Annotated in this window: 59 protein-coding genes (1 of these 59 cut by a window edge); 16 read left to right on the plus strand and 43 right to left on the minus strand. The window is 60.7% G+C overall.

Annotated features, from left to right (window positions below):
- Positions 1-866 precede the first annotated feature (866 nt).
- The 3 genes from AEQ67_RS30680 to AEQ67_RS30690 form a co-directional block, all read right to left on the minus strand.
- A complete protein-coding gene (locus tag AEQ67_RS30680; RefSeq protein ID WP_059407498.1) occupies positions 867-2,525 on the minus strand; it encodes a cation acetate symporter in 1,659 nt (552 codons plus the stop codon).
- Positions 2,522-2,833, minus strand: coding sequence for a DUF485 domain-containing protein (locus AEQ67_RS30685; RefSeq protein ID WP_059407499.1), 312 nt, complete (start codon positions 2,831-2,833; stop codon positions 2,522-2,524). Before AEQ67_RS30685 ends, AEQ67_RS30680 begins: the two co-directional genes overlap by 4 nt.
- 282 nt (positions 2,834-3,115) lie before the next feature.
- Complete coding sequence (locus AEQ67_RS30690) at positions 3,116-3,967, minus strand: glycine betaine ABC transporter substrate-binding protein (protein ID WP_059407500.1); 852 nt, start codon at positions 3,965-3,967, stop codon at positions 3,116-3,118.
- A 288-nt stretch (positions 3,968-4,255) separates the two neighbouring features.
- Here AEQ67_RS30690 and AEQ67_RS30695 point away from each other — a divergent pair, with 288 nt between their 5' ends.
- Positions 4,256-5,851 (plus strand): glycoside hydrolase family 17 protein, encoded by a 1,596-nt coding sequence (locus AEQ67_RS30695; RefSeq protein WP_059407501.1) that lies wholly within the window; start codon positions 4,256-4,258, stop codon positions 5,849-5,851.
- 123 nt (positions 5,852-5,974) lie between these two features.
- Here the strand turns inward: AEQ67_RS30695 and AEQ67_RS30700 are convergent, their stop codons facing one another.
- Complete coding sequence (locus AEQ67_RS30700; protein ID WP_059407502.1) at positions 5,975-6,343, minus strand: hypothetical protein; 369 nt, start codon at positions 6,341-6,343, stop codon at positions 5,975-5,977.
- A gap of 224 nt (positions 6,344-6,567) precedes the next feature.
- Between AEQ67_RS30700 and AEQ67_RS30705 the strand changes: the two genes are divergently transcribed.
- Both AEQ67_RS30705 and AEQ67_RS30710 read left to right on the plus strand, forming a co-directional pair.
- Positions 6,568-7,866 carry a serine/threonine protein kinase gene (locus tag AEQ67_RS30705; RefSeq protein WP_059407503.1) on the plus strand — a complete coding sequence of 433 codons (1,299 nt, stop codon included), beginning with the start codon at positions 6,568-6,570 and terminating at the stop codon, positions 7,864-7,866.
- Positions 7,859-8,647 (plus strand): MlaA family lipoprotein, encoded by a 789-nt coding sequence (locus AEQ67_RS30710; protein WP_059407504.1) that lies wholly within the window; start codon positions 7,859-7,861, stop codon positions 8,645-8,647. Before AEQ67_RS30705 ends, AEQ67_RS30710 begins: the two co-directional genes overlap by 8 nt.
- A gap of 168 nt (positions 8,648-8,815) precedes the next feature.
- Here the strand turns inward: AEQ67_RS30710 and AEQ67_RS30715 are convergent, their stop codons facing one another.
- Positions 8,816-9,730, minus strand: a complete 915-nt coding sequence (locus tag AEQ67_RS30715; RefSeq protein WP_059407505.1) for a DUF808 domain-containing protein — start codon at positions 9,728-9,730, stop codon at positions 8,816-8,818.
- 134 nt (positions 9,731-9,864) lie between these two features.
- Between AEQ67_RS30715 and AEQ67_RS30720 the strand changes: the two genes are divergently transcribed.
- Complete coding sequence (locus AEQ67_RS30720) at positions 9,865-10,470, plus strand: TetR/AcrR family transcriptional regulator (protein ID WP_059407506.1); 606 nt, start codon at positions 9,865-9,867, stop codon at positions 10,468-10,470.
- Positions 10,471-10,600: 130 nt separating this feature from the next.
- Here the strand turns inward: AEQ67_RS30720 and AEQ67_RS30725 are convergent, their stop codons facing one another.
- Both AEQ67_RS30725 and AEQ67_RS30730 read right to left on the minus strand, forming a co-directional pair.
- Positions 10,601-11,059, minus strand: coding sequence for an REP-associated tyrosine transposase (locus AEQ67_RS30725; protein WP_059407507.1), 459 nt, complete (start codon positions 11,057-11,059; stop codon positions 10,601-10,603).
- 210 nt (positions 11,060-11,269) lie between these two features.
- A complete protein-coding gene (locus AEQ67_RS30730) occupies positions 11,270-11,710 on the minus strand; it encodes a GlcG/HbpS family heme-binding protein (RefSeq protein WP_059407508.1) in 441 nt (146 codons plus the stop codon).
- Positions 11,711-11,976: 266 nt separating this feature from the next.
- Between AEQ67_RS30730 and gcl the strand changes: the two genes are divergently transcribed.
- The 8 genes from gcl (at position 11,977) to AEQ67_RS30770 (ending at position 21,516) form a co-directional block, all read left to right on the plus strand.
- On the plus strand, positions 11,977-13,752 hold the full coding sequence (gene gcl / locus AEQ67_RS30735) for a glyoxylate carboligase (RefSeq protein ID WP_059407509.1): 1,776 nt from the start codon (positions 11,977-11,979) through the stop codon (positions 13,750-13,752).
- Between the two features lie 138 nt (positions 13,753-13,890).
- A complete protein-coding gene (hyi, locus tag AEQ67_RS30740; protein ID WP_059407510.1) occupies positions 13,891-14,673 on the plus strand; it encodes a hydroxypyruvate isomerase in 783 nt (260 codons plus the stop codon).
- A 148-nt stretch (positions 14,674-14,821) separates the two neighbouring features.
- A complete protein-coding gene (locus AEQ67_RS30745) occupies positions 14,822-15,712 on the plus strand; it encodes a 2-hydroxy-3-oxopropionate reductase (protein WP_059407511.1) in 891 nt (296 codons plus the stop codon).
- 151 nt (positions 15,713-15,863) lie between these two features.
- The gene (locus AEQ67_RS30750; RefSeq protein ID WP_059407512.1) at positions 15,864-17,144 is read left to right on the plus strand and encodes a glycerate kinase type-2 family protein; all 1,281 of its coding nucleotides are present in this window, start codon (positions 15,864-15,866) and stop codon (positions 17,142-17,144) included.
- Entirely contained in the window at positions 17,134-18,549 is a 1,416-nt protein-coding gene (pyk, locus tag AEQ67_RS30755) for a pyruvate kinase (RefSeq protein ID WP_059407513.1), read from the plus strand. Before AEQ67_RS30750 ends, pyk begins: the two co-directional genes overlap by 11 nt.
- Positions 18,550-18,664: 115 nt before the next feature.
- Positions 18,665-19,579, plus strand: a complete 915-nt coding sequence (locus tag AEQ67_RS30760; protein ID WP_059407514.1) for an urea transporter — start codon at positions 18,665-18,667, stop codon at positions 19,577-19,579.
- Positions 19,580-19,600: 21 nt separating this feature from the next.
- Positions 19,601-20,425, plus strand: a complete 825-nt coding sequence (locus AEQ67_RS30765; RefSeq protein WP_059407515.1) for an ion transporter — start codon at positions 19,601-19,603, stop codon at positions 20,423-20,425.
- A gap of 92 nt (positions 20,426-20,517) precedes the next feature.
- A complete protein-coding gene (locus AEQ67_RS30770; RefSeq protein ID WP_059407516.1) occupies positions 20,518-21,516 on the plus strand; it encodes a sulfate ABC transporter substrate-binding protein in 999 nt (332 codons plus the stop codon).
- Positions 21,517-21,699: 183 nt separating this feature from the next.
- Here the strand turns inward: AEQ67_RS30770 and AEQ67_RS30775 are convergent, their stop codons facing one another.
- Positions 21,700-22,329 carry a hypothetical protein gene (locus tag AEQ67_RS30775; protein ID WP_177333693.1) on the minus strand — a complete coding sequence of 210 codons (630 nt, stop codon included), beginning with the start codon at positions 22,327-22,329 and terminating at the stop codon, positions 21,700-21,702.
- A 235-nt stretch (positions 22,330-22,564) separates the two neighbouring features.
- On the opposite strand from AEQ67_RS30775, the gene AEQ67_RS30780 reads away from it, so the two are divergent.
- Positions 22,565-23,770, plus strand: a complete 1,206-nt coding sequence (locus AEQ67_RS30780) for an MFS transporter (RefSeq protein WP_059407517.1) — start codon at positions 22,565-22,567, stop codon at positions 23,768-23,770.
- Between the two features lie 135 nt (positions 23,771-23,905).
- Entirely contained in the window at positions 23,906-24,793 is an 888-nt protein-coding gene (locus AEQ67_RS30785; protein WP_059407518.1) for a LysR family transcriptional regulator, read from the plus strand.
- Positions 24,794-24,885: 92 nt separating this feature from the next.
- Here the strand turns inward: AEQ67_RS30785 and phnP are convergent, their stop codons facing one another.
- The 23 genes from phnP to ccmA all read right to left on the minus strand — a co-directional run bounded on the left by phnP (position 24,886) and on the right by ccmA (position 43,502).
- Positions 24,886-25,635, minus strand: coding sequence for a phosphonate metabolism protein PhnP (gene phnP / locus AEQ67_RS30790; RefSeq protein ID WP_059407519.1), 750 nt, complete (start codon positions 25,633-25,635; stop codon positions 24,886-24,888).
- Entirely contained in the window at positions 25,626-26,195 is a 570-nt protein-coding gene (gene phnN, locus AEQ67_RS30795; protein ID WP_059407520.1) for a phosphonate metabolism protein/1,5-bisphosphokinase (PRPP-forming) PhnN, read from the minus strand. Before phnN ends, phnP begins: the two co-directional genes overlap by 10 nt.
- The gene (locus tag AEQ67_RS30800; RefSeq protein WP_059407521.1) at positions 26,195-27,340 is read right to left on the minus strand and encodes an alpha-D-ribose 1-methylphosphonate 5-triphosphate diphosphatase; all 1,146 of its coding nucleotides are present in this window, start codon (positions 27,338-27,340) and stop codon (positions 26,195-26,197) included. Before AEQ67_RS30800 ends, phnN begins: the two co-directional genes overlap by 1 nt.
- Positions 27,330-28,049, minus strand: coding sequence for a phosphonate C-P lyase system protein PhnL (phnL, locus tag AEQ67_RS30805; RefSeq protein WP_059407522.1), 720 nt, complete (start codon positions 28,047-28,049; stop codon positions 27,330-27,332). Before phnL ends, AEQ67_RS30800 begins: the two co-directional genes overlap by 11 nt.
- Positions 28,050-28,077: 28 nt before the next feature.
- Positions 28,078-28,887, minus strand: coding sequence for a phosphonate C-P lyase system protein PhnK (gene phnK / locus AEQ67_RS30810; RefSeq protein ID WP_059407523.1), 810 nt, complete (start codon positions 28,885-28,887; stop codon positions 28,078-28,080).
- Entirely contained in the window at positions 28,884-29,750 is an 867-nt protein-coding gene (locus AEQ67_RS30815; protein ID WP_161807494.1) for an alpha-D-ribose 1-methylphosphonate 5-phosphate C-P-lyase PhnJ, read from the minus strand. The genes phnK and AEQ67_RS30815 overlap by 4 nt, the downstream gene beginning before the upstream one ends.
- 13 nt (positions 29,751-29,763) lie before the next feature.
- Complete coding sequence (locus AEQ67_RS30820) at positions 29,764-30,840, minus strand: carbon-phosphorus lyase complex subunit PhnI (RefSeq protein ID WP_059407525.1); 1,077 nt, start codon at positions 30,838-30,840, stop codon at positions 29,764-29,766.
- Entirely contained in the window at positions 30,840-31,430 is a 591-nt protein-coding gene (gene phnH / locus AEQ67_RS30825) for a phosphonate C-P lyase system protein PhnH (protein ID WP_059407526.1), read from the minus strand. Before phnH ends, AEQ67_RS30820 begins: the two co-directional genes overlap by 1 nt.
- A complete protein-coding gene (gene phnG, locus AEQ67_RS30830) occupies positions 31,430-31,879 on the minus strand; it encodes a phosphonate C-P lyase system protein PhnG (protein WP_059407527.1) in 450 nt (149 codons plus the stop codon). The genes phnH and phnG overlap by 1 nt, the downstream gene beginning before the upstream one ends.
- Positions 31,880-31,890: 11 nt before the next feature.
- Positions 31,891-32,595 (minus strand): phosphonate metabolism transcriptional regulator PhnF, encoded by a 705-nt coding sequence (phnF, locus tag AEQ67_RS30835; RefSeq protein WP_082378001.1) that lies wholly within the window; start codon positions 32,593-32,595, stop codon positions 31,891-31,893.
- Between the two features lie 37 nt (positions 32,596-32,632).
- Positions 32,633-33,427: a phosphonate ABC transporter, permease protein PhnE gene (gene phnE / locus AEQ67_RS30840; protein WP_177333694.1), complete on the minus strand. Its 795-nt coding sequence runs from the start codon at positions 33,425-33,427 to the stop codon at positions 32,633-32,635.
- A 130-nt stretch (positions 33,428-33,557) separates the two neighbouring features.
- Positions 33,558-34,568 (minus strand): phosphonate ABC transporter substrate-binding protein, encoded by a 1,011-nt coding sequence (phnD, locus tag AEQ67_RS30845; protein ID WP_059407530.1) that lies wholly within the window; start codon positions 34,566-34,568, stop codon positions 33,558-33,560.
- A 42-nt stretch (positions 34,569-34,610) separates the two neighbouring features.
- Positions 34,611-35,444, minus strand: coding sequence for a phosphonate ABC transporter ATP-binding protein (phnC, locus tag AEQ67_RS30850; protein WP_059407531.1), 834 nt, complete (start codon positions 35,442-35,444; stop codon positions 34,611-34,613).
- A 684-nt stretch (positions 35,445-36,128) separates the two neighbouring features.
- Complete coding sequence (locus AEQ67_RS30855; protein WP_059407532.1) at positions 36,129-36,536, minus strand: hypothetical protein; 408 nt, start codon at positions 36,534-36,536, stop codon at positions 36,129-36,131.
- A gap of 14 nt (positions 36,537-36,550) precedes the next feature.
- Entirely contained in the window at positions 36,551-37,753 is a 1,203-nt protein-coding gene (ccmI, locus tag AEQ67_RS30860; protein WP_059407533.1) for a c-type cytochrome biogenesis protein CcmI, read from the minus strand.
- Positions 37,750-38,220 carry a cytochrome c-type biogenesis protein gene (locus tag AEQ67_RS30865; protein WP_059407534.1) on the minus strand — a complete coding sequence of 157 codons (471 nt, stop codon included), beginning with the start codon at positions 38,218-38,220 and terminating at the stop codon, positions 37,750-37,752. Before AEQ67_RS30865 ends, ccmI begins: the two co-directional genes overlap by 4 nt.
- Positions 38,217-38,753 carry a DsbE family thiol:disulfide interchange protein gene (locus tag AEQ67_RS30870; protein WP_059407535.1) on the minus strand — a complete coding sequence of 179 codons (537 nt, stop codon included), beginning with the start codon at positions 38,751-38,753 and terminating at the stop codon, positions 38,217-38,219. The genes AEQ67_RS30865 and AEQ67_RS30870 overlap by 4 nt, the downstream gene beginning before the upstream one ends.
- The gene (locus tag AEQ67_RS30875) at positions 38,750-40,738 is read right to left on the minus strand and encodes a heme lyase CcmF/NrfE family subunit (RefSeq protein ID WP_059407536.1); all 1,989 of its coding nucleotides are present in this window, start codon (positions 40,736-40,738) and stop codon (positions 38,750-38,752) included. The genes AEQ67_RS30870 and AEQ67_RS30875 overlap by 4 nt, the downstream gene beginning before the upstream one ends.
- A 3-nt stretch (positions 40,739-40,741) precedes the next feature.
- A complete protein-coding gene (gene ccmE / locus AEQ67_RS30880; protein WP_059407537.1) occupies positions 40,742-41,197 on the minus strand; it encodes a cytochrome c maturation protein CcmE in 456 nt (151 codons plus the stop codon).
- Complete coding sequence (gene ccmD, locus AEQ67_RS30885; protein ID WP_008145547.1) at positions 41,194-41,370, minus strand: heme exporter protein CcmD; 177 nt, start codon at positions 41,368-41,370, stop codon at positions 41,194-41,196. The genes ccmE and ccmD overlap by 4 nt, the downstream gene beginning before the upstream one ends.
- Entirely contained in the window at positions 41,367-42,122 is a 756-nt protein-coding gene (locus AEQ67_RS30890; protein WP_059407538.1) for a heme ABC transporter permease, read from the minus strand. The genes ccmD and AEQ67_RS30890 overlap by 4 nt, the downstream gene beginning before the upstream one ends.
- Positions 42,123-42,201: 79 nt before the next feature.
- The gene (gene ccmB, locus AEQ67_RS30895; RefSeq protein ID WP_059407539.1) at positions 42,202-42,870 is read right to left on the minus strand and encodes a heme exporter protein CcmB; all 669 of its coding nucleotides are present in this window, start codon (positions 42,868-42,870) and stop codon (positions 42,202-42,204) included.
- Entirely contained in the window at positions 42,867-43,502 is a 636-nt protein-coding gene (gene ccmA, locus AEQ67_RS30900; RefSeq protein WP_059407540.1) for a cytochrome c biogenesis heme-transporting ATPase CcmA, read from the minus strand. Before ccmA ends, ccmB begins: the two co-directional genes overlap by 4 nt.
- A 197-nt stretch (positions 43,503-43,699) precedes the next feature.
- On the opposite strand from ccmA, the gene fliK reads away from it, so the two are divergent.
- A complete protein-coding gene (gene fliK, locus AEQ67_RS30905) occupies positions 43,700-45,274 on the plus strand; it encodes a flagellar hook-length control protein FliK (protein ID WP_059407541.1) in 1,575 nt (524 codons plus the stop codon).
- Entirely contained in the window at positions 45,271-45,600 is a 330-nt protein-coding gene (locus AEQ67_RS30910; protein WP_059407542.1) for an EscU/YscU/HrcU family type III secretion system export apparatus switch protein, read from the plus strand. The genes fliK and AEQ67_RS30910 overlap by 4 nt, the downstream gene beginning before the upstream one ends.
- A 114-nt stretch (positions 45,601-45,714) precedes the next feature.
- Here AEQ67_RS30910 and AEQ67_RS30915 read toward each other — a convergent pair whose 3' ends face one another.
- From AEQ67_RS30915 to fleN, 12 genes are all read right to left on the minus strand, one after another.
- On the minus strand, positions 45,715-46,107 hold the full coding sequence (locus AEQ67_RS30915) for a DUF2802 domain-containing protein (RefSeq protein ID WP_059407543.1): 393 nt from the start codon (positions 46,105-46,107) through the stop codon (positions 45,715-45,717).
- Positions 46,108-46,593: a chemotaxis protein CheW gene (locus AEQ67_RS30920; protein WP_059407544.1), complete on the minus strand. Its 486-nt coding sequence runs from the start codon at positions 46,591-46,593 to the stop codon at positions 46,108-46,110.
- 73 nt (positions 46,594-46,666) lie between these two features.
- Positions 46,667-47,542 (minus strand): CheW domain-containing protein, encoded by an 876-nt coding sequence (locus AEQ67_RS30925; protein WP_059407545.1) that lies wholly within the window; start codon positions 47,540-47,542, stop codon positions 46,667-46,669.
- Between the two features lie 120 nt (positions 47,543-47,662).
- Positions 47,663-48,451 (minus strand): ParA family protein, encoded by a 789-nt coding sequence (locus AEQ67_RS30930; RefSeq protein ID WP_059407546.1) that lies wholly within the window; start codon positions 48,449-48,451, stop codon positions 47,663-47,665.
- A gap of 39 nt (positions 48,452-48,490) precedes the next feature.
- Positions 48,491-49,381, minus strand: coding sequence for a flagellar motor protein MotD (gene motD, locus AEQ67_RS30935; RefSeq protein ID WP_059407547.1), 891 nt, complete (start codon positions 49,379-49,381; stop codon positions 48,491-48,493).
- A gap of 15 nt (positions 49,382-49,396) precedes the next feature.
- The gene (locus AEQ67_RS30940) at positions 49,397-50,137 is read right to left on the minus strand and encodes a flagellar motor protein (RefSeq protein ID WP_059407548.1); all 741 of its coding nucleotides are present in this window, start codon (positions 50,135-50,137) and stop codon (positions 49,397-49,399) included.
- Positions 50,137-51,267, minus strand: a complete 1,131-nt coding sequence (locus tag AEQ67_RS30945) for a protein-glutamate methylesterase/protein-glutamine glutaminase (RefSeq protein ID WP_059407549.1) — start codon at positions 51,265-51,267, stop codon at positions 50,137-50,139. Before AEQ67_RS30945 ends, AEQ67_RS30940 begins: the two co-directional genes overlap by 1 nt.
- 49 nt (positions 51,268-51,316) lie before the next feature.
- On the minus strand, positions 51,317-53,578 hold the full coding sequence (locus AEQ67_RS30950) for a chemotaxis protein CheA (protein WP_059407550.1): 2,262 nt from the start codon (positions 53,576-53,578) through the stop codon (positions 51,317-51,319).
- A 14-nt stretch (positions 53,579-53,592) separates the two neighbouring features.
- On the minus strand, positions 53,593-54,381 hold the full coding sequence (locus AEQ67_RS30955; protein WP_059407551.1) for a protein phosphatase CheZ: 789 nt from the start codon (positions 54,379-54,381) through the stop codon (positions 53,593-53,595).
- A 22-nt stretch (positions 54,382-54,403) separates the two neighbouring features.
- Positions 54,404-54,775 carry a chemotaxis response regulator CheY gene (locus AEQ67_RS30960; RefSeq protein ID WP_003183998.1) on the minus strand — a complete coding sequence of 124 codons (372 nt, stop codon included), beginning with the start codon at positions 54,773-54,775 and terminating at the stop codon, positions 54,404-54,406.
- A 168-nt stretch (positions 54,776-54,943) separates the two neighbouring features.
- Entirely contained in the window at positions 54,944-55,684 is a 741-nt protein-coding gene (gene fliA / locus AEQ67_RS30965) for an RNA polymerase sigma factor FliA (RefSeq protein ID WP_007975362.1), read from the minus strand.
- A protein-coding gene (gene fleN / locus AEQ67_RS30970) for a flagellar synthesis regulator FleN (RefSeq protein ID WP_008001746.1) crosses the window boundary here: on the minus strand, positions 55,681-55,864 show its 3' end. It continues 647 nt past the right edge of the window; 184 of the gene's 831 nt are visible here — the last part of the coding sequence; its start codon lies off the right edge, out of view — the gene reads right to left on this strand; the stop codon is at positions 55,681-55,683. Before fleN ends, fliA begins: the two co-directional genes overlap by 4 nt.

Below are 55,864 nucleotides of genomic sequence, written 5' to 3' on the forward strand. Positions count from 1 at the left end.
AAGCATTACTAGCGGCCTTGAGAACGGACTGGAGCTACGAAGAACGCTTTAGGAGCAATCAGCCAGCCAAACATCGTCGGCGCTACGCGTCGACGATGTTGGAATCAGTTTTTGCACACTCTGGGCCGGGGGCGGCTAACCCGGCATCCATCCCGGGTTGCCCCCTGCGCAACGCCTGCGTTCGGCCTCTGGGAAAGGGGCGGCAGATCTGAAGCCAAAGCAACGGCAAGATCAACAGCGAACGCAACATCAAAAACACCACCACCCCCTGTAGGAGCGAGCTTGCTCGCGAAGAACGTCAACGATGACGCGCGTCAACAGGATAAACGCGGTGCCCATGTGTCCATCGCGAGCAAGCTCGCTCCTACAGGGGCTGCGTACGCATGCTTTTCACCACTCAAGGTCGAGCGTTAGCTCGCCTGAAAGCTTTTGATCTTGCTTTTGATCTACCCGCCCCTTCGGGAGGCTGAGTGCAGGTGTTCATCTGGGGGCAGGCGCGTAGCGCCGTTCGACGCAGTCGAACACATCGAGAGGAGGTCGTCGCGAAGCAGACCGGAGGCGATGCGCCCAGATGAATACCGGAGCGAAGGAACGCCGAGCCTAAGCGAGGGGCCGGACGCCGGGGCAAGCCTTTTTGGTTCCTTTTGTGGCGTTTGACAAAAGGGACTCGCCGTAAGGGCGAAACCGTAAGTGGCCGTTACCGCAGCAATGGATATGTACACCTGAAAGAACATGGTCGGCTATCAGGCCGCCATCGCTGGCAGGCCAGCTCCCACAGAGTCCGATAACCGCCCAATAAAAAATGCCCCGATCTCTCAATCGGGGCATTTCTGTTCAACGCAGCTTATATAGGCAAGCTCGAAGCCTTAGTGAGCAACCGCCCCACTCGCCCCCAAACCCGTCTGCGAACGCACAAACTGAGGGAAGAACAGCGCCCGCTCGTTTGCACCTGCAGTCGACTTGTCAGTGACCGAGAAGAACCAGATCCCGATAAACGCAATGGCCATGGAGAACAACGCCGGGTACTCATACGGGAAGATAGCCTTCTCGTGATGCAGGATCTGCACCCAAATGGTTGGCCCAAGCACCATCAAACCAACGGCACTGATCAGGCCCAACCAGCCACCGATCATCGCACCACGCGTAGTCAGCTTCTTCCAGTACATGGAAAGCAGCAGCACCGGGAAGTTACAGCTTGCCGCGATGGAGAACGCCAGGCCCACCATGAACGCAATGTTCTGGCTTTCGAACAGAATACCCAGACCGATCGCCAACACACCCAGGCAAATGGTGGTGATTTTCGAGACGCGGATCTCATCCTTGTCGTTGGCCTTGCCCTTCTTGATCACACTGGCATACAGGTCGTGAGACACCGCCGTGGCACCTGCCAGGGTCAAACCCGCCACAACCGCCAGAATGGTCGCGAACGCTACTGCCGAGATGAAGCCCAGGAAGATACTGCCACCGACCGCGTTAGCCAGGTGCACCGCCGCCATGTTGTTGCCGCCCAACAGCGCGCCAGCCGCATCTTTAAAGGCCGGGTTAGTGCTGACCAGCAGGATCGCGCCGAAGCCGATGATGAACGTCAGGATGTAGAAGTAGCCAATGAAGCCCGTTGCATACAGCACACTCTTGCGAGCTTCTTTCGCGTCACTCACGGTGAAGAAGCGCATCAGGATGTGTGGCAGGCCAGCAGTACCGAACATCAGTGCCAGGCCAAGGGAGAACGCCGAGACCGGATCTTTCACCAGCCCGCCCGGGCTCATGATCGCCTCACCTTTAGGGTGAACCTTGATCGCCTCGGAAAACAGCAGGCTGAAGTCGAAGTTGACGTGCTTCATCACCATCAGCGCCATGAACGAGGCACCGGACAGCAGCAATACAGCCTTGATGATCTGCACCCAAGTGGTCGCCAGCATGCCGCCGAACAGCACATACATGCACATCAGGATACCGACCAGGATCACCGCCACGTAGTAGTCGAGACCGAACAGCAGCTGGATCAGCTTGCCGGCACCGACCATTTGCGCGATCAGGTAGAACGCCACTACCACCAGCGAACCGCAAGCAGACAGCGTGCGGATCTGGGTTTGCCCAAGGCGGTAGGACGCCACGTCGGCAAAGGTGTATTTACCCAGGTTACGCAGGCGTTCGGCGATCAGGAACAGAATGATCGGCCAGCCCACCAGGAAGCCGATCGAGTAGATCAGGCCGTCGTAGCCAGAGGTGAATACCAGCGCGGAAATACCCAGGAAGGACGCCGCCGACATATAGTCACCGGCAATCGCCAGACCGTTCTGGAAGCCGGTGATCTTGCCACCCGCCGCATAGTAGTCGGCTGCCGAGTTGTTGCGCTTGGAGGCCCAGTAGGTGATGCACAGGGTCAAACCGACAAACGCCACGAACATCAAGATCGCGGAAACGTTAAGCGGTTGTTTATGCACTTCGCCAGTCAGGGCTTCAGCGGCCCAGGCGCCAGGTGCAAAAGCTGCGATGCTCAATAGAGCCATTAGACGCCGGATCATTGCTGAGCCTCCTTGAGAATCAGATTGTTCAGGTCGTCGAATTCGCCATTGGCGCGTCGTACATAGATTGCAGTCAGGATAAAGGCCGAAAGAATCAGCCCGACACCAATCGGTATCCCCCAGGTAATCGAAGACTCTGGGCTGATTTTTGCCCCCAGAATATGCGGCCCGTAAGCAATCAAAAGGATGAATCCGGAGTAAAGCCCAAGCATGATCGCCGAAAGTATCCAGGCGAACTTTTCTCGCTTACTAACCAGCTCCTTGAAGCGCGGGCTGTTTTGAATCGAGAGGTAAATGCTGTCGTTCATTGTTTTTATCCTCGCAGCACAGATGAAGTTGGAACGTTATCCACTCTATGCGGCTGCGGGGCAGGTTCCAGACGACCTTAGTATTAGAACGACATGACGTATCAGCCATTCTGTAGGAGCGAGCTCGCTCGCGAAGAATGCGCAGGCGATGCGTTTTTCCAGAGTGCATGCGTTATCGTTCACGCCCATCGCGAGCGAGCTCGCTCCTACAGAAAGCAAAAGGCCGCTTGGCAATAATGCCAAGCGGCCTTGAGAGGTGCTGACCAGACGCATCAGCTCAAATCATTTGGTCCAGTCTGCAACGCGTTCCGGGTGTTTGGCCACCCAATCCTTCGCAGCGGCTTCAGGCTTGGCGCCATCCTGGATAGCCAACATGACTTCGCCGATTTCGTCTTTCGACGCCCATTGGAAGTTCTTCAGGAACTTGGCCACTTCCGGTGCTTTGGTTGCCAGTTCTTTACTGCCGATGTTGTTCACAGTTTCAGCTGCGCCATAAACACCTTTCGGGTCGTCCAGGAAGCGCAGTTTCCACTTGGCGAACATCCAGTGCGGAACCCAACCGGTAACGGCGATGGATTCGTTTTTCTTCTCGGCACGGGTCAGCTCGGCAATCATGCCGGCGCCGGAACTGGCCTTGAGTTGATACCCGGTCAGGTCATAATCCTTGATCGCCTGCTCGGACTTGAGCATCACACCTGAACCGGCGTCGATGCCGACGATACGTTTCTTGAAGCTTTCGTCAGTTTTCAGATCGTCAATGCTTTTAGCCTTGACGTATTCCGGCACGATCAGACCGATTTTCGCGTCTTTGAAGTTCGGACCGTAATCGACGACTTGATCCTTGTTCTTGGCCCAGTAGTCGCCGTGAGTCACCGGCAGCCACGCAGACATCATGGCGTCGAGTTTGCCTGTGGCCACACCCTGCCACATGATCCCGGTGGCGACCGCTTGCAGCTTCACGTCATAACCCAGCTTTTGCTTGATCACTTCTGCCGCCACGTGGGTCGTCGCGACGCTGTCGGACCAACCGTCGACGTAACCGATGCTCAGGGTCTTGCTCTCGGCATTGGCCATAGTGGAGCCAATCGCAAGTACCAGAGCGGCACCCGCGCCTAAAAGTCGTCGCATCTTCATCGTTACTTCCCCGAAAGTGCTGCGCTCGACGGATGCCGAGTCGCGTCAACGTATTGTTATGGTGCACAGCGCCCCCATCACGCCTCACCCGCAAACTCGCTCGATCGTCAGCGGAGTACTGACGCCTCGATAATCAACCTCACGCCAAGAGCGACCTGCTCTGCCAGCGACCTCAAGGCATCGAGAAACGACATCAGAACGCCATTAATCTAGACCACCGAAAGCCACCCGGCCAATCCGCCCGAACTTTGCATGTCAAAATTGTGCAGGCCACCAAGCGCGCGCCAAATGCAGGTAACATGCGCGGCTTTGCTCCCAGACGGCCTGACCATGCCCGCGACATCACGTTTTCCTTTTTTTGCTTATCTATTCGCCTGCCTGTTGGGGCTTTTTGCCCTTGGTGGCTTCTGGTACGGCCTCGGCAAACCGGTGATCCTGCCGGACGTGGCCAGCGCCACGCACAAGCTGCAATGTGCCTCCTATACGCCGTTCGACAAGGATCAATCGCCGTTCGATCAGCCGTTCAAGTTGCGCCCCGAGCGCATGGACGCCGACCTCGCGCTGCTGGCCAAAAGCTTCGAATGCATCCGCACCTATTCCATGACCGGCCTCGAAGCTCTGCCCGACCTGGCGCGTAAGCACGGGCTTAAGTTGATGATTGGCGCGTGGGTCAACAGCAATCCGGTGGACACCGAGAAAGAAGTCGACCTGCTGATCGCCTCGGCCAACGCCAACGCCGACGTGGTGACCTCGGTGATCGTCGGCAACGAAACCCTGTTGCGCAAGGAAGTCACCGGCGCGCAGTTGGCGAAGCTGATTAATAAGGTCAAGAGCCAGGTCAAACAACCTGTCACTTATGCCGACGTCTGGGAGTTCTGGCTCAAGCACCCGGAAATCGCCCCAGCGGTGGATTTCCTGACCATCCACTTGCTGCCGTACTGGGAAGACGATCCGTCTAACATCGACGCAGCCTTGCAACATGTCGCTGAAGTGCGTCAGGTGTTCGGCAACAAGTTCGCGCCTAAAGACGTGATGATTGGCGAAACCGGCTGGCCGAGCGAAGGCCGCCAACGCGAAACCGCCCTGCCGAGCCGGGTCAACGAGGCCAAGTTCATTCGTGCCTTCGTGATCATGGCCGAGCAGCAAGGCTGGCATTACAACCTGATCGAAGCCTTCGACCAGCCGTGGAAACGCGCCAGCGAAGGTGCAGTCGGCGGTTATTGGGGCCTGTTCGATGCCGATCGCCAGGACAAAGGCGTGCTGGCCGGCCCGGTGTCGAACGTGCCGTACTGGTCGCAATGGCTGGTGGTGGGTGGCGTGATTTTCCTCGGCACGCTGATCCTTGGCGGTCGTGTACGCAGCACTCGCGCGGCGTTGGTTCTGCCGCTGCTGGGCGCATTGGCCGCGTGTTCGATTGGTGCCTGGGGCGATCTGGCGCGAGTCACCACGCGGTTTGCCAGTGAATGGCTGTGGGTCGCGTTGCTGACGGCGTTGAATCTGTTGGTGCTGGCACATGCCGCGCTGACGTTGAGCGCACGTACTGGCTGGCGTGAACGGGCGTTCAATGTGCTGGAACGTCGGGCAGGCTGGTTGTTGGCGGCCGCAGGATTTGCGGCGGCCGTCATGATGCTGGAACTGGTGTTCGATCCGCGTTATCGCAGCTTCCCGAGCGTCGCATTCATCCTGCCAGCACTGGTTTACCTGTGCCGCCCGGTGAGCGTGCCGCGTCGGGAAATCGCCCTGCTGACCTTCATCATCGGCGCCGGCATTGCGCCGCAGCTGTTTCGTGAAGGTCTGCAAAACCAGCAAGCCTGGGGCTGGGCGCTGGTGAGTGTGTTGATGGTGGCGGCGTTGTGGCGCAGTTTGCGGGTTCGCAAGGGCTGATCCTCTGCGTGGCTACTGGCCTCATCGCGGGCAAGCCCGCTCCCACAGGGTTCTTCGGTGAATACAGAATTTGTGTACGACGAAGATTCCTGTGGGAGCGGGCTTGCCCGCGATGACGATCAATCAGGCAATGCGGGATGCCCTGACCAACCGCAACCCGGCAATCACCACCGCAAACACCGCCAACGTCGTGTTGTACAACGCCAGCGCCGGAAACCCGAACACCAGCGCCAGCACCGCCAGCCACCACCCGGCCCGGCCCGGCAGCACAAAACCGATCACGGCTGCCACCAATGCCGCCCAGCCCAAGACCTTGAAGTGAATCATCAGGCCCAGGTTCGAACGGACCTGGCATTCCCAACGGCTCGCCTCGTCCACACAGAGGCCGACCCACTGCGCATCCTCCATGAAGCCATAACGCGCGCCATAACTGGCGGCCAGCCATAAAGGCAGCAAAACAAGCAGCAGAATCACAGGCAGACGGCGGGACATGAAGCACTCCAATAAACGAAAACGGCGGCCAGCTTAATCCCCCGGCAGCGCCAAGCAAACGCGCGCAACAGATAATTGGCCACGAAATCGCTGCAAAGTGTATCGTCCGTCTACTATTACCCCGAAATTAGGCCTGATTGGTGCCGATCCATGGCACTTTGGCGCAAGCCCCGTGGTCATAGCCTGCGAACTTCATTTGGCACCTTTCTCTAAGGGATCTAGTCATGCTCCGTTCCTTGCGCTTCGCCGCCCTGTTTGGCGGCCTTATTTTGAGTGCGTCCGCACTGGCCGTCGACATCGACGCTGCCAGTTATGGCTACCCCTTGACCAACCCGTTCGAGGCGACCATTGCCACGACTCCGCCGGACCTGCGTCCGGAGTTGCCGCTGGACGACGACACCGATCAGCAGACACGCAGCGTTACACTGCGCCCGGAGCGTGCATTCGACCTGCCAGACAACTTCTGGCCGGTGCAGAAACTCACTTACCGCATCGCGACCCAGGATAAAGCCGCGCCGCTGATTTTCCTGATCGCCGGCACTGGCGCGCGCTACGACAGCAGCCTCAACGAATACCTGAAAAAGCTCTACTACAAGGCCGGCTACCACGTGGTGCAACTGTCGTCGCCCACCAGCTTCGACTTCATGAGCGCCGCCTCACGCTTTGCCACCCCGGGCATCACCAAGGAAGACGCCGAAGACATGTACCGGGTGATGCAGGCCGTGCGGGCACAGAACCCGAATGTGCCGGTCACCGATTACTACCTGACCGGTTACAGCCTGGGTGCGCTGGATGCAGCATTCGTCGCGCACCTGGACGAGACCCGTCGCAGCTTCAACTTCAAGAAAGTCTTGCTGCTCAACCCGCCGGTCAACCTCTACACCTCGATCACCAACCTGGACAAGCTGGTCCAGACCGAGGTCAAGGGCATCAACAACTCCACCACCTTCTATGAACTGGTGTTGAACAAACTGACCCGCTACTTCCAGCAGAAGGGCTACATCGACCTCAACGATGCCCTGCTCTATGACTTCCAGCAGTCCAAGCAGCACCTGACCAACGAACAGATGGCCATGTTGATCGGCACCTCGTTCCGCTTTTCGGCGGCCGACATCGCCTTCACTTCGGACCTGATCAACCGGCGCGGGCTCATCACACCACCGAAATATCCGATCACCGAAGGCACCAGTCTCACGCCGTTCCTCAAACGCGCGCTGCAGTGCGACTTCGACTGCTACATCACCGAACAGGTTATCCCGATGTGGCGCGCCCGCACCGACGGCGGCAGCCTGCTGCAACTGATCGACCAGGTGAGTTTGTATGCGCTGAAGGACTACCTGCACGACAGCCCGAAAATCGCCGTCATGCACAACGCCGACGACGTGATTCTCGGCCCTGGCGACCTCGGTTTCCTGCGCAAGACCTTCGGCGACCGTTTGACCGTTTATCCACTGGGCGGCCACTGCGGCAACCTTAACTACCGCGTCAACAGCGACGCCATGCTGGAGTTCTTCCGTGGCTAAATACCTCCTGCTTATCGCAGCGTTACTCTGTGCAGGCGTCGCCAATGCCGACAACAGCAAAGCCAACGCACCGGTTGTGATCGACAGCGACGGCTTCAAAGAGCCGCTGAGCAAACTCAAAATCAACCCGGGAATGGATCAGCGCGAGTTCGAGCGTTCGACGCTCAACGCGCTGAACGTCTATGACCCGCTGGAAGAGTGGAACCGTCGGGTTTATCACTTCAACTACCGCTTCGACCAATGGGTGTTCCTGCCCGTGGTCGACGGCTACCGCTACATCACCCCGAGCTTCCTGCGCACCGGCGTCAGCAACTTCTTCAACAACCTCGGTGACGTACCGAACCTGTTGAACAGCCTGCTGCAGTTCAAAGGCCAGCGCTCGATGGAAATCACCGGGCGGCTGTTGCTCAACACCACCATTGGCATCGCCGGCCTGTGGGACCCGGCCACCGCCATGGGCCTGCCGCGCCAGAGCGAAGACTTTGGCCAGACGCTGGGCTTCTACGGCGTACCGGGCGGCGCCTACTTCGTACTGCCGATCCTCGGACCGTCGAACATTCGCGACACCGGCGGCCTGGCGGTGGATTTCACCGCCGAGAACGCGATCAACTTCCTGAACGTCGCCCAAGTCAGCGAAAACCACCCGGAAATCTGGGTCCTGCGCGGCATCGACAAGCGCTACCAGACCAGCTTCCGCTACGGCCAACTGAACTCGCCGTTCGAGTATGAGAAAGTGCGCTACGTGTACACCGAGTCGCGCAAGTTGCAGATCGCCGAGTAATTCGACAGGCAACAAAAAAGGCCATTCGATGCAGATCGAATGGCCTTTTTATTGGGTATCCCACAACGACCCGTAGGAGCTGGCTTGCCAGCGAAAGCAATATTCGCCACACCGAAGACAGTTGTCGTCGAATCGAGCCTCTTCGCTGGCAAGCCAGCTCCTACAGGGTTAGCTTTTGGCTGATTTCCAGTTTTTGCTGACGACCATTACGCCCGCCAATACAACCGCGCCCGCCACACTTCCCGCCACTGCATTGAGCAACGTCGGCACGATAAACCCGGCCCCACCCGCCCCGGCACTGACGCTTTCTATCCAGTGATGAACCACCGGCACGCCGTGAGTCAGAATCCCGCCGCCGACCAGGAACATCGCCGCCGTGCCGATCACCGACAGGCTTTTCATCATGTACGGCGCTGCACGCAGAATTCCGCCGCCGATGCTTTTGGCCATCTGCCCCGGTTTCTGCGTCAGCCACAAACCGAGGTCGTCGAGCTTGACGATACCGGCCACCAAGCCATAAACGCCGATGGTCATGACGATTGCAATCCCCGACAACACGATGACTTGCTGCGTCAGCGATGCGCCAGCCACAGTGCCCAGGGTGATGGCGATGATTTCCGCCGACAGGATGAAGTCGGTGCGGATGGCACCCTTGATCTTGTCCTGCTCGACCGCCACCAGATCGATCGCCGGATCGGCCACGGCCTCGACCAGCTCGGCATGTTCGGCCTGGTCTTCAGCCTGGCTGTGGAGGAATTTGTGGGCGAGTTTCTCGAACCCTTCGAAACACAGGTAAGCGCCGCCGATCATCAATAACGGTGTGACCAACCATGGAATGAACACACTGATGGCCAGCGCCGACGGCACCAGGATCAGTTTGTTGAGAAACGAGCCCTTGGCCACCGCCCATACAACCGGGATCTCGCGCTCGGCACGCACGCCGGAGACTTGCTGGGCGTTGAGCGCCAGGTCGTCGCCGAGAACGCCGGCAGTCTTTTTGGCGGCCATTTTGGTCATCAACGCCACATCGTCGAGTACGGCTGCGATGTCGTCGATCAGCACCAGCAAACTGCTTCCTGCCATGAATCAGGTTTCCTTCTTCAATGAATGCCGCGCAGCATAGCGCGGCCCAACGTGCGGCGGGGCATTCTTGAGCGCCGCGCGAGGCCGGTGCTACCATGCGCAACCGCCAGCACAGGCAAGGAACCCCTTGGTTTATGAGCACCATCCGCGAGCGCAACAAACAACTGATCCTGCGTGCCGCCAGTGAAGAATTTGCCGACAAGGGCTTCGCTGCGACCAAAACCAGTGACATCGCAGCCAAGGCGGGATTGCCCAAGCCCAACGTCTACTACTACTTCAAATCCAAGGAAAACCTCTACCGCGAGGTCCTGGAAAGCATCATCGAGCCGATCCTGCAGGCCTCGACGCCGTTCAACGCCGACGGCGTGCCCAGCGAAGTGCTGAGCGGCTACATTCGCTCGAAAATCCGCATCTCCCGCGACCTGCCTTTCGCTTCCAAAGTGTTCGCCAGCGAAATCATGCACGGCGCCCCGCACCTGAGCGCTGACCTGGTCGAACAGCTCAACGGCCAGGCCAAGCACAATATCGACTGCATCCAGACCTGGATCGACCGGGGCCAGATCGCCCCCATCGACCCCAACCACCTGATGTTCAGCATCTGGGCGGCGACGCAGACGTATGCCGACTTTGATTGGCAGATCACTGCGATTACCGGCAAGGCCAAGCTCGACGAAGAAGATTATGAAGCGGCGGCGCAGACAATTATCCGGTTGGTGCTGAAGGGGTGTGAGCCGGACTGAGAGACCGCGTCGCCTCCATCGCGGGCAAGCCCGCTCCCACAAGTTTTGTGAGTGGACATAATTTCTTCTAACACCCTCAATCCTTGTGGGAGCGGGCTTGCCCGAGATGGAGGCGACTCGGCTTGAAGGTTTAAAGCCAAATTGCATCCCACAGCGGATAGTCGCCAAGCCGCTCTACCAGTCCTGCCCGCAACGGGTTGGCGACGACATACCTCGCCATCTTCACCAGGTCCTCTTCTCGCCTCAATGCTCGGTCGTAATAACCCTGCTGCCAGAGTGGCCCTCTTCTATGACTGGAAAGGTTCACCTCTCGAGTGATCAGTGACTTGGTTCGCCGCATCAAATGGCTGAGCGAACACCTCTCCAACTCGACGAGCCAATGGAAGTGATCGGGCATTACGACCCAAGCCAGTGAATTTACCAATCCCAGATTTTGCGCCTCGCGAAATTGATGAACCACCAATCTGCCCAAAGCGAAATCTCGAAAAACCGGATCACGATTGAGCGTGTTGGTAGTCAGCAAATAGATTCGATTGGGTTCTGCATAGCGCCCCAGTCGCAAGCGATGTGAAGAAGGTAAATCGGGCATTCCGTTGCCTCTTTCATGATGGGTTCATGAAAGGCTAGACCTCGAAATGCTGGGTTGGGATGCAGACTTTTAGCTGGATGTGTCTGGTCGATAGTCATCGCGGGCAAGCCCGCTCCCACAGGGGGTGATGGTGTGCACAAGATAAGTGAACACCTCCAATCCTTGTGGGAGCGGGCTTGCCCGCGATGGCATTGGGTCAGGCGCCGCAGATCAAGCCGTCACCCCCGCATCCGCCCGCAACCCCAGCGCCTCGATCGCATTGATCGCGCACTGTTCGTCAACATCCGACAAATCCCCGCTGATACCCACCGCTCCCAGCACGTTGCCATCCTGATCCCGAATCAGCACACCACCCGGTGCCGGCACGACGCTGCCCTGCCCCAGGCTGTTCAACGCGGCGATAAATGCCGGGCGTTGTTGCGCGTCCAGCGCCAGCAGGCGTGAGCCTTTGCCCAAGGCGATCGCGCCCCAGGCTTTGCCGATGGCGATCTGCGGGCGCAGCAGGCTGGCACCGTCTTCGCGTTGCAGGGAGATCAGGTGTCCGCCGGCATCCAGTACGGCGATGGTCAAGGGCGCTGCGGAGATTGCACGCCCGGCGGCGATGGCCTGACTGGTCAGGTTCACTGCGACTTTCAAGGTTAAAGCGCTCATGGTGCTGTCCTCATTTTGTTATAGGGAAAGCCGTTGGGCTTCTTTTTGTTCAGAAGTCCGATGCAACAAATAGAACACAATGAGTTATTTTTTTGTATACAATAATTATCGAAAAGCGCCACATGCGACGAAAAGCCACAGTAGAACGGGCTTCCGACGAATGAAACAGTCGCTTGAGAAAATGGATTGACCTGCGCCGTCCGCCGTGAATACACTCTGCGCAAAGCCACTTGTATACAATTACAAAACGTAAGAGGCACAAAACCATGAGCAAAATGAGAGCAATCGAAGCCGCCGTTCTGGTGATGCGCCGTGAAGGGGTTGATACCGCTTTTGGCATCCCTGGCGCCGCGATCAACCCGCTGTACTCCGCCTTGCAGAAGGTCGGTGGCATCGATCACGTCCTCGCGCGCCACGTCGAAGGTGCCTCGCACATGGCCGAGGGTTACACCCGCACCAAGGCCGGCAACATCGGCGTGTGCATCGGCACTTCCGGCCCTGCCGGTACTGACATGGTCACCGGGCTCTACAGCGCCTCGGCCGACTCGATCCCGATTCTGTGCATCACCGGGCAAGCACCCCGCGCCCGTATGCACAAGGAAGACTTCCAGGCGGTCGACATCACCGCCATCGTCAAGCCAGTGACCAAGTGGTCGACCACCGTCATGGAACCGGGCCAGGTGCCTTACGCGTTCCAGAAAGCTTTCTATGAAATGCGCTCCGGCCGCCCAGGCCCCGTGCTGATCGACCTGCCGTTCGACGTGCAGATGGCCGAAATCGAATTCGACATCGACGCCTACGAGCCACTGCCGCTGGCCAAGCCCACCGCTAACCGCGTGCAAATCGAGAAGGCCCTGGCCATGCTCGACCAGGCTGAGCGCCCACTGTTGGTCGCCGGTGGCGGCATCATCAATGCCGACGCCAGCGAATTGCTGGTGGAATTCGCCGAGCTGACCGGTATCCCGGTGGTCCCGACCCTGATGGGCTGGGGCACCATCCCGGACGATCACCCCTTGATGGTCGGCATGGTTGGCCTGCAAACCTCGCACCGCTATGGCAACGCGACGATGCTCAAGTCCGACCTGGTGCTGGGTGTCGGTAACCGTTGGGCGAACCGTCACACCGGCTCGATCGACGTTTACACCGAGGGCCGCACGTTCATTCACGTCGACATCGAACCGACCCAGATCGGCCGCGTGTTCACCCCGGACCTGGGCATCGTTTCCGACGCCGCTGCCGCGCTGACTGTGTTCATCGAAGTCGCTCGCGAATGGCAAGCCGCCGGCAAGCTGAAAAACCGCAGTGCCTGGCTGCAAGACTGCCAGCAGCGCAAATCCAGCCTGCAGCGCAAGACTCACTTCGACAACGTGCCGGTCAAGCCGCAACGCGTTTATGAAGAGATGAACCAGGTGTTTGGCAAAGACACTTGCTACGTCAGCACCATCGGTCTGTCGCAGATTGCCGGCGCGCAGTTCCTGCACGTCTACAAGCCGCGTCACTGGATCAACTGCGGTCAGGCCGGCCCTCTGGGCTGGACCATTCCGGCCGCACTGGGTGTCGTCAAGGCCGACCCGACCCGCAAGGTTGTGGCACTGTCGGGCGACTATGATTTCCAGTTCATGATCGAAGAATTGGCGGTGGGCGCGCAGTTCAAGCTGCCGTACATCCACGTGGTGGTGAACAACTCGTACCTGGGGCTGATCCGTCAGGCGCAGCGCGGTTTTGACATGGATTATTGCGTGCAGCTGTCCTTCGACAACCTGAACGCACCGGAACTCAACGGTTACGGTGTCGACCACGTAGCAGTGGCTGAAGGCCTCGGCTGCAAGGCCCTGCGAGTGTTCGAACCGGCTCAGATCCAGCCTGCCCTGCGCAGGGCTCAGGAGCTGATCGAAGAGTTCAAGGTGCCGGTGATCGTCGAGATTATCCTGGAGCGCGTGACCAACATTTCCATGGGCACCGAGATCAACGCCGTCAACGAATTCGAAGACCTGGCGCTGGTCGGCAACGATGCGCCAACGGCGATTTCGTTGCTTGATTAACACCTGAACCTGTAGCAGCTGCCGAGGCACGAGGCTGCGTTGCGTGTCCGCAGGACCGCCGTCGGGGGCCGCTTCGCAGCCCAACGCAGCCTCGTCCCTCGGCAGCTGCTACAGGACATCTTTTTAAGGGAGACCACCATGCCGCGTTTCGCAGCCAACCTGTCCATGCTGTTTACCGAGCAGGATTTTCTTGCCCGCTTCGAAGCGGCCGCCAAGGCCGGCTTCAGTGGTGTCGAATACCTGTTCCCTTACGACTTCAGCTCCGCCGACATCAAAGCCAAGCTCGACGCCAACGGTCTGACCCAAGTGCTGTTCAACCTGCCGGCCGGTGACTGGGCCAAGGGCGAACGCGGTATCGCGTGCTTGCCGGATCGGGTTGAAGAATTCCGCGCCGGCGTCGACCTGGCCATCGCCTACGCGCAAGTGCTGGGCAACACCCAGGTCAACTGCCTGGCCGGTATCCGTCCACAAGGCGTCGATGCTGCCAGTGTGGAAAAAACCTTCGTCGCCAACCTCAAGTACGCCGCCGACAAGCTGCAAGCGGCAGGCATCAAACTGGTGATGGAAGCGATCAACACCCGCGACATCCCGGGTTTCTACCTGAACAACACGGCGCAAGCCCTGTCGATTCGCGAACAGGTCGGCAGTGCCAACCTGTTCCTGCAATACGACATCTACCACATGCAAATCATGGAGGGCGACCTGGCCCGCACCCTGCAATCGCACCTGAACGAAATCAATCATGTGCAATTGGCGGATAACCCAGGACGCAACGAACCGGGCACCGGTGAAATCAACTACCGCTTCCTGTTCGAACACCTGGACCGCATCGGTTATCAGGGTTGGGTTGGCTGTGAATACAAGCCGCTGACCACCACGGAAGCGGGTTTGGGCTGGCTGAAAACCCATAACGCGATCTGATCAGGGACCGCGTCATCGTTCTTCGCGGGCAAGCCTCGCTCCTACGGGAGCCGGGTTGTCTGTAGGAGCGAGGCTTGCCCGCGAAGGCGTCCTCGCTGACACCCCACGAATTTTGTGAACAGAGCAACAAAAACAAGAGGATTTTCTCATGGCTAAAATCGGATTTATCGGCACCGGCATCATGGGCCACCCAATGGCGTTGAACCTGCAGAAAGCCGGTCACAGCCTGTTCCTGTCGGCGCACCACGATGCTGCCCCGGCCGACCTGATCGCCGCTGGCGCGGTCGCGCTGGCGAACCCGAAAGAAGTCGCGCAAGAAGCCGAATTCATCATCGTCATGGTCCCGGATACCCCGCAGGTCGATGACGTGCTGTTCCGCGCCGACGGCATTGCGGCGGGGGGTGGCAAAGGCAAGATCGTCATCGACCTGAGCTCGATTTCGCCTACCGCCACCCAAGCCTTCGCGGCCCAGATCAACGAGAAAGGCGCGCAGTACCTCGACGCGCCGGTGTCCGGCGGTGAAGTCGGCGCCAAGGCGGCGACCCTGAGCATCATGGTCGGCGGCGATGCCGATGCCTTCGAACGCGCGCTGCCGCTGTTCCAGTCGATGGGCAAGAACATCACCCTGGTCGGTGGCAACGGCGACGGTCAAACCGCGAAAGTGGCGAACCAGATCATCGTCGCGCTGAACATCCAGGCCGTGGCCGAAGCCCTGCTGTTCGCGGCGAAAAACGGTGCCGATCCAGCCAAGGTGCGTGAAGCGCTGATGGGCGGTTTCGCTTCGTCGAAGATCCTCGAAGTGCATGGCGAACGCATGATCAAAGGCACCTTCGACCCAGGCTTCCGCATCAGCCTGCACCAGAAGGACCTGAACCTGGCCCTGCAAGGCGCCAAGGAGCTGAACATCAACCTGCCAAACACCGCCAACGCCCAGCAAGTGTTCAGCACCTGCGCGGCCATCGGTGGCAGCAACTGGGACCACTCGGCGCTGATCAAGGGCCTGGAACACATGGCGAATTTCTCGATTCGCGATAAATAACACCTTCACCCGCTCCCTGTAGGAGCGAGGCTTGCCCGCGAATGGATCGCCTCGGTGCAGCAGAAACACCGTGGTGTCCGGTTCGCGGGCAAGCCTCGCTCCTACAGGGGCAAGCAGTCTTCTCTAATAACAAGAATTCCGGGAGCCCGCCATGTCGGTCGATCCGCAACAATTCCTGCGCGAGCTGTTCGCCACAGCTATCGACGCCGCCCATCCGCAGCACGTCCTCGAAGCCCATTTGCCCAAAGACCGCAGCGGTCGGGTGATCGTCATCGGCGCCGGCAAAGCCGCGGCAGCCATGGCACAGGTGGTCGAGCGTTGCTGGCAGGGCGACGTGTCCGGTCTCGTGGTAACCCGCTACGGTCACGGCGCCCCGTGCGAAAAAATCGAAGTGGTCCAAGCGGCTCACCCGGTGCCCGATGCGGCGGGACAAGCCGTTGCCAAGCGCGTCTTTGAACTGGTCAGCAACCTGACCGAAGACGACCGTGTGATCTTCCTGCTCTCAGGTGGTGGCTCTGCCCTGCTTGCACTTCCGGCCGAAGGCATCACCCTGGCCGACAAACAGTCGATCAACAAAGCCCTGCTCAAATCCGGCGCCACCATCGGCGAGATGAACTGCGTGCGCAAGCACCTCTCGGCGATCAAGGGCGGCCGTCTCGGCAAAGCCTGCTGGCCTGCCACTGTTTATACCTATGCGATTTCCGATGCACCGGGCGACCTCGCCACGGTCATCGCCTCCGGCCCCCCCGTGGCCGACCCGAGCACCTCCGCCGAAGCGCTGGCGATCCTCAAGCGCTACAACATTGAAGTCCCGGCCTCGATGCGCAACTGGCTGCAAAGCCCGGAATCGGAGACCGTCAAACCCGGCGATCCGAGCCTGGCGCGCAGTCATTTCCAACTGATCGCCCGCCCACAGCAGTCGCTTGAAGCCGCTGCGGTGAAAGCCCGTCAGGCCGGTTTCAGCCCGCTGATCCTCGGTGATCTGGAAGGCGAATCCCGCGAGGTGGCCAAGGTCCACGCCGGCATCGCGCGTCAGGTCGTGCTGCACGGTCAGCCCTTGGCGGCGCCGTGCGTGATTCTCTCCGGCGGCGAAACCACCGTCACCGTGCGCGGCAATGGCCGTGGCGGACGCAATGCCGAATTCCTCCTGAGCCTGACCGACAGCCTCAAAGGCCTGCCCGGCGTCTACGCGCTGGCCGGTGATACCGACGGCATCGACGGCTCCGAAGACAATGCCGGCGCGATCATGACCCCGCTCAGTTACGCCCGCGCCGCCGCCCTCGGCCTGAGCGCCAGCGACGAGTTGGACAACAACAATGGCTACGGCTATTTCGAGGCGCTGGACGCCTTGATCGTCACCGAGCCGACCCGCACCAACGTCAACGACTTCCGCGCCATCCTGATTCTCGAGAGCACAAAAAATGACGCCTGATAAAAAGGTCAAAATCCTCGCCACCCTCGGCCCGGCCACCGACGGGATCGATGACATTCGTGAGCTGGTACAGGCCGGGGTCAACATCTTCCGCCTCAACTTCAGCCACGGCGATCACGCCGACCATGCCCAGCGCTATCAGTGGATTCGTGAAGTCGAGCGCCAGCTGAATTACCCGCTGGGGATTCTGATGGACCTGCAAGGCCCGAAACTGCGGGTCGGCAAGTTCGCCCAGGGCAAAGTGCAGTTGCACCGCGGTCAGGCTTTGCGCCTGGACCTCGATACGACGCCGGGCGATGAGCGCCGGGTCAACCTGCCTCACCCGGAGATCATCGCCGCACTGGAGCCGGGCATGGACCTGCTGCTGGACGACGGCAAGCTGCGCTTGCGAGTGATCACCAAGTACGCCGACGCCATCGACACCACGGTGCTCAATGGCGGCGAACTGTCCGACCGCAAAGGCGTGAACGTGCCGCAAGCGGTGCTGGAACTGAGCCCGCTGACCGCCAAGGATCGTCGCGACTTGAGCTTCGGCCTGGAGCTGGGTGTGGACTGGGTGGCACTGTCGTTTGTGCAGCGTCCGGAAGACATTCGCGAGGCGCGCGAACTGATCGGTGACAAAGCATTCTTGATGGCCAAGATCGAGAAACCCTCGGCGGTGACTCAGCTGCGCGAGATCGCCGAGTTGAGCGATGCGATCATGGTCGCGCGCGGTGATCTGGGCGTGGAAGTCCCGGCCGAAAGCGTGCCGCAGATTCAGAAAAACATCATCAGCACGTGCCGTGAGCTCGGCAAACCGGTGGTGGTGGCGACGCAGATGCTCGAGTCGATGCGCTTCTCCCCGGCCCCGACTCGCGCCGAGGTGACCGATGTTGCCAACGCCGTGGCCGAAGGGGCCGATGCGGTGATGCTGTCGGCGGAAACCGCGTCCGGCGAGTACCCGCTGGAAGCCGTGCAGATGATGAGCAAGATCATCCGCCAGGTAGAAAACGGCCCGGACTATCAGGCGCAACTGGACGTGAGTCGGCCGAAAGCCGAGGCGACGGTATCCGATGCCATCAGCTGCGCAATTCGTCGTATCAGCAATGTGCTGCCGGTGGCGGTGCTGGTGAATTACAGCGAGTCCGGCACTTCGAGTTTGCGCGCCGCGCGGGAGCGGCCGACGGTGCCGATCCTGAACCTGACGCCGAACCTGCAGACCGCTCGCCGCTTGACGGTGGCGTGGGGCGTGCACTCGGTGGTCAACGATCGGTTGCGGCAGGTGGATGAGGTGTGCTCGACGGCGCTGGAGATTGCGCAGGCGCAGGGCATGGCCAAGCGCGGGGACACGTTATTGATCACCGCGGGTGTGCCGTTTGGGCAGCCAGGGTCGACTAACTCTTTGCGCATTGAGACGTTGATTTAACGCTCTCACCGGCCCCTTCGCGGGCAAGCCTCGCTCCTACAGGACCAGCGCATTCCTGTAGGAGCGAGGCTTGCCCGCGAAGAACGATGACACGGTCCCCCTGACATAGATAAAAATGCCTGCCAACCACTTCAACACCCACCGCCCCGATTGGGCGGAAGCTTTGCTTAACGGCTTCAGTCAAATATTCCTCCAGCGTAATCCGCTGTGCGGCCTGCTGTGCCTCAGCGCCATCCTGTTTACCGCGCCCGCCTTATTGGGTGGTGCATTGCTCGGCGGTGTCGCCGGGTTGCTCACCGCGCAACGTCGCGGTTATGCCAAGGCTGATCGTCAAGCCGGCCTGTTCAGTTACAACGGTGTCCTGCTCGGTCTTCTCCTGAGCCTCTATTTCCCTTGGTCAGCGCTGCTACCGCCGCTGATCCTCGCCGCTGGCGGCCTCAGCGCGATGCTCACCCAGCAATGGCTCAAACGTGCCCGAATCAGCCAATACCTGCCCGCCTACACCACGCCATTCGTGGGTCTGAGCTGGTTGTTGCTGTGCTTCGCCACGCCCTCGACACAGGCGCACTTGATCGAAATCAACACGCTGAACATGCTCGCGGCTCCCTTCAAAGGCATCGGCCAGGTGATGTTCCTTGGTCATCCGCTGGCCGGTGCGATGATTGCCGCCGGTTTGCTGATCGCTGATCGCCGCGCATTCTGCTGGGCGTTGTTCGCGTCAGTCGCGGGCATGGGCTGGAGCCTGCTGCACCACGACTTCTACACGGCATTGCTCGGTCTGGGGGGCTATAACGCCGTACTCGCCGCACTTGCCTTCAGCTCACAGCGCCAGCAGCCGTGGCTGCCACTGCTCGGTATTGCCTTCGCGCTGTTGCTGACGCCGATGTTTGCCGCCATCGGCCTGCCCACGCTGACCGCGCCGTTCATCCTCGCCTGCTGGCTGATCCGCACGGCTGTCCAAATATTCGGTAAAGCCGCGGGCGCCGATGCGCCTTGCGCTACCGGGGAGAATCAACCTAGGCTTCGCTGATTCTCGGTTCAGGCGTTTTCCATGGATAGCAGCAAAAACTGGCGTGAAGAGCTTTACGTCATGGTTTTCCAGAGCGACACCACGGCCGGGCGGCGCTTCGACGGCATCCTGCTGTTGATCATCCTCGCCAGCATTGTGATCGTGATGCTCGACAGCATCGACAGCGTTCACCAGAACTACGCCAACGTGCTCGCGTACATCGAGTGGGGCTTCACCGTCATCTTCGCCATCGAATATGGCCTGCGCCTGTACTGTTCGCCCAAGCCATTGCGTTACGCGTTCAGCTTCTACGGGCTGGTGGATTTGCTGGCCATCGTGCCCGGCATCCTCGCGCTGTATTACGCCGATGCGCAGTATTTGCTGATCATCCGGATCATTCGGATGCTGCGGATTTTCCGCGTGCTCAAGCTCAGCCCCTACCTCAAGCAAGCCAATTACTTGATGGCGGCGTTACGCGGCAGCAAGCAGAAAATCGTAGTGTTCCTGGTCAGCGTCTGCACGCTGGTCACGGTGTTTGGCACGCTAATGTATGTGATCGAAGGTCCGGAACACGGCTTTACCAGCATTCCCAAAGGCATCTACTGGGCTATCGTGACGCTGACCACCGTGGGCTTTGGCGACATCGTGCCGAAGACGCCATTAGGCCAAGTGATTTCGTCGCTGGTGATGATCACCGGTTACTCGATCATCGCCGTGCCGACGGGCATCTTCACCGCCGAACTGGCCAACGCCATGCGCGGTGAACAACTGCAACACGACTGCCCGGTGTGCAAGAAAAATAGCCACGAACACGGCGCCGCATTTTGCTCCCGTTGCGGTAATGCACTGTTCAAGAAACTGGAATAAGCAAAGTGCTTTTTAATCTTTAAAGGACTATGCGAGCCCAGTTATAGTCGCTGGCAAATTGCCTCACATTTAAATAGAACAAGGAATTCGCAGTGAAAAAACTCTTTGGCGCCTCACTTCTGGCCGCTGGCCTGGCACTGACCAGCGTGGCTCAGGCCGCACCGACGTTGCTCAACGTTTCCTATGACGTGATGCGCGATTTCTACAAGGACTACAACACTGCGTTCCAGAAACACTGGCAAGCCGAACACAACGAAAACATCACCTTGCAGATGTCCTTCGGCGGGGCCCGCAAACACGCGCGCTCGGTGATCGACGGCCTGCCGGCTGACGTCATCACCATGAACATGGCCACCGACATCAACGCCCTGGCGGACAACGGCAAACTGGTCCCGGACAACTGGGTAACACGCCTGCCGAACAACAGCGCGCCGTTCACTTCGGCCACGGTGTTCATTGTTCGTAAAGGCAACCCGAAAGCCCTGAAAGACTGGCCGGACCTGCTCAAGGACGGCGTGCAAGTGATCGTGCCGAACCCGAAAACCTCGGGCAACGGCCGCTATACCTACCTTTCGGCCTGGGGTTATGTGCTGAAGAACGGCGGTGACGAGAACAAGGCCAAAGCCTTCGTCGGCAAGCTGTTCAAGCAAGCGCCAGTGCTCGACACCGGTGGCCGTGCCGCCACTACCACCTTCATGACCAACCAGATCGGCGACGTGCTGGTGACCTTCGAGAACGAAGCGGAAATGATTGCCCGCGAGTTTGGTCGCGATCAGTTCGAAGTCATCTACCCGAGTGTTTCCGCTGAAGCTGAGCCGCCGGTATCGGTGGTCGATAAGGTCGTCGAGAAGAAAGGCACCCGCGCGGCGGCCGAGGAATATTTGAAGTACCTGTGGTCGCCGGAAGGTCAGGAGATTGCGGCCGCGAACTACCTGCGTCCGCGTGACCCGGCGGTGCTGGCGAAGTACACCGATCGTTTCCCGAAAGTTGATTTCCTCTCGGTAGAGAAGACCTTTGGTGACTGGCGCACGGTGCAGAAGACTCACTTCAATGATGGTGGGGTTTTTGACCAGATCTACAGCGGCCAGTGATCGCTGAGCGGCAATGAAAAAGGCGACCTGAACAGGTCGCCTTTTTTGTGCGTATTCGAACCGGACACAAAACCAATGTGGGAGCGGGCTTGCCCGCGATGGCGGTGTGTCAGTCTACGAATATGTTGGATGAGCCGGCCTCATCGCGGGCAAGCCCGCCCCCACAAGGGATATTGCTCGCTGTTACATCGGTGGTGTGACCCCGTCCTTGCCGGCCGAGATGGATTGCGCGGTTAGTGTGCCGTCAGCGCTTTGGGTGACGAACGTGACGATCTTCACGCCCACCTTCAGCAAGCTGCGATCCCCCGGCATCAGGTTGACGATCGGTACGTCCTCCGGCACCAGGATTTTCTGCTGGCCGCCCTTGTAGTTGACGGTCAACACCCGGCCGTTGCTGACCACCAGATCGCCAACGCTGCCATTGGTCATACTGCTGCCCTTGACCAGGTCGAAAGGCCGATGGCCGTCGCCGCTGCCCGCCAGTTCCGGTGGGAAGACGTGGACTTCCAGCGCCTTGAGTGTGCCGTCCTCCTGCGGGATGGCGGCGGAGCCGATGTAGCTGCCGGGTTTGATATCTTCGATATTGGCCAGGGTAACGGCGCGGACTTTGGTGTCCTGGGTCAGGTTGATCACCACGTTTTCGCCGCTGTTGACGTGGACCTTCAACACGTCCGGGCTGACGCCGGTGATCTCGCCGCGCACGCCAATGCGCGTGCCCGGTGCATCAGCAGCCTGCGCGAGACCTGCCGTGAACAAGGTGATCAAGGTAAGAGCTGAAGCACCGCGAATCAGGTGACGAAACATCGCGTTCATGAAAGTGCCTTCCGGTTAGAAATCGTGAAGTGACAACATAAGCACGCTATCGAACTAGATGTAAGTGAATGTATCATCGGATCTCAATGTTTTGACGCAAGGTTCACCGAGGGACATCACAGACGTCCGTCACTCATTCCGCAAAGGAATGATTGCTATCACTCCAATCCCACTTCCGCCGTTCCGGTCAGCCTATTAGCCTGCGCGCATTCCCATCTGTTCAGCGAGACACGTTATGAACCCAGCAACCCAGGTGCCCCACGGCACCGCGACAATGACCCGAAGCATGGTGCTGCTGTTCGCCTTTTGCTGCGGCGCGATCGTCGCCAACATCTACTACGCCCAACCGATCATCGGCCTGATTGCCCCGGACATCGGGCTGACCAGCACCATGGCCAGTTTCATCGTTTCGCTGACCCAGATTGGTTATGCACTCGGTCTGTTCTTTCTGGTGCCGCTGGGTGATCTGCTGGAGAACCGCCGGTTGATGATCATCACCACCGTGGTGGCGATTGCCAGTTTGTTGGGCGCGGCATTTACCGATCAGCCGAACGTGTTTTTGTTGATCTCGTTGCTGGTGGGTTTCAGTTCGGTGTCGGTGCAGATCCTGATTCCGCTGGCGGCGCATTTGGCGCCGGAGGAATCGCGTGGCCGTGTAGTCGGCGGGATCATGGGCGGTTTGCTGCTGGGAATTCTCCTGGCGCGCCCCGTGTCCAGCGTGGTGGCCGACCACTTTGGCTGGCGGGCTATGTTCGTCATTGCGGCGGCGTTAATGGCAGCGATCAGCGTTGTGCTGGCCCTGACCATTCCCAAGCGTCAACCTGACCACAGCGCGTCTTATGGCCAATTGCTGGGTTCGCTGTGGACGCTGTTGCGTCAACAACCGGTATTGCGTCAGCGTGCCTTTTACCAGGGTTGCATGTTCGCCACGTTCAGCTTGTTCTGGACCGCCGTGCCGCTGGAACTGGCGCGTAATCATGGCTTGTCGCAAACACAGATCGCGATCTTCGCCCTGGTCGGGGCCATCGGTGCCATCGCCGCGCCCATCGCCGGTCGCCTGGCAGATGCCGGCCACACCCGCATCGCATCTTTGCTGGCCCTACTGTTCGCCAGCTTGAGTTTCCTGCCCGCGTTCATCCATCCGGCTTATAGCGTCATCGGCCTCGCGGTAACGGGCGTGGTCCTCGACTTCTGCGTACAGATGAACATGGTCCTCGGCCAGCGCGCGGTCTACGCCCTCGACGCCAAGAGCCGCAGCCGCCTGAATGCGCTGTACATGACCAGCATCTTCATCGGTGGCGCGTTTGGTTCTTCGGTGGCCAGTGCGGTGTATGAGCATGGCGGCTGGTTGTGGATCGTGATTGTCGGCAGCGCGTTTCCGCTGTTGGCGTTGTTGCGGTTTTTGAGTGTGTCGGAGAAGCGTTCGCTCGCTACCGCGTGAACCACTGTAGGAGCCGAGCTTGCTCGCGAAGACGTCGGTAAATTCAACATTGACTTGACTGACCGTCCGCTATCGCGAGCAAGCTTGCTCCTACAGTGGGTTTCTACAGCCATCAGATTTACACAAGGACTTTAGATGGATCGCCTGGCCGCAATGGAAACCTTCGTGTACGTGGTGGAAACCGGTTCGTTTTCCGCCGCCGCACGACGCCTGAATATCGGCCAGCCCGCCGTGTCGAAAACCATCGCGCAACTGGAAACACGGCTGGCGGTTCGGCTACTTTTGCGCTCCACCCGTGGCCTGACGCCCACCGAAGCCGGCCTGGCGTTTTTCGAACGGGCCAAGCGTGCCATCGAAGAAGTCGATGAAGCCGACAATGCCGCTCGCGGTGCCGCCAGCGGCCTGACCGGCAACCTGCGTATCTGCGCCGCCGTGACCTTCGGCCGGCTGCACATCGTTCCGCACTTGGGGCCATTTCTCGAACAGAACCCGGCGCTGAACATCGACCTGATGCTGGATGATCGCAACGTCAATCTTGTGGAAGAAGGCGTCGATGTTGCCCTGCGGCTGGGCGCGCAGAGCGATTCAGGCCTCACTGCCCGCAAGATTGCCGAATGCCGGCGCGTGGTGCTGGGAACGCCCGCCTATTTTGAAAAGCACGGCGAACCCACCAGCCCTGTCGATCTGAGCAAACATCAGGCAATCGTTTACTCCCTGGGTGGCGGTGCCCATTGGCAATTCAAGAAGGCCAGCGAAGAGCAGTCAGTCATCATCAGCGGCAGGATTCGCGTCAACGCCGCCGAGGGTCTGCGTGCAGCTGTTTTGGCCCATCAGGGGCTGACCCTCGCGTCCGAATGGATGTTCGCGCCGGAGCTGGCCAATGGTGACGTCAGGGCTGTGATGACGGATTGGACGTTGGCCGATCAGGACCTGTGGGCGGTGTTTCCCACCGGCAGAATGGCCAGCGCGAAGGCCCGGGTGTTTGTGGAGTATGTGCAGGGGTTGTTGGCTCAGGAGAGCTGACTCAATCAAGATCAAAAGATCGCAGGCTTCGCCAGCTCCTACAGTGACCGCGTACACCGGTAAATCATCGTCGTATGCGATCTTTTCTGCGCCTAAAGCACACACCCATCAAATCCAACCCTGACATTCCCCGGCAGCTCGCTCTGGTGCTGCATCAACCACGCATCCAGCGTATGCCCGACATGCGTCAACACCGCCAACGCCGGTTGCAACTCCTCGATACAGCGCAACGCCAGGTTCAGGTCGTTGTGATTACGCGGAGTCTGGGGCTGCGGCGGCATTGAGCAGTCGAGGACCAGCAGATCCAGCGGTTCGCGTTGCAACCGGGCTGTAGTCGCTGGTGGCAGGCCAACGGTGTCGGTCAGGTACGCGATCCGTCGCCCCTCGCCTTCCAGCAGATAACCAAGGGTCGGTTTTGAGTGCTGCAGCGGTAATGCCGTGACGCTGAGCGTGCCGAACAGCCGGGTTTCGAAGGCGTTGAACGGTTGGCTGAAATCGAGAATTCCCGGATGTTTATAGAGGTCCGCCAGGCCTTCGGGGTCCACCGGACCGTGCACCGGAATCACCAGGCCCTGGCCCCAGCGCAGGTGCAGCAAACCCTGGGCATGATCGGCGTGGTAGTGGGTCTGGAAAATGCCGTTGAAGCTGCGCGGCGGGAAGCGTTCGGTCAGGTCGGGCAGGCCGCTGTCGATCAGCCAGCGTTGATCGCCACATTCGATCAACGCGCTGCACGGGCGCCTACGCAAGCGCTCATCGTTGCGAGCCAGATGGCAGGCCGCGCACTCGCAGCCGTAGACCGGGACCTGTCGGGCGTCACCGGTGCCCAGTAATGTCAGGCGCATACGGGTTGCCCGTCGACGCAGGCCAGCAGGCGTTCGACTGTGTGTTGCAGTGGCCCGGAGTTGTCAATCAGGCACAACGCCGGATCGTTGTCTTCGAACAGGCGTTCGCTGAACCGCACATTGCGCGCCAGCCGCGCATCAATCTCCGCGACGGATTCACGCCCCCGCGCCAGCAAGCGTTGACGCAACACGGCTTGATCCACAGTCAGCAACAACACCAGCACGTTTGGATAACGCAGGCGAGTGGCCGGCAGATGGCCGCGCGAGCCGTTGACCAGCACGTCCTGCCCTGCCGCCAGCCAATCGTCGATTTCGCGAGGAATGCCATAGGCCAGACCGTTGGCGTGCCAGCTCAGGGCAAACGCGCCCCGGGCATCCATCTCGGCGAACTGCTGCGCACTGACACCCAGCGCCGCCTCCCCGACGGCTTCCGCCGAACGCGTGATGACCCGCCGCACAATGCGGCAACCGCGCTCGTCCAGCCGCGTTCGCGCGGCATCGAGCAGGCTGTCCTTGCCCGAACCCGAAGGGCCGATGAGATAGATCAACCTGCCTGCCATCAAAAAACCCTCTTCGCTTGGCGCCAGACTTGTTGCACCACCGGCAATCCGTCCTGGGTCTTCGCTTGCAGCAGATCCGCGCGCAAACCGAGCGCAATCTCGCCGCGATCGCTCAGCCCCGCCGCACGCGCCGGTGCCAACGAGACCATGCGCACCGCCTCGGCCAGGTCGCACTGATTATCCAGGGCCGCCAAAGCAAACGCCGCTTGCATCAGACTGGCCGGGTAGTAGTCGCTGGAAAGAATATCCAGCAACCCTTCAGCGGCCAAGTCTGCGGCGGCGACGTTACCCGAGTGAGAGCCGCCGCGGACGATGTTCGGGGCGCCCATCAGCACGCTCATGCCCAACTGCTGGCAACCCCGCGCAGCCTCCACCGTGGTCGGGAATTCGGCGATGGTCATGCCGTAACGCGCCGACTCTTCGACGTGCTCCAGGGTTGCATCGTCATGGCTGGCGACTGACAGGCCACGCGCCAGGCAATGCTCGACAATCGCCGCCCGATAGCGATCGCTGTACTCACGGGAGTTGGCTTTTTGCAGGACGATGAACTCATCCATCAGCGCCTTGCTCAGGTGGTACTTGCCCATGTAGTATTCACGGTACTTGGACTCCAAAACGAATTGACGCTGGCCCGGCGAGTGGTCCATCACCGACACCAGTTGTACCAGCGGATGCTCTACCAGATCGCGGAACACGCTCAGGGTATCGGGGTGGCAGAGTTCGCAACGCAGATGCAGACGGTGCTCGGCGCGGGTCAGCCCGACATCGGATGCGCCGGAAATCGCCTCGAGCATGGCCGGCAATTTCTGCATGCGATTGCCCTTGGGATTCACATCGCCGATGGACACTGCATCGAACACCGTGGTTATACCGGCCGCGATGATTTGCGCATCATGGCTGAGCACCGCCGAGGTCGACGGCCAGTCCACGCCGGGACGCGGGGTCATGTGCCGTTCCAGGTTGTCGGTGTGCAACTCCACCAACCCCGGCAACAGGAAATCACCGTTGAGGTCCTGTGCCTGAGGTAGTCGGCTCGGGCCTTCGGCGATGTCGGCGATCAAGCCATCACGCAGCACCACGGAACCGAGGAACACACGGTCAGCGGTGACCAGTCGGGCATTGCTGAGGATCTGTTCAGCGGGCATCGGCGTATTCCTCATGGTTCACGGCAGCAGGGGTCATGTCGAGATGGCGATCGGCAACCGCCTCACGGGCAGCGCGGTCGTGGAAAATACCGATCAACGCGGCACCCGCCTCTTTCGCTTCATTCATCAGTTCCAGCACCACTTGGCGATTGGTCTCGTCGAGGGAAGCGGTGGGTTCGTCGAGCAGCATCACCGGCCAGGCCACCATGAAGCCACGGGCGATGTTGACCCGCTGCTGCTCGCCACCGGAGAAGGTGCCGGACGCCAATTGCCAAAGGCGTTGCGGAATGTTGAGTCGGCTCAGCAACAACTCGGCACGCGATTGCGCCAGCGATCTGGACCAACCGCGAGCCAGCGCCGGCTCCATCACCACGTCCAGGCAAGCGACGCGCGGGATCACCCGCAGGAACTGGCTGACATAGCCCAGCGTCTGCTTGCGCACCTGAAGAATCTCCCGGGGCTCGGCGCCCACCAGCTCCAGCCAACGGCCTTGGTCCTGCACGCGGATGCTGCCGCCCGCCGGCAGATAGTTACCGTAGAGGGTGCGCAACAAGGTGCTTTTACCGGCACCGGACTGACCATGCAGCACCAGGCACTCACCGGCCTGCACACTGAAATTCACCCCGCGCAGCACGTTCAGGACCACGCCATTCTGTTGATGCAGGGTGAAGGTTTTCGAGAGGTCACGGACCTCGATCAAGGTATTCATCGCTCGGATTCCACAGATTGACGGGACTTCACGGCTGCAACACCGAAGACACCAGCAGTTGCGAGTAAGGGTGTTGCGGATCGTCGAGGATCTGGTCGGTCAGGCCGGTTTCCACCACCCGCGAGCGCCGCATCACCATCAACCGATCCGCCAGCAGACGGGCCACGGCCAGGTCGTGGGTGACGATCACCACCGCCAGGTCCAGCTCACGCACCAACCCGCGCAGCAGGTCGAGCAAACGGGCCTGCACCGACACGTCGAGGCCGCCAGTCGGTTCGTCCATGAACACCAGGCGCGGGCTCGACACCAGATTGCGGGCGATTTGCAGACGCTGTTGCATGCCGCCGGAGAAGGTCCGGGGCAAGTCGTCGATACGCAGCGGGTCGATTTCCACCTGGCTCAGCCAGTCGATCCCCGCCCCGCGCAGTTGCTGGTAATTGCGTACGCCCTGGGCCATCAGGCGTTCGCCAATGTTGGCGCCGGCCGAAACGCCCATGCGCAAACCGTCGCGAGGGTTCTGTTCGACGAAGCCCCATTCGGTGCGCAGCAAGGTCCGGCGTTCGGCTTCACTGGCGCTGTAGAGGTCGAGCCACGCGCCGTCCTTGCCGCGATAGCCGATGCTGCCGCGCTGGGGCGGCAAGCGTCCGCTGAGCAACGAGAGCAAGGTCGATTTGCCCGAACCGGACTCACCGACGATCCCTAACACTTCACCGGGATACAGGTCGAAACTGACGCCTTGGCAACCCTTCTCCGGGCCGTACAACAGCGACAGGTCGCGCACTCGCAGCATGGGCTCGGCAGTGGCCGTGGACAGATCATTTTTCAGCGCCTGGTTCATTGGCCCTGCTCCTGCTGGCTGACGCGCTGGGCGCAGTAATAGGTGTCGGAACAGACGAAACTCTGGGTCCCGGCGTCGTCGATGATCAGCTCGTCGAGGAACGAATCGTGGCTGCCACACATGGCGCAGCACTCGTCCCACTGCTGCGCTTCGAAGGGGTGATCCTCAAAGTCGAGGCTGGTGACTCTGGTGTACGGCGGCACCGCGTACAGACGCTTTTCACGCCCCGCACCGAACAGCATCAGCGCCGGGCTCATGTCGAGTTTCGGGTTGTCGAATTTGGGGATCGGCGACGGGTCCATCACGTAGCGTTCGTCGACCATCACCGGATAAGCGTACGCGGTGGCGATGTGGCCGAAGGTCGCGATGTCTTCGTAGAGTTTGACGTGCATGACTCCGTAATCATTGAGGGCGTGCATGGTCCGGGTCTCGGTTTCCGATGGCTCAATAAAGCGCAACGGTTCCGGGATCGGCACCTGATACACCATGATCTGATCGGCGTGCAGCGGCGTTTCCGGGATGCGGTGACGGGTCTGGATCACCGTGGCGTCCGGGGTACTTTCGGTGGTCGCGACGCCCGCAGTGCGTGCAAAGAAGCGGCGAATCGACACCGCGTTGGTGGTGTCGTCGGCGCCCTGGTCGATGACTTTGAGCACGTCGTCGGCACCGAGAATCGCCGCGGTCAATTGCATGCCGCCGGTGCCCCAACCGTAAGGTAACGGCATCTCGCGGCCGCCAAACGGCACCTGATAACCGGGGATCGCCACGGCCTTGAGCAAGGCGCGGCGGATCATGCGTTTGGTCTGCTCGTCGAGGTAGGCGAAGTTGTACGCGGCGTCGCGCGCTGGTGCCCCGCCCGTCATGGAGTTGCTCAGGTCATTCATGGCTGTTGGCCTCGGCAGGCTTGCGCAGTTTGCGGATCAGTTCCAGTTCGGCCTGGAAGTCCACGTAGTGAGGTAATTTGAGGTGCGAGACAAACCCGGCGGCCTCGACGTTGTCGCAATGCATCAGCACGAATTCTTCCTGCTGCGCCGGGGACTCGATCTCTTCGTTGAACTCCTTGGCGCGCAGTGCGCGGTCGACCAGCGCCATGCCCATGGCCTTGCGTTCGGCATGCCCGAAGGCCAGGCCGTAGCCGCGCGTGAACTGCGCTAGCTCAGTGGCCGAACCGACGAACTGGTTGACCATCTCGCACTCGGTGACTTCGATGCTGCCAAGGTTGATCGGGAAGCCCAGCTCTTCAGGATCGATCCACACCTCAACTTCACCGATGCGAATCTCGCCGGCGAACGGGTGGTTGCGGCCATAACCGCGCTGGGTCGAATACCCCAGCGCCAGCAGAAAACCTTCATCGCCACGGGCCAGTGCCTGCAAGCGCTGGGCGCGGCTGGCGGGCAGTTCCAGCGGATCGCGAGTGATGTCCGCCACTGTGTCGCTGTTGTCGGATTCGTTCTTGATCAAGCCTTCCTTGGCCAGCAAACCGAGGACCCGAGGGCACGGTTCGAGGCTGGCGTTCGGCGTGGTTTGCGGCCCCGGATATTCACCTTCGGCGAGCAGCGCAAAGTCCAGCAGGCGATGGGTGTAATCGAAGGTCGGTCCCAGCAACTGGCCGCCCGGCACGTCTTTGAACGTGGCGGACAGACGCCGGCTGAGCTGCATGTTTGAGGTGTCGATCGGCAGGCTCGGGCTGAAACGCGGCAACGTGGTGCGATAGGCGCGCAGCAGGAAGATCGCTTCGACCAGATCCCCCGCCGCTTGCTTGATCGCCAGCGCGGCCAGTTCTTCGTCGTACAGCGAGCCTTCACTCATCACCCGCGCCACAGCCCGCGGCAGTTGCTGGCGGATCTGCTCGACGCTCAGTTCAGTGATCGCGGGGTCGCCCCGGCGCTTTTTCGCCAGCAGACGGTGGGCATTGTCGATGGCCTGTTCGCCACCCTTGACGGCTACGTACATCAGACACGCTCCTGTGCGATGCGGGTGCTGCGTGGCAGGCCGATCAGGTCATGGCCGGCGGCGAATAACAGGTCCAGTCCGCGAGGGAATTCGTTGCGTCGTTCGCGTTCGGACCAGAAGCCTTCGGCCACCGGCAGCGCGACGCCGTGCTCGGTTTCGATGCCCGGACCGCGCCACGCCAGCCCTGCCCCGCCGTCCAGGCTCGGCAGCTGAACCAGCAAGGTGCAGGACTGATCGGGGTAGCGGTCGTTGCCATGATCGAAGCCGCTGAGGTCGAGCAGGTCCTCGGCGGCGAGCAAGGCAAACCGCGCGTCTTCACGGCTTACGGTCAGCGGGCAGCCACAATGGAACGCCAGGTTGGCGCGAATCAGCGGCGTGTCGAAGGACGGCGCCAGCCACAGCGGCGTGTCGACGTCCAGCAAGGCCAGGCACAACGCATAGGTCGCTGGCGCCAGCCCTTCAAGGCTCGGCGTGGCGTGCAAGGTCTGGATCAAACCGGGACCGGCGAGTGCCTTGAGTGCCGCGCGAAAACCCCGTTGGGCATCCAGTACCGGGTCGGGAAACGCCGGTTGCAACAGCTGTGCGCTCATCAGTTTTCTCCTCGCACGAGGGTGAAGAATTCGACTTTGGTGGCGGCGGTGTCCGCCTCTTTTTGCGCCCGGCGTTCGGCCTGGGCATTGGCCAGCGGCGTGATCACTTCATCGAGCCAATGGCGCTGTTGCGTGCCTTGCAAATGCGCGTCGGCCAGGGCGGCCAGTTCGGCGTGGACCTTGTCGCGGCCCGCCAGATAGCTGTAGCCGGTACGGCCATCGGCCAGGCGCACCACGCAACGGGTCACGCTCATTTCGCCGACGTTGAACGGCGCACCGTTGCCGCCCATGCGCCCACGGACCAGGGGCATGCCGATTTCCGGGGCGCGGATCAGTTGGTATTCGATGTCGCGCAGTGCGGCTTCGTGGGGCTGCAATTCACTGCGACGGGCGCGGGCCAGCACGCCGATCCAGTGTTGCCGCTGGGCGTGAGGAGCAAGGTTGTTCATTAAGATCTCCATCAAGTGACGACCTGATACTGGAAGCGATCCGAACGGCTGGTGGACTGCGCCAGCTCCACCGGGTGACCGTCGCGGTCGCGGGAAAGGGTGAACACACTCAGCGCCGGCAAATGCCGGGGCATCATCAGCAACGCGGCTTCTTCGCGGCTGGGCAAACGGGCGCCGATCAGGCTCAGGGTGCGAGTCAGTGGCATGTCGCGTTCGCTCAGGTACTGGCGCAATGAGCCGCCGGTGTAGTCCGCCAGCAGCGGCGCGTGGCTGGCGCAGTAGCGATGGCGGATCAGGCTGACCGGTTGGTGATCGAGCTTGCGCAGGGTCTGCAATTCGATCATTGGCGCCATCTCGGCAAGCCCCAGGTGCGCCGCTTCTTCGCGGCTGGCGAAGCAGTAACGGCGCTTCAGCAGGACCGCTTCGACGCCCAACCCCTGAGCCGACAAGGACTGGCTGTAGGCGCTGTCGGCGGCCATGGGGTAAATCAGCGGGCGCTCCAGCACTTGCGTGCCTTTGCCCTGCCGGCGCAAGAGACTGCCTTCGAACACGAGCTCATCGATGGCGCGGCGCAAGGTATGGCGGTTGACGCCGAAGCGTTCGGCCAACTGCACCTCGGCCGGCAGGAAGTCCCCAGCCTGATAATCGGCCAGTTCACGGCGCAGGATGTCGGCCAATTCGCGGTACACCGGCTCATCTTGTCTAGACAACTGCATGCTTAAAAAAAAGCGCCCAGGGGCACCCCTCCGAAATTCAGATGAACTGCTTGCGCAGGCGTTGCGAGAGGATGTCGATCAGGCTCACGACCACGATGATCACCAGCAAGACCGCACACGTCTGAACGAACTGGAAGGCGCGGATGTTCTCCCAGAGAATCACCCCGATCCCGCCGGCACCGACCATTCCCACCACCGTCGCCGAGCGTACGTTGGCCTCGAAGCGGTACAGCGCGTAGGACACCCACAGCGGCATCACTTGCGGAATCACCCCGTAGATCACTTCTTGCAGGGCACTGGCACCGGTGGCGCGAACCCCTTCAACCGGGCCCGGATCGATCGCTTCGACCGCTTCGGCAAACAGCTTGGCGAGCACGCCGGTGGTGCTGATCCACAGCGCCAGTACGCCGGCGAAGGGTCCCAGGCCGACGGCCACGACGAACAACATGGCGAAGACCATTTCGTTGATCGAACGGAAGGCGTCCATCACCCGACGCAGCGGTTGGTGGATCCACCACGGGGTGATGTTTTCCGAGCAGAGAATCCCCAGGGGGATCGAGCAGACAATCGCCAACACCGTGCCCCACAGGGCGATTTGTACGGTGACGATCATTTCCTTAAGGTAGGAGCGCCATTCGTGGAAGTCCGGCGGGAAGAAATCGGCGGCGAAGGTCGCCATGTTGCCGGAGTCGCGGTACAGCGCCATCGGGTTCATCTCGGCGCCGTGCCAGGCCCAGGCCAGCAGGACCAGGAACAGGCCCCAACCGGCGTACTGCGGCCAGGTGCGCTTGCCGACAGCTTCAGCGTGCAGAGTGGTCATGAGTTCCCTCAACGTGGGAGGTCGGAGGTAGGAGCGAGCTTGCTCGCGATGGTCGTTAACGATGACGCGGGGAACCTGGAGAAGCGCGGCGCTCTTGAGTTCTTCGCGAGCGAGCTCGCTCCTACAGGTTCTGTGTCGTGGGTCAGCCAGCGTTGGCGGTGGCCTTCTTACTGGCCTCAAGTGAAGTCAGGCGCTCTTGCAGCTTGGCCAGCTCGGCATCGATATCGGCCAGGCGCTTGGCCTTGTCGGCCGCTTCAAGCTTGGTGTCGGCATTGATCGTGGTGCGCTGTTTGAACAGTTCAAGCTGACGGATCGGCAGCAGCTGGTCGTCGCTGGACTTGAGGAACTTGCCCAGCTGCATGCCCGCGAGCACGGCTTTCTCGGAGTCGGTGTTGCCGTAGTTGAAGATGAAATCGCGGATCTTGGTCTTCTCGCTATCGCTCAGGGCCTTGCTCCACACCAGCGGGTCAGCGGGGATCAACGGCGACTTCCAGATCACCTTGAGCAGTGCAGCCTTGTCCGGCTGGGTGACTTCCAGACGGTCCCAGCTTTCGGTGTTGAAGGTCGCGACATCCAGTTGCCCTTTGGCCACGCTCAAGGCGTTGACCTCATGGCTGGAGTTGAGGGTGCGCTTGAACGCCGTGGCCGCATCGACGCCGTTCTTGGCGAACACGTAATAGCCCGGCACCAGGTAGCCGGATGTCGAGTTCGGATCACCGTTGCCGAAAGTCAGGGACTTGGCGTTCTTGAGCATGTCTTCCACGGAGTTGATCGGGCTGTCCTTGCGCACGATCAGCACGCTCCAGTAACCGGCGGCGCCGTTGGCGGCAGCGGTCTGGGCGAAAATTTCGCCGTTGGAACGGTCCACTGCTTCCATGGCGGCCTTGTTGCCCAGCCAGGCCACATCGACCTTGTTGAAGCGCATGCCCTGGATCAGCCCGGCGTAGTCCGAGGCGAAGGTGGCGTTGATCTTCAGGCCGGTTTTCTTCTGCATGTCATCAAGAAACGGCTGCCAGATGCTCTTCAGGTTCTGCGAGGATTCGGTGGACATGATGCCGAAGTTGATGGCTTTTTCTTCAGCCTGGGCGGTGCCCAGTACACAACTGGCGAGCAACGCGGCGCCAGCAAAAACGCGACCGATACGGTTCAACATGGAAAGGATTCCTTGGGGTGCGCTATAGGAAAAAGTGGGTGTTCACACGCGAGCCAGCACCAATCGGGGGGCGGGTTCGGCGCGGCGGGTCTGGTCGGAAAACATCAGGCTGGTGTCGATGTCGGCACCGTACAAATCGTTGAGGAACTGGCTGCTCAGGTCAGCCGCGAGGCCGTCGAAATGAATCCGTCCGCCCTTGAGCGCCACGGCGCGGGGGCAATAACGTGTGGCGTAATCGACTTGATGCAGGGTGACTACCACGGTCTTGCCGTCGCGACGGTTGATGTCGGCGAGGATTTCCATGACCTTGCGTGCGGACTCCGGGTCCAGCGAGGCGATGGGTTCGTCGGCCAGAATCACTTCGGCGCGCTGGGTCAGGGCCCGGGCAATCGCCACTCGCTGTTGCTGACCGCCGGACAAGGTCGAAGCGCGCTGCGCCGCCAGATCGGCCAGGCCGACGCGGTCCAGCGACTCCATGGCGAACTGTTTTTCCTCGGCATTGAACAGGCTCAAATTGCCACGCCAGCGCGGCATGCGCCCCAGGCAACCGAGCAGTACGTTGTCGAGCACGCTGAGGCGGTTGACCAGGTTGAACTGCTGGAAGATGTAGCCGATGTCGGCGCGCAAGCGGCGGACTTTGCCATTCAGCCGGCCGGAAGCCTGCACTTCACGCCCCAGCACCTTGACGCTGCCGCCGTTGTTGCGATCGCAACAGGCCAGGCCCGCGAGGTGCCGCAACAACGTGGACTTGCCGGAGCCGGGAGCGCCAATCAGCGCGACCATCTCACCGGTAGCGATGGTGAGTTCGAGGTCGACCAATGCAGTTTTGCGCGCAAAGGTCTTGTTCAGATGATCGACATGGATAGCTGTGTTCATGGGCTTCTCTGTCTGGTTGAACAGCCGTCCATGGCCGTTTTGAAGTTCAACCGACTTTAGGCACGGGCTGTGTCAGCCCTATGACTCGCACATGTCGCTGGATTAACTATTTGATGAAGGTTTTGTGAAAGGTTGAGGTGGCTTGCTCCCTGTGTGCCCCCTGCAGGAGCTGGCTTGCCAGCGAAGGACGTTAACGATGACGCGTTTCATCAGGATAAACGTGGCGCATTTGAGTGCTTCGCTGGCAAGCCAGCTCCTACAGGGAATGGGTGGATTCAGATGTCGCGGTCGCTGGATATCCGAAGACAAAGCCACACCAGGGTCCGCTTGGCTTGCCCCCTGTAGGAGCTGGCTCGCCAGCGAAGGTCGCCAACGATGACGCGTTTCAACCGGGTAAACGTAGCGCATTTGAGTGCTTCGCTGGCAAGCCAGCTCCTACGGGGGATGGGTGGATTCAGATGTCGCGGTCGCTGGATATCCGAAGACAAAGCCACACCAGGGCCCGCTTGGCTTGCCCCCTGTAGGAGCTGGCTCGCCAGCGAAGGTCGTCAACGATGACGCGTTTCAACCGGGTAAGCGTAGCGCATTTGAGTGCTTCGCTGGCAAGCCAGCTCCTACGGGGTTCATGCGTTCCCGTCGTTTAGGGGCGCACACAAAAAAGGCGACCCGAAGGTCGCCTTTGCGTCACTGCCCGAACTGCCGTCCCAACCCACCCGGCACTCCATGGACATCCGTCTCTTCCCATCGCCCGTCAGGACTGATCGACCGGCTCCAGCCGTTATCCCAGCGATAATAGGTGCGCTGGCGGTAGAACGTGTTCGGTTGATCATCCAGCACATACACCCCGAGCTTCGGATCCCAGTGACTATCGCCACCCGGTGGCGGCGCGAAGCTGGCCGAGGGGCGCGGCAGCGGTTTGGCGGGCTGGGCCGGCACACTCGGCTTGCTCGGCGTCGGTGACGTAGAGGGCGTGGGCCGGGGCTGCGACGGTGGGATCGGCGGCAGCGATGTCGGCTCGGGCGGCCGTTGGACCGCACAAGCGCTCAGCCCCATAACCAGACTGAGCAGGGTGATACGAGCGATGGCGGTCATGGTGGCGTTTCCTGTTATTTATCCGGACTGTCGATGGTCAGTTGTTGCTGCGCGGTCGTGCTGCTGGCCAGAGGCTGGCTGCGACCGACCCACTCGCCGGCAGTCGGTTGGCCGGCGCGGGAGATGCGCGCAACCAGTTGGACTTCAGGGAAGTTCGACAGTTTCAACTGCGGCATCATTGCGTCGGCATCGCCCAGTTCGACGGTGACGGGCAAGTCGGCCACAGTCAGGCGTTTGGCGGCCAACGGTGCCGGTGGGCCAGAAGTGGCGCGGGCGAAGATGAACACGCTGTCGCCCGGCTGGACCTTGGCCTTGAGCTCAGGCGCCAGATCCACACGCACCTTGAGCAGCGCAGCAGCCTTGGCCGCCGGTGCCTGGGTAACCTTGCCGCCGCTGGCCAGCAGTTTCTCGGTGGCTCGCTTGATCCCGCCTTCCAGCGCGACACGGGAATTGTCCTCCGGCGGCAGCTGCGCCAGCAGGCGATTCCAGTAGTCGATGGCGTCCTGATAACGCTGGCTTTCAAACGCCGCGATACCCAGCAGGCCAAGGCTAGTGACTTCTTTCGGATCGGCTTTGAGTGCTTCATCGGTCAGGGCCTGAACCTTGTCCGACCATTTCTTGCCATCGGCGAAATACTGCGCCTGAGCCCATTGGCCGAGCAGCTCCGGCTGGCGACCGGCGAGGGTCACGGTGCGCTCGAAGAGCTTCGCTGCGTCGCCAGGACGATCCTGAGCCATGTAAGTGCGCCCAAGGAAGTACAAGCCTTCAGCGGAATCCGGCTGAGCCTCGACCGCACGTTCCAAACGACGGGTCATCTCTTCCATCGACTGCGGCGCCTGGGCAAATTCCCGGGTCAGCTCGACCTTGTCGCTGGCACCGAAATGCAGGTAAAGCCCAAGCCCCAGCACCGGCACCAGAATCGCCGCCAGCAGTGGCAACGGTTTGCCCAGGCGCGACACCCGTGGCGCCTCGACACCCTCGGTATCCGCCAGCAATTCACGCGCCGCTTCGGCGCGACCGGTGTCCAGTTGCGCGGCGTCGAGCACACCCTCTTCCTGCTGAGTCTGCAACTCAGCCACGCGCTCCTGATAGAGCGCGACGTTCAGGGCAGTACGATCCTCTTCCAGCTGGGCGCGACGGCCACGCAGAACGGGGATCAGGAGAAAACTCAGGGCAACCAGAAGTAGCAGACCTGCAGCGAGCCAGAAATCAATCATTCTTGGTTTTTATCCAACAGGTGGTCGAGGCGCTCGCGCTCCTCGGCAGAAAGCTCATCCTTGGTGTCAGCGCGTTGCACGCGACGACGGCGGACGATCACGGCGATAATCACAAAACCGCCCAGCAACAGGCCGGCGGGGCCGAACCAGAGCACAGCAGTCTTGGTGGTCAGAGCGGGTTTATAGCGGACGAAATCACCATAGCGATCGACCATGAAGTCGATGATCTGCTGGTTGTCCTTGCCCTCACCCAACATGCGGAAAATCTCTTTGCGCAGGTCTGCGGCGATCGGTGCATTGGAATCGGCGATGTCCTGGTTCTGGCACTTGGGGCAACGCAGTTCTTTGGTCAGCTCGCGAAAACGCTCGCGATCACTTTCCTTGGCGAACTCATAGGTGTCGATGGCAGCGTGCGCCACGCCGGCCATGCTCAAGCCCAACACCGCAGCCGCTATCCAACGCTTCATGGCTTGGCCTCATCGACCAGCGCCTGATACTTGGCCGCTAGTTTTTCACGCCAGACCTGCTCGTCGATCACCCCGACGAACTTGTCGCGGATAATGCCTTTGGCGTCGATGAAAAAGGTTTCTGGAGCGCCGTACACACCCAGGTTCAAACCCAAGGTGCCTGCATCGTCGCGAATGTCCAGCTGGTACGGGTTGTGGAATTCCACCAGCCACTTCAAGGCGTCGGCGTTGACGTCCTTGTAGTTGATGCCGTAGATCACCACGCCCTTTTCGGCCAGCTTGTTCAGCACCGGGTGCTCGACCCGGCAGGAAATGCACCAGGTGCCCCAGACGTTGACCAGCGCCGGTTTACCGACAATGTCAGCCTTGGTCAGGGTCTTGTCGCCCTGCACGGCCGGCAGGGAAAACTCCGGGAACGGCTTGCCGATCATCGCTGAGGGCAATTCGGCCGGGTCCAGGTAGAGCCCGCGATAAAGGAAAACAGCCACCACCAGAAAAATCACCAGTGGCAACAGCATCAACCAACGTCTCATGCAGTGGCTCCCGTCATGCCCAGTGCTTCACGCACACGGCTTTTCACCTTGACCCGATAACGCCGATCCAGTGCCGCCAGCACACCACCCAACCCGGTGAGCAGGCCACCGAACCAGATCCAGCGCACGAATGGTTTGACGTGCACGCGCACGGCCCAGGCGCCATCACCCAGCGGTTCGCCGAGGGCGACGTAGATATCACGGGTGAAACCGGCGTCGATCCCGGCTTCGGTCATCACCGAGTTCTGCACGGTGTACAGACGTTTTTCCGGGTGCAGCACGCTGACTTCCTTGCCGTCGCGGACAACCCGCACGGTGCCCTTGTCGGAGGTGAAGTTCGGGCCTTCGAAGTGCTTGGCGCCTTCGAAGATGAAGTGGTAACCGGCCAGGTCCATGGACTCGCCCGGCGCCAGGCGCAAATCGCGCTCGGCACTGTTCTGGCTCGACAGCACGACACCGAGCGCACACACAGCAATACCAAGGTGGGCGATCTGCATGCCCCAGTAGCTGCGGGTCAGGGTCGGCAAGCCTTTGATCAGGCCTTTGTGGCGAGTCTTGTCGACGATGTCACGCACACCGGCCAGCAACACCCAGGCGGCGAGCATGAAAGTCGCAATCACTGCCCAGTTGAAATCGCCGTAAGCGACGCCCGCCACCACGGCCAACGCGGCGCTGCCGAGCAATACGGGCGTGAGCATGTTCATCAGCCATTTCACCGGCGTGTCTTTCCAGCGCACCAGCATGCCGACCGCCATCACCACCATCAGCAAGCCCATCAACGGAATGAACAGCGCGTTGAAGTACGGCGGGCCGACCGACAGCTTGGCGCCGGTCATGGCATCGAGAATCAGCGGGTACAAGGTGCCCAGCAGAATCATCGACGCCGCCACCACCAGCACCAGATTATTGCCCAGCAGCAGGGTTTCCCGGGACCAGAGGTTGAAGCCGACGTGGCTCTTCACTACTGGCGCGCGCAACGCGAACAGCGTCAGCGAACCACCAACCACAAACAGCAGGAAAATCAGGATGAACACGCCGCGCTCCGGGTCGGAGGCAAAGGCGTGCACCGACGTCAGTACGCCGGAACGCACCAGGAACGTCCCGAGCAAACTCAACGAGAAAGCAGCGATGGCCAGCAACACGGTCCAGCTCTTGAACACGCCACGTTTTTCCGTGACTGCCAACGAGTGAATCAACGCAGTGCCTACCAGCCAAGGCATGAACGAGGCGTTTTCCACCGGGTCCCAGAACCACCAGCCGCCCCAGCCGAGTTCGTAGTAGGCCCACCACGAGCCGAGGGTGATGCCGATACCGAGGAAGGCCCAGGCGACGATGGTCCACGGACGCGACCAGCGTGCCCACGCCGCATCAAGACGCCCGCCGAGCAGCGCGGCGATGGCGAAGGCGAAGGCCACGGAGAAACCGACATAACCCATGTACAGCATCGGCGGATGAACGATCAGGCCGATGTCTTGCAGCAACGGGTTGAGGTCACGACCGTCCGCAGGGATCTGCGGCAGGATGCGTGCGAACGGGTTCGAGGTGAGGATCAGGAACAACAGGAAACCGGTGCTGATCATGCCCATCACCGCCAATACGCGCGCGAGCATGACTTGCGGCAACTGCCGGGAGAACACCGACACCGCGAACGTCCAGCCACCGAGGATCAACGCCCACAGCAGCAACGAACCTTCATGAGCGCCCCATACCGCGCTGAACTTGTAGTACCACGGCAACGCACTGTTGGAGTTGCTGGCGACGTAGTCCACCGAGAAGTCATCGGTCATGAACGCGTAAGTCAGGCAACCGAAGGCGAACACCAGAAAGGTGAACTGGCCCCAGGCTGCGGGTTGAGCCAGGCTCATCCACAAGCGGTCGCCGCGCCAGGCGCCGAGCAACGGCACCACGGCTTGAACCAGTGCGAAGCACAGCGCCAGAATCATGGCCAGGTGGCCGAGTTCGGGAATAAAGATGCCGGAAGTCATGAATCAACCCTCCTTCGCGGGTGTTGGGGCGGATTGACCACTGTCTTTCAAGGCCTTGGTCACTTCCGGCGGCATGTACTTCTCATCGTGCTTGGCCAGTACTTCGTCAGCCACCACCACGCCGTCGGCGTTGATTTTGCCCAGGGCAACGATGCCCTGCCCTTCACGGAACAGGTCCGGAAGGATGCCGCGGTAGCTGATCGTCACGGATTTGTTGAAGTCGGTGACGATGAATTTCACGTCCAGCGAATCGCCGGAACGTTGCAGCGAACCTTTCTCGACCATGCCGCCCGCGCGGATCCGTGTGTCTTGCGGGGCTTCGCCGTTGGCGATCTGGGTCGGGGTGTAAAACAGATTGATGTTCTGCTGCAGGGCACCCAATGCAGCCCATACGGCCAGGCCAAGGCCTGCGAGGACCGCCAGAATGATGATAAGACGCTTTTTGCGCAGCGGATTCACTTGCCGTTCTCCCGGCGCAGACGACGCGCCTCTTGTTGCAGATACCGCTTGCGGGCCAGGATTGGCGCCGCCACGTTAAGGGCCAGCACCGCCAGGCAGATGCCATAGGCTGACCAGACATACAGGGCATGATGGCCCATGGCGAGGAAGTCGCCGAATGAAGCAAAACTCATCGAACGGCCTCCAGACTGTTCTGTACTTCGGCCTTGACCCAACTGGCGCGAGCCTCGCGCTTGAGCACTTCCAGACGCATGCGCAGAAGTAGTACAGCGCCGAAGAAACAGTAAAAACCCAGCGCCGTCAGCAGCAGTGGCAGCCACATTTCGGCCGGCATCGCCGGTTTTTCGGTGAGGGTGAAGGTCGCACCCTGGTGCAGGGTGTTCCACCACTCCACCGAGTATTTGATGATCGGGATGTTGATCACGCCGACAATCGCCAGCACCGCGCAGGCCTTGGCGGCACTGTCACGATTGCTGATGGCGTTGCCCAGCGCAATGAGACCGAAGTACAGGAACAGCAGAATAAGCATGGACGTAAGTCGCGCATCCCAGACCCACCACGAGCCCCAGGTCGGTTTGCCCCAGATCGCTCCGGTGACCAGCGCCACGGCGGTCATCCAGGCACCGATCGGGGCCGCGCATTGCAGGGCAACGTCGGCCAGTTTCATCTTCCAGACCAGCCCGACGATGCCGCACACCGCCAGCATCACGTAGATGGACTGCGCCAGCATGGCGGCCGGAACGTGGATATAGATGATGCGAAAGCTGTTGCCTTGCTGGTAGTCGGGCGGCGCGAAGGCCAGGCCCCACACCACGCCGACGCCAATCAGCAGCAACGCCGCGACGCTCAGCCACGGCAGCAATTTGCCACTGATGCCGTAAAACCATTTGGGTGAGCCGAGCTTATGAAACCAGGTCCAGTTCATTACTGTTTCCATCACGGTTGCTGCTCGTTATCACGAGTCAGCAAAGGGTCTTTACTGATCAAATTTTGACCAGACCTCATTATTCGCCGACGCTGATCTTCAGGCCAGCGGCTATTGCAAAAGGTGTCAGGGTTATCGCCAGGGCGGTCAGGCTACCAAGCCACAACAGATAACCGGTCGCCGGCATGCCCTGCAAGGCGGCCTGCAAGGCGCCACTGCCGAGAATCAACACCGGGATGTACAGCGGCAGAATCAGCAACGCCAGCAACAGGCCGCCGCGCTTCAATCCCACCGTCAGGGCCGCGCCCACCGCACCGAGCAGGCTCAGCACCGGTGTACCCAGCAATAAAGAAAGCAGCAACACCGGCAGACAGGCGGTGGGTAAACCGAGCATCAACGCCAACAGTGGAGCGAGCAAAACCAGTGCCAGGCCGGAGAACGACCAGTGTGCCAGCACCTTGGCCAAAACCAGAAGAGGCAGGGGGTGCGGCGAAAGGACCCACTGTTCAAGCGATCCATCTTCGAAATCACTGCGGAAAAGCCCGTCCAGCGAGAGCAAAACCGATAAAAGGGCCGCTACCCAGACCAGTCCCGGAGACAAGGTTTGCAACAATTGAGACTCGGGGCCGACCGCCAGCGGGAACAGCGAAACCACAATCGCGAAGAATACCAGCGGATTGGCCAGCTCCGCAGGTCGGCGGAACAGCAAACGAGCCTCGCGGGCGACCAACAGGCCGAAAACACTCATACGGCCCAGTTCCCCAGATCAATGTCGCGGTAGCTGGCCGGCATCCGGCTCAGCGTGTGGTGCGTGGTCAACACCACCATGCCGCCGCGCTCACAGTGCGCGGCCAGGTGTTCTTCGAGTTGCGCCACGCCTTGTTTGTCGAGGGCGGTGAACGGCTCGTCGAGGATCCACAGCGGCGGACTGTCCAGGTACAACCGCGCCAAAGCCACACGGCGTTGCTGGCCGGCGGACAGGGTGTGGCAGGGAACATCCTCGAAACCGCGCAGCCCGACAGCTGCCAGCGCTTGCCGGATCGCCTCATGGGAGGCCGGTTGATGCAGGGCGCAGAGCCAACTGAGGTTTTCCTCGGGCGTCAGCAAATCCTTGATCCCGGCGGCATGACCGATCCACAGCAGGTTGCGCGCGAGTTCGCTGCGTTGCTCGTTCAACGGCTGGCCATTGAGCAGCACTTGACCGGCCGTCGGCTGCATCAGGCCGGACAACAGGCGCAGCAAACTGGTTTTGCCGCTGCCGTTGGGGCCACTGATTTGCACCATTTCGCCACTGGCCAGTCTCAATTCGAGATTTTCGAAGAGCAGCCGAAGGTCTCGCTCACAGGCGAGGGCAACGGTTTGCAGGACAGGACTGGTCAAGAGATCACGGGCCTTTAAGGTTCAAGTCGGCAGTGGAGCGGCCGTTAAAGCTATGCAGGATAAATGCATTGGCGGCCCGTTCTAAGGAGCTGGATCAAGTATTTGAAATGTTTTCAGCGCCCCGGATACAACGGGGCGGCATTATACATGCCACGCCCTGCTCTAAAGAGGGCAATTTCCTCAGGTTGTGACCGCGTATGACAGGCGAAATGAACATCCTCCCGCTCCCGCCGACCGTGCCTGCGACTTCTCGTCCGCAAGCGGTCAGCGGCGAACTGCTCAAGCTATTGACGCCAATGGAGGGCCTGATCAGCGCCGGCCAGACCGCCAAGGCCGAAGTGCTGTCGCTGAAGCAGGCGGATCAGACCTTTCAACTGTTGCTCAAAGTCACCCTCGACAGCGGCCGCCAGACCACCGTCCAGGCAACCAGTACGCAACCGTTGCCTCAGGGCACCAGCCTGGCGATCACCCAGCCGTCGGCGGGCAACCTGGCCATCACCGTGCAACAGGCCATCGCCTCCAGCGTCGCCCCCCTCACCCGCCTCGACACCGCGAAACTGCCCGTCGGCACCCTGCTGCAAGGCAAAGTACTGACTTCCCAGGTGCTGCCGCAAGTACCGGGCCAGGCCACGGTGTTTCGTTCGATGGTGAGCCTGCTCAATACCGCATTGAGCGGCAGTACCTTGAGCATCGACAGTCCGCAGCCGCTGCGGATCGGCACCTTGTTGAGCGCCCAGGTGCAGGACAGCCAGACGCTGAAATTCGTGCCGTTGAGTAACCGCCAAGAGCAATTGGCGGTGACCCAACAACTGCCCAGCCAACAGAGCCGCCAAGGCTCGCTGGACGGGCTGCTCAAACTCCTGCAAAACCTGCCAGCCTCGAGCCAGACCTCCAGCGATCTGCGCGCTGCCGTCGACAAGTTGCTCTCCGGCTTGCCCGATGTTCAGCAACTCAGCACGCCCAAAGGTCTGGCCCTGGCGCTGGCCAATAGCGGCGTATTCCTGGAAAGCAAACTGCTGGCCGGACAGAACCCGACACTGACCCCAGACATGAAGGGCGACCTGCTCAAGCTGATCGCGCAACTGACGCCGGGGCTGCCGGCCAACAGCAGTTTCAACGCAATCATTGCCGCCAATACCCTGGCCCAGGCGATGCCAAGTTTTGTGCGTAATGCGCTCGGCATGCTTGGACAGGTCAGCGCCAAACCGTCGCCGACCGGTTTCCCGCTGCCCGAGCGACTGTTGCAAAGCTCGGATGACGAAGGCGATCTTGAGCACCTGCTACGCCTGGCCGCCGCCGCGGTTTCACGCCTGCAAAGCCATCAATTGTCGAGCCTGGAGCAGACTGGCGTTACCAGCGACGGGCGGCTGATGAGCACCTGGCAATTGGAAATCCCGATGCGCAACCTGCAGGACATCGTGCCGTTGCAGGTCAAGTTCCAGCGCGAAGACGCCCCCGAGAAAGAACCGCCAAAAGAACGCACTGAAGAACGCCCACCCAAACAACAGTTGTGGCGGGTCGAGCTGGCGTTCGACATGGAGCCGCTGGGGCCCTTGCAGATTCAGGCGCAATTGATCAAGGGCAGCCTCTCCAGCCAGCTCTGGGCCGAACGGCCCTACACCGCCAGCCTGATCGAAAACAACCTGGCCGCACTGCGCCAACGCCTGTTGGCGTCCGGCCTGAACGTCGGCGACCTCGATTGCCACCTCGGCACACCGCCACAAGGCCCCCAAACCCGTCTCGAACAACGCTGGGTCGACGAAACCGCATGAAAACCCCTAACCCCCCGCGCCAGGCCATCGCCCTCAAATACGACGGCACCCACGCCCCTACCCTCACGGCAAAAGGTGACGAAGAACTGGCCGAAGCCATTCTGAAGCTTGCCCGCGAGTATGAAGTGCCAATCTACGAAAACGCCGAGCTGGTGAAACTGCTGGCGCGGATGGAATTGGGGGAGAGTATTCCGGAGGAGTTGTACCGCACGATTGCCGAGATCATTGCGTTTGCCTGGAATTTGAAGGGGAGGTTTCCAGCCGGGCAGGATCCGGATGCGCCGATGGTTGAGAAGGATGTGACCGAGCGTGGGGATGATTATTGAGTTGGGTTGAATGCAAAAAGATCGCAGCCTCGTTGCACTCGACAGCTCCTACAGGGTGTACGCCATCCCAATGTAGGAGCTGTCGAGTGCAACGAGGCTGCGATCTTTTGATCTTCAGTTCTTGTGCAACTTGCTCATCAACTCTGCCTCAGCCTGGGTCAACCCGCAGGACTGAGTCAGTTCATCGACGCTAGCGCCCATCCCTACCAATCGCGCCGCCTGGGCAAACGACAGGCTCGATGGGTCACGCTGTTCCAGCTGGGCCAGTTTGTCCGGCAACGGCCCGACCACCGCGCGCAGTTCGTGCAGGTCTTCACCCATGCGTACGTTGCCGCTCTGGTAGTTGTCGACGCGCTTGGCCAGGTCCTTGATGCGCTGATCGCGCAGCGCATCGCCCTCGGCCTGTTGCGCCGCGATCACCCGCTGAGCGCGGATGTACGACACAAACATCGCCAGCGTGCCTGCCCAGAAAAGGAACAGGACAATAACCGCCACCTCAAGAATCAATCAGATGTTCTCCAGGTCCGACCATTCTTCTTCGCTCATCATCTTGTCCAGTTCGACCAGGATCAGCAATTCGTTGTTCTTGTTGCACACGCCTTGAATGAACTTGGCGGACTCTTCGTTACCGACGTTCGGCGCCGTTTCGATTTCCGACTGACGCAGGTAAACCACTTCGGCCACGCTGTCGACCATGATCCCGACTACTTGCTTGTCGGCTTCGATGATGACGATACGGGTGTTGTCGCTGATCTCGGCATTCATCAGGCCGAAGCGCTGACGGGTGTCGATCACGGTGACCACGTTACCGCGCAGGTTGATGATGCCCAGCACGTAGCTCGGGGCACCCGGGACCGGGGCGATTTCGGTGTAGCGCAGGACTTCCTGAACGCGCATCACGTTGATGCCGTAGGTTTCATTGTCCAGCTTGAAGGTTACCCATTGCAGGATCGGATCTTCAGAACCTTTTGCATTCGTCGCGTGATTACTCATACCCTGACCCCTCGAAAAACCGCCATGGCGGTGTGTGTTCTGTGCGCCGGCATTGAATGCCGTCGCGTGTTTGTTATGTAGGTTTGTGAGCCGGCTTGACGCTGCTCAGGTGCTTTGCCCCGCCGCTGGCGATCAACTCGGCCAGTGCCGAAACGTCGAGCAATGCACACATGTGCTCAATCACCGTGCCCGCCAGCCATGGCCGCTGACCTCGATGACTTCTCCATTTGATTTCGTTGGGGTCCAGGCGCAACGAGCGGCTGACCTGATGCACCGCCAGCCCCCACTCATAGCCCTGAACCGAAATGACGTATTGCAGGCCCTGACGGAAATCGTCGCGATAGCGGTCGGGCATGACCCAGCGTGCGGTATCCAGCACTTTCAGGTTGCCGGCCTGGCTCGGCAGGATCCCGAGGAACCATTCCGGCTGGCCAAACAGCGGAGTCAGCTCTTGGCCAGCCAGCGAATAAATCGATCCCAGGCACACCAGCGGCACGGCCAGGGTCAACCCGGCGACATCGAACAACAGGCATTCGAATGGTTCGGCAGCCCAGGACGGACGGCCATCGGTGTCCACTGGTGGCGGCGTGTTGCTGGGCGGCAGATGGACTTCGACGACCGGCGGCACCAGTGCTTGCAGCAGTGGTGCGATGGTTGATACCGGCGCAAGAATAGGCGCTGGCGCTTCGATGACTGCAACCGGTGCTTTCGCGACGACTGGCTCGGCGACGGCGGCAGGTTTCTGCGCATCGCGCGCCTGCTCTTCAAGCACCGCCGCCTGGAACTCATCCAGCGCGGCTTCAGCCTCGACCGCTTCGACAACCTCGACCACTTGAACAACCGCTTCGACTTCCAGCGGCAATTCTTCAGTCGCCTCCATCAGCAAGCTGTCCAGATAAGACTGGAGCGCCAACTGCGGACGCGAAGTAACCTTCACCGGCCGATTCATACGCGCCCCGCCCTTGTAGGAGCGAGGCTTGCCCGCGAAGAACGATAACGCGGTTTAACTTTCGGGACCGAGGTGCGGCCTTCGCGGGCAAGCCTCGCTCCTACAGGGATTGGGTTCATGTCAGGCCACCTGCGGGACGAGTTGTGCCGCCAACAGGTGCTTGAGCAGCGCGCGGTAAGCGAGAACGCCACGGCTTTTACCGTCGAATTGCGAAGGCGTCACGCCGGCACGGCTGGCGTCACGCAAGCGCGTGTCGACCGGGATGTAGCCCTGCCAGATTTCTTCCGGGTACTTGTCGCGCAACACTCGCAGGGTCCCGAGGGACGCTTGCGTGCGGCGGTCAAACAAGGTCGGCACGATGCTGAACGGCAGCGCCTGTTTGCGTGAGCGGTTGATCATCGCCAGGGTGTTGACCATGCGTTCCAGGCCTTTGACGGCCAAGTGTTCGGTCTGCACCGGGATCACCAACTGCTGGCTCGCCGCCAAGGCATTGACCATCAACACGCCGAGCAACGGCGGGCTGTCGATCACGGCGTAATCGAAGTCCTGCCACAACTGCGCCAGACTCTTGGCGATCACCAGGCCCAAGCCACTCTGGCCCGGCGACTGACGCTCAAGGGTCGCCAGCGCCGTGCTCGACGGCAACAGGGAAATGTTTTCGTGACTGGTGGGCATCAACAACTGACCGGGCAAGCCTTGCGGCACGCTGCCCTTGTGCAGGAACAGGTCGTAGCTGCTGTGTTCCAGAGTGTCGGGGTCGTAACCGAAGTAACTGGTCATGGAGCCGTGTGGGTCGAGATCGACCACAACCACGCGCTTGCCCGCCTCGGCCAGTAAACCGGCTAAAGCGATAGAGGAAGTGGTTTTACCAACACCACCCTTTTGATTGGCAACGGCCCAGACTCTCATTCGGATTGTTCCACCCGGTCGGGTCGACCGGGAAATAGCTCAACGTATTAATGCGGGTGACGGAGAATTGACGGCGCTCTCTCGTACCGGCGACTTGACCGGGGTCGGTGCAGTTTGTGTGCCAGCACGCTTCAACGCGGCGTCCGGTTTCGCATTGGCGGTCCCGGTGCCGGTGAGGCTGCGGCGTACATCGAGATTTCGCGACACCACCAGCACCACCCGACGATTGCGCGCCCGGCCTTCTGCCGTGGCGTTATTGGCCACGGGCTGGAACTCGCCATAACCCACCGACGCCAGGCGCCCGGGGTTCACACCCTGCATCGCCAGCATGCGCACGATGCTCGCCGAACGGGCCGAGGACAGTTCCCAGTTGGTCGGGTATTGCGAGGTGCGAATCGGTTGATCGTCGGTGAAACCTTCGACGTGAATCGGGTTATCGAACGGCTTCAGAATCGCCGCGACCTTGTCGATGATGTTGAACGCGATGTCGCTGGGCATGGCGTCGCCGCTGCCGAACAACAGGCTGGAATTGAGTTCGATCTCGACCCACAGCTCGTTGCCGCGTACGGTCATCTGGTTGGAGCTGATCAAGTCACCAAACGCCGCGCTGATGTCATCGGCGATGCTTTTCAGCGGATCGCTGGCACCGGCGACACCGGCGTCGACCTGCTCGCTGTCCTTGACCAGTGGTTTGGCCGGGGTCACGGTCTTCGGCCTCTCGTCACCGATCGGAATCGGCTTGAGGGCGCGATCGGTATCGGTGAACACACCGATCAACGCTTCCGAAATGACTTTGTACTTGCTTTCATTGATCGAAGAGATCGAGTACATGACCACGAAGAAAGCGAACAGCAACGTGATGAAGTCGGCGTAGGAAACCAGCCAACGCTCATGGTTTACGTGTTCTTCAGGTTGCCGGCGACGAGCCATAGTCCATTACCCCCATCAATCCATGAAGCCCTGAAGCTTCAACTCGATAGAGCGAGGGTTTTCACCTTCGGCGATCGACAGGATGCCTTCCAGCAACATCTCGCGATAACGCGACTGACGCAGCGCGACGGACTTGAGTTTGGCGGCAATCGGCAACAGCACCAGGTTGGCACTGGCCACGCCATAGATAGTGGCGACGAAGGCCACGGCGATGCCGCTGCCCAGTTGTGATGGGTCGCCGAGGTTACCCATGACATGGATCAGCCCCATCACCGCACCGATGATGCCGATGGTCGGCGCGTAGCCGCCCATGCTTTCGAAGACTTTGGCGGCCTCGATGTCGCGGCTTTCCTGGGTGTAGAAATCCACTTCCAGGATGCTCCGAATCGCTTCCGGCTCGGCGCCGTCCACCAACAGTTGCAGGCCTTTGCGCGAGTAGTTGTCGGGTTCGGCGTCGGCCACCCCTTCCAGCCCGAGCAGACCTTCCTTGCGCGCGGTCAGGCTCCAGTTGACGACGCGGTCGACGCCGCTGGCCAGGTCGATGCGCGGTGGAAACAGGATCCAGGCCAGAATCTGCATGGCGCGCTTGAACGCGCTCATCGGCGATTGCAGCAGCGCTGCGCCGATGGTCCCGCCGATCACGATCAACGCTGCCGGGCCGTTGGCCAGGGCGCCGAGGTGGCCGCCTTCAAGGTAGTTGCCGCCGATGATGGCGACGAATGCCATGATGATCCCGATAAGGCTTAGAACATCCATCAGATGCAAGCCTCGACCAGATGCTTGCCGATGTCGTCCAGGCCGTACACCGCGTCGGCGAGTTCGGCTTTGACGATGGCCATCGGCATGCCGTAGATCACGCAGCTGGCTTCATCCTGGGCCCAGATCGAACTGCCGCCCTGCTTGAGCAGACGCGCGCCTTCGCGACCGTCGGCACCCATGCCGGTCAACACCACCGCCAGAACTTTGTCACCGTAGGACTTGGCCGCCGAACCGAAGGTGATGTCCACGCACGGCTTGTAATTCAGACGCTCGTCGCCGGGAAGGATTTTCACCGCGCCACGGCCGTCGATCATCATTTGCTTGCCACCCGGTGCCAGCAGCGCCAGGCCCGGACGCAGGATGTCGCCATCCTCGGCTTCCTTGACGCTGATGCGGCAGAGCTTGTCCAGACGCTCGGCGAAGGCCTTGGTGAAGGCGGCCGGCATGTGCTGGATCAACACGATCGGTGCCGGGAAGTTGGCTGGCAATTGGGTCAGGACCCGCTGCAGGGCAACCGGACCGCCCGTAGACGTGCCGATGGCGACCAGTTTGTAGGCCTTGCGTTTTGGCGTTGGCGACGACGGGCTGGCCGCGTGCCCACGTGTCGGCAGCGGTGCAGGTGCCGGACGTGCAGGCGCGCTGCTGCCGTAACTGCTGGCGCTCGAAGGCGCTGGCGTCGGGACGGGGGCGGCGACGGGGGCCGGGGCAGCGTAGGTGCTGACACGACGGTTGCTGCGCGAAATGCTCAGAATCTTCTCGCACAGCAGTTGCTTGACCTTCTCCGGGTTGCGGGAGATGTCTTCGAAATTCTTCGGCAGGAAATCCACCGCACCAGCGTCCAGCGCATCCAGGGTGACCCGGGCGCCTTCATGCGTCAGCGAGGAGAACATCAACACCGGCGTCGGGCAGCGCTGCATGATGTGCCGCACGGCCGTGATGCCATCCATCATCGGCATCTCGTAGTCCATGGTGATCACGTCTGGCTTGAGGGCCAGGGCCTGATCGATCGCCTCTTTTCCGTTGGTCGCCGTGCCGACGACCTGGATATTCGGATCCGCTGAAAGAATTTCCGAGACGCGGCGGCGGAAAAACCCCGAATCGTCCACCACCAGGACTTTGACTGCCATAAACACTCCGTTAGACGGAGCGAGGCTCAGTCGCCCCGCCCCACCAGAATCAAATACGCCGTGCGGCGTAACGCTTGAGCATGCTCGGAACATCGAGAATCAGCGCAATACGGCCGTCACCGGTGATGGTGGCGCCGGACATGCCCGGGGTTCCCTGGAGCATTTTGCCCAATGGCTTGATGACCACTTCTTCCTGGCCCACCAGCTGGTCGACGACGAAGCCGATCCGCTGAGTGCCCACCGAAAGGATCACCACATGGCCCTCGCGCTGCTCTTCGTGAGCGGCGGAGCTGACCAGCCAGCGTTTGAGGTAGAACAAGGGCAGCGCCTTGTCCCGCACGATCACCACTTCCTGGCCGTCCACCACGTTGGTGCGCGACAGGTCGAGGTGGAAGATCTCGTTGACGTTCACCAGCGGGAACGCAAACGCCTGGTTGCCAAGCATGACCATCAGCGTCGGCATGATCGCCAGGGTCAACGGCACCTTGATGACGATCTTCGAGCCCTGGCCCTTGGTCGAGTAGATGTTGATCGAGCCGTTGAGCTGGGAAATCTTGGTTTTCACCACGTCCATGCCCACGCCACGACCCGACACGTCGGAGATCTCGGTTTTGGTCGAGAAGCCTGGCGCGAAAATCAGGTTGTAGCATTCGGTGTCGCTCAGGCGATCGGCGGCATCCTTGTCCATCACACCGCGTTTTACCGCGATGGAACGCAGGACGTTCGGATCCATGCCTTTGCCGTCATCGGAGATCGACAGCAGAATGTGGTCGCCTTCCTGTTCGGCGGCGAGGATCACCTTGCCACCGCGGGACTTGCCCGAGGCTTCGCGCTCTTCCGGCGATTCGATGCCGTGGTCGACCGCGTTGCGCACCAAGTGGACCAGCGGGTCGGCCAGGGCTTCGACAAGGTTCTTGTCGAGGTCGGTTTCTTCGCCGACCAGTTCCAGGATGATCTCTTTCTTGAGCTGGCGAGCCAGGTCGCGAACCAGGCGCGGGAAGCGCCCGAAGACTTTCTTGATCGGTTGCATCCGGGTCTTCATGACCGCGGTTTGCAGGTCGGCCGTGACCACGTCGAGGTTCGACACGGCTTTGGACATGGCTTCATCGGCGCTGTTGGCACCCAGGCGCACCAGGCGGTTTCGCACCAGCACCAGTTCGCCGACCATGTTCATGATTTCGTCGAGACGCGCGGTATCGACCCGCACGGTGGTCTCGGCTTCGCTGGCCGGTTTTTCCGCTGGCGGAGCAGCCGGGGCACGGGCCGGAGCCGGTGCAGCGGCGGCAGCGGCAGCGACAGCCGGTTTCGGCGCTTCGGCTTTTGGCTCGGGCGCTTTGGCTACCGGTTTCGGTGCCGCAGCTTTCGCCACTGGCGCCGCGACAGAAGAGGCCGCCGAACCGGTGCCGGCTTCAGTGAACTTGCCTTTGCCGTGCAGTTCGTCGAGCAGCGATTCGAACTCGTGATCGGAGATCAGATCGCCGCCCACCGCTGCAGCGGTCGGTGCTGCCGGTGTCGGTACAGAAGCAATCGCCGATTCCAGCGCGTCGACCGCAAAGTTGCCCTTGCCGTGCAGCTGATCGAGCAGTGCTTCGAACTCGTCGTCGGTGATGTCGGAGCTGTCACCTGGCGCTTTCGGGGCAGCAGGCGCTGCTGGCGCCGGAGCCACCGCATCGACGGCGAACTGGCCTTTGCCGTGCAGTTGATCGAGCAACGACTCGAACTCGGCATCGGTAATTTCGTCGCTGGCAGCGGCATTGCCGGCAGGCTGCGGCGCAACCACTGGCGCCGCTTCGGCTTGTGCCTTGACGGCATTCAGCGAGTCCAGCAGTTGTTCAAATTCGTTATCGGTGATGTCGCCCGATTCGCTTTCAGCAGTCGGTTCTTCGACCGTTTGAGCAACCGGAGCGGCTTCATCAGCCGTTTGCGGCTCGGCCAGACGGGCCAGGGCTGCAAGCAACTCAGGCGTGGCAGCCGTGACCGGGCTGCGCTCGCGGACTTCGGCAAACATGCTGTTCACCGCATCCAGCGCTTCGAGAACCACGTCCATCAGTTCCGAGTCGACGCGTCGCTCACCCTTGCGCAGGATGTCGAACACGTTCTCGGCGATGTGACAGCACTCCACCAGCTCATGGAGCTGGAGGAAGCCGGCGCCCCCTTTTACAGTGTGAAAACCGCGAAAAATTGCATTGAGCAGATCCGCATCATCCGGTCGGCTTTCAAGCTCGACCAGCTGTTCGGACAGTTGCTCTAGAATCTCGCCGGCCTCAACCAGGAAATCCTGAAGGATCTCTTCATCGGCGCCGAAGCTCATGTGTATGGGTGCTCCTAGAATCCAAGGCTGGAAAGCAAATCGTCTACATCGTCCTGACCGGACACAACGTCTTCTCTTTTATCGGCATGAATCTGCGGACCTTCACCCTGAGAGAGATGTTTTTGCGGATCTTTTTCTGCCAGCATCGCTTCACGGTCATGTTCGATGCCCGCAAAGCGGTCCACCTGACTGGCCATAAGCACGAGCTTGAGCAGGTTGCTTTCAACTTCGGTGACCAACTGCGTCACGCGCTTGATCACCTGACCGGTGAGGTCCTGGTAATCCTGGGCGAGCAGGATGTCGTTGAGGTTGCTCGACACCACGCGATTGTCTTCGCTGCTGCGTGTCAGGAAACCATCCACTCGACGGGCCAGCTCGCGGAACTCTTCAGCCCCGACTTCGCGACGCATGAACCGCCCCCAATCGGTGCTCAAGGCCTGGGCTTCGTTGCTCAGGCTGTTGACCAGCGGCGTGGCGTTTTCCACCAGGTCCATGGTGCGGTTGGCCGCGGCCTCGGTCAGCTTGACCACATACCCCAGGCGCTCGGTGGCGTCGGTGATCTGTGACACTTCCTCGGCTTGCGGCATGTTCGGGTCAATCTGGAAATTGACGATCGCACTGTGCAGCTCGCGAGTCAGCTTGCCCACTTCCTGGTACAGGCCGCGGTCACGGGTCTGGTTGAGCTCATGGATCAGTTGCACAGCGTCGCCGAACTTGCCTTTTTCAAGGCTTTCGACCAGTTCGACGGCGTGTTTTTTCAGGGTCGACTCGAAGTCACCCTGTGAAGATTCGATATGCTCCATAGCTTCCCCGTGGCGCAGTTGCTCAACCGATGCGTTCGAAAATCTTCTCGATTTTTTCTTTCAACGCCTGGGCAGTGAAGGGTTTGACCACATAGCCGTTTACACCGGCCTGGGCCGCTTCGATGATCTGCTCGCGCTTGGCTTCAGCGGTCACCATCAGCACGGGCAAGTGCTTCAGCTTTTCATCGGCGCGCACGTGGCGAAGCAGGTCGATACCGGTCATGCCCGGCATGTTCCAGTCCGTTACCAGAAAGTCGATGCTTCCGCTGTTGAGAACCGGAATGGCGGTTGTGCCATCGTCAGCCTCGACCGTGTTGGTGAACCCAAGGTCACGCAACAGGTTTTTTATGATCCGCCGCATCGTTGAGAAGTCATCAACGATGAGGATTTTCATGTTCTTGTCCAATTCGACCTCCAAGCAGTCTTAAACGCGCCCAGCACCTGGACGCGTCATTTCAATCAATCCGGCAAAGCACTCAATGACTGTCTGGAGCACAACAGATCGAGACCGGCGCAGTTTCAACACCACACCAGCCAAGTTCGCAGTGTCCCCACACTGCCTTCAGCGCGCTCGCCACTCCCCCAAACGCCCCCGCAAACGGGCCGCGCACTGGCTGTGTAACTGGCTGACCCGAGATTCGCTGACTCCCAGGACTTCGCCGATTTCCTTGAGGTTCAACTCTTCGTCGTAGTACAGCGCCAACACCAGTCGCTCACGCTCCGGCAAATTGGCAATCGCGTCCGCCAGCGCCGCCTGGAAGCGTTCATCTTCCAGATCGCGTGACGGCTCCGTATGTGCACTCGCGCCATCCTCGTGCAGCCCTTCGTGTTCGCCGTCTTGCAACAGATCGTCGAAACTGAATAAACGGCTGCCCAGGGTGTCGTTCAAAATCCCGTAATAATCGTCGAGACTCAATTGGAGTTCGGCCGCAACCTCGTGATCTTTAGCGTCACGACCGGTTTTAGCTTCAATCGAGCGAATGGCGTCGCTGACCATCCGGGTATTGCGGTGGACCGAGCGTGGCGCCCAGTCCCCCTTGCGCACTTCATCGAGCATCGCGCCGCGGATTCGTATGCCCGCGTACGTTTCGAAACTTGCGCCTTTGCTGGCGTCGTATTTGGTCGACACTTCAAGCAGGCCGATCATCCCGGCCTGGATCAGGTCTTCGACCTGGACACTGGCCGGCAGACGCGCCAGCAAGTGGTAGGCAATGCGTTTAACCAGTGGCGCGTAACGCTCGATCAGCTCGTACTGCGCGTCACGTGCCGATTTCTTGTAGAGGTTGTAACCGCTGGCTGTCATAGCACGGGTCCTGCCGTTTGTTGCACGAGGCGCTCGACGAAAAACTCCAGGTGCCCACGCGGGTTGGCAGGCAACGGCCAGGTATCGACCTTCTGCGCAATTGCCTTGAAGGCCAGCGAGCACTTGGATCGCGGGAACGCTTCATACACGGCGCGCTGCTTCTGCACGGCCTTGCGCACG

The organism is Pseudomonas sp. RIT-PI-q, assembly GCF_001297125.1.
Classification (GTDB): domain Bacteria; phylum Pseudomonadota; class Gammaproteobacteria; order Pseudomonadales; family Pseudomonadaceae; genus Aquipseudomonas.

What these genes read in the sequence shown, in the direction of transcription:
- AEQ67_RS30680 (WP_059407498.1), bottom strand. Translation starts at nt 2,525, where the DNA reads ATGATCCGGCGTCTAATGGCTCTATTGAGCATCGCAGCTTTTGCACCT.
- AEQ67_RS30685 (WP_059407499.1), bottom strand. Translation starts at nt 2,833, where the DNA reads ATGAACGACAGCATTTACCTCTCGATTCAAAACAGCCCGCGCTTCAAG.
- AEQ67_RS30690 (WP_059407500.1), bottom strand. Translation starts at nt 3,967, where the DNA reads ATGAAGATGCGACGACTTTTAGGCGCGGGTGCCGCTCTGGTACTTGCG.
- AEQ67_RS30695 (WP_059407501.1), top strand. Translation starts at nt 4,256, where the DNA reads ATGCAGGTAACATGCGCGGCTTTGCTCCCAGACGGCCTGACCATGCCC.
- AEQ67_RS30700 (WP_059407502.1), bottom strand. Translation starts at nt 6,343, where the DNA reads ATGTCCCGCCGTCTGCCTGTGATTCTGCTGCTTGTTTTGCTGCCTTTA.
- AEQ67_RS30705 (WP_059407503.1), top strand. Translation starts at nt 6,568, where the DNA reads ATGCTCCGTTCCTTGCGCTTCGCCGCCCTGTTTGGCGGCCTTATTTTG.
- AEQ67_RS30715 (WP_059407505.1), bottom strand. Translation starts at nt 9,730, where the DNA reads ATGGCAGGAAGCAGTTTGCTGGTGCTGATCGACGACATCGCAGCCGTA.
- AEQ67_RS30720 (WP_059407506.1), top strand. Translation starts at nt 9,865, where the DNA reads ATGAGCACCATCCGCGAGCGCAACAAACAACTGATCCTGCGTGCCGCC.
- AEQ67_RS30725 (WP_059407507.1), bottom strand. Translation starts at nt 11,059, where the DNA reads ATGCCCGATTTACCTTCTTCACATCGCTTGCGACTGGGGCGCTATGCA.
- AEQ67_RS30730 (WP_059407508.1), bottom strand. Translation starts at nt 11,710, where the DNA reads ATGAGCGCTTTAACCTTGAAAGTCGCAGTGAACCTGACCAGTCAGGCC.
- gcl (WP_059407509.1), top strand. Translation starts at nt 11,977, where the DNA reads ATGAGCAAAATGAGAGCAATCGAAGCCGCCGTTCTGGTGATGCGCCGT.
- hyi (WP_059407510.1), top strand. Translation starts at nt 13,891, where the DNA reads ATGCCGCGTTTCGCAGCCAACCTGTCCATGCTGTTTACCGAGCAGGAT.
- AEQ67_RS30745 (WP_059407511.1), top strand. Translation starts at nt 14,822, where the DNA reads ATGGCTAAAATCGGATTTATCGGCACCGGCATCATGGGCCACCCAATG.
- AEQ67_RS30750 (WP_059407512.1), top strand. Translation starts at nt 15,864, where the DNA reads ATGTCGGTCGATCCGCAACAATTCCTGCGCGAGCTGTTCGCCACAGCT.
- pyk (WP_059407513.1), top strand. Translation starts at nt 17,134, where the DNA reads ATGACGCCTGATAAAAAGGTCAAAATCCTCGCCACCCTCGGCCCGGCC.
- AEQ67_RS30760 (WP_059407514.1), top strand. Translation starts at nt 18,665, where the DNA reads ATGCCTGCCAACCACTTCAACACCCACCGCCCCGATTGGGCGGAAGCT.
- AEQ67_RS30765 (WP_059407515.1), top strand. Translation starts at nt 19,601, where the DNA reads ATGGATAGCAGCAAAAACTGGCGTGAAGAGCTTTACGTCATGGTTTTC.
- AEQ67_RS30775 (WP_177333693.1), bottom strand. Translation starts at nt 22,329, where the DNA reads ATGAACGCGATGTTTCGTCACCTGATTCGCGGTGCTTCAGCTCTTACC.
- AEQ67_RS30780 (WP_059407517.1), top strand. Translation starts at nt 22,565, where the DNA reads ATGAACCCAGCAACCCAGGTGCCCCACGGCACCGCGACAATGACCCGA.
- AEQ67_RS30785 (WP_059407518.1), top strand. Translation starts at nt 23,906, where the DNA reads ATGGATCGCCTGGCCGCAATGGAAACCTTCGTGTACGTGGTGGAAACC.
- phnP (WP_059407519.1), bottom strand. Translation starts at nt 25,635, where the DNA reads ATGCGCCTGACATTACTGGGCACCGGTGACGCCCGACAGGTCCCGGTC.
- phnN (WP_059407520.1), bottom strand. Translation starts at nt 26,195, where the DNA reads ATGGCAGGCAGGTTGATCTATCTCATCGGCCCTTCGGGTTCGGGCAAG.
- AEQ67_RS30800 (WP_059407521.1), bottom strand. Translation starts at nt 27,340, where the DNA reads ATGCCCGCTGAACAGATCCTCAGCAATGCCCGACTGGTCACCGCTGAC.
- phnL (WP_059407522.1), bottom strand. Translation starts at nt 28,049, where the DNA reads ATGAATACCTTGATCGAGGTCCGTGACCTCTCGAAAACCTTCACCCTG.
- phnK (WP_059407523.1), bottom strand. Translation starts at nt 28,887, where the DNA reads ATGAACCAGGCGCTGAAAAATGATCTGTCCACGGCCACTGCCGAGCCC.
- AEQ67_RS30815 (WP_161807494.1), bottom strand. Translation starts at nt 29,750, where the DNA reads ATGACGGGCGGGGCACCAGCGCGCGACGCCGCGTACAACTTCGCCTAC.
- AEQ67_RS30820 (WP_059407525.1), bottom strand. Translation starts at nt 30,840, where the DNA reads ATGTACGTAGCCGTCAAGGGTGGCGAACAGGCCATCGACAATGCCCAC.
- phnH (WP_059407526.1), bottom strand. Translation starts at nt 31,430, where the DNA reads ATGAGCGCACAGCTGTTGCAACCGGCGTTTCCCGACCCGGTACTGGAT.
- phnG (WP_059407527.1), bottom strand. Translation starts at nt 31,879, where the DNA reads ATGAACAACCTTGCTCCTCACGCCCAGCGGCAACACTGGATCGGCGTG.
- phnF (WP_082378001.1), bottom strand. Translation starts at nt 32,595, where the DNA reads ATGCAGTTGTCTAGACAAGATGAGCCGGTGTACCGCGAATTGGCCGAC.
- phnD (WP_059407530.1), bottom strand. Translation starts at nt 34,568, where the DNA reads ATGTTGAACCGTATCGGTCGCGTTTTTGCTGGCGCCGCGTTGCTCGCC.
- phnC (WP_059407531.1), bottom strand. Translation starts at nt 35,444, where the DNA reads ATGAACACAGCTATCCATGTCGATCATCTGAACAAGACCTTTGCGCGC.
- AEQ67_RS30855 (WP_059407532.1), bottom strand. Translation starts at nt 36,536, where the DNA reads ATGACCGCCATCGCTCGTATCACCCTGCTCAGTCTGGTTATGGGGCTG.
- ccmI (WP_059407533.1), bottom strand. Translation starts at nt 37,753, where the DNA reads ATGATTGATTTCTGGCTCGCTGCAGGTCTGCTACTTCTGGTTGCCCTG.
- AEQ67_RS30865 (WP_059407534.1), bottom strand. Translation starts at nt 38,220, where the DNA reads ATGAAGCGTTGGATAGCGGCTGCGGTGTTGGGCTTGAGCATGGCCGGC.
- AEQ67_RS30870 (WP_059407535.1), bottom strand. Translation starts at nt 38,753, where the DNA reads ATGAGACGTTGGTTGATGCTGTTGCCACTGGTGATTTTTCTGGTGGTG.
- AEQ67_RS30875 (WP_059407536.1), bottom strand. Translation starts at nt 40,738, where the DNA reads ATGACTTCCGGCATCTTTATTCCCGAACTCGGCCACCTGGCCATGATT.
- ccmD (WP_008145547.1), bottom strand. Translation starts at nt 41,370, where the DNA reads ATGAGTTTTGCTTCATTCGGCGACTTCCTCGCCATGGGCCATCATGCC.
- AEQ67_RS30890 (WP_059407538.1), bottom strand. Translation starts at nt 42,122, where the DNA reads ATGAACTGGACCTGGTTTCATAAGCTCGGCTCACCCAAATGGTTTTAC.
- ccmB (WP_059407539.1), bottom strand. Translation starts at nt 42,870, where the DNA reads ATGAGTGTTTTCGGCCTGTTGGTCGCCCGCGAGGCTCGTTTGCTGTTC.
- fliK (WP_059407541.1), top strand. Translation starts at nt 43,700, where the DNA reads ATGACAGGCGAAATGAACATCCTCCCGCTCCCGCCGACCGTGCCTGCG.
- AEQ67_RS30910 (WP_059407542.1), top strand. Translation starts at nt 45,271, where the DNA reads ATGAAAACCCCTAACCCCCCGCGCCAGGCCATCGCCCTCAAATACGAC.
- AEQ67_RS30920 (WP_059407544.1), bottom strand. Translation starts at nt 46,593, where the DNA reads ATGAGTAATCACGCGACGAATGCAAAAGGTTCTGAAGATCCGATCCTG.
- AEQ67_RS30925 (WP_059407545.1), bottom strand. Translation starts at nt 47,542, where the DNA reads ATGAATCGGCCGGTGAAGGTTACTTCGCGTCCGCAGTTGGCGCTCCAG.
- AEQ67_RS30930 (WP_059407546.1), bottom strand. Translation starts at nt 48,451, where the DNA reads ATGAGAGTCTGGGCCGTTGCCAATCAAAAGGGTGGTGTTGGTAAAACC.
- motD (WP_059407547.1), bottom strand. Translation starts at nt 49,381, where the DNA reads ATGGCTCGTCGCCGGCAACCTGAAGAACACGTAAACCATGAGCGTTGG.
- AEQ67_RS30940 (WP_059407548.1), bottom strand. Translation starts at nt 50,137, where the DNA reads ATGGATGTTCTAAGCCTTATCGGGATCATCATGGCATTCGTCGCCATC.
- AEQ67_RS30945 (WP_059407549.1), bottom strand. Translation starts at nt 51,267, where the DNA reads ATGGCAGTCAAAGTCCTGGTGGTGGACGATTCGGGGTTTTTCCGCCGC.
- AEQ67_RS30950 (WP_059407550.1), bottom strand. Translation starts at nt 53,578, where the DNA reads ATGAGCTTCGGCGCCGATGAAGAGATCCTTCAGGATTTCCTGGTTGAG.
- AEQ67_RS30955 (WP_059407551.1), bottom strand. Translation starts at nt 54,381, where the DNA reads ATGGAGCATATCGAATCTTCACAGGGTGACTTCGAGTCGACCCTGAAA.
- AEQ67_RS30960 (WP_003183998.1), bottom strand. Translation starts at nt 54,775, where the DNA reads ATGAAAATCCTCATCGTTGATGACTTCTCAACGATGCGGCGGATCATA.
- fliA (WP_007975362.1), bottom strand. Translation starts at nt 55,684, where the DNA reads ATGACAGCCAGCGGTTACAACCTCTACAAGAAATCGGCACGTGACGCG.